Below are 55150 nucleotides of genomic sequence, written 5' to 3' on the forward strand. Positions count from 1 at the left end.
CCGGTGGACCGAGCCGTCGCCCCAGCTCGCGGTCGTGTAGTCGAGCGCCTGTTTGTTGTTCCAGGAGACGTAGTAGTCCTGGTCGATGGAGTTGGGGTGCTGGGAGGCCGGGGTGTAGTCGGAGGTGTTGGTGGTCGGGTTCCAGTTCTGCCACTCGTAGGCGGCCTGGCCCCAGACCGGGAACTCGGGGTCGACACCGCTCGCGCGCACCGGGTTGTCACCGCTGTTGTAGTACGCGGTGTGCGAGGAGTCGGCGTAGAACCAGTTGAAGGTGTAGTTGATGTGCTGCACCGCGCTCTGGAAGGTCTGCGGGCTCTTCACATAGTCGGGATCGTTCAGCATCTGGAAGCCGATGATCGAGTCGGCCTCGTGCATGTAGGAGGAGCGCAGGGTGGTGTAGGCGACCCTCTTCCCGCCGACCGTCGCCCGGTATTGGACGGGTCCGTACTTGGTCTTCCACACTCTCATCGTGTACGAGCCGGCGGCGGTGGAGTCGGCCGTGGTGGGCGTCCAGGAGTTCTTCTGCTCCACCTTGTCCATGGCCGTGCAGGTGCCGTGGTACAGGTAGTGGTAGTCGTCCTGGCAGAGTTCGACCGCGTAGGAGTCGATGATGTCCTGACCGGAGGTCGTGGCGGACCACGCGTAGTCCTGGCCGCGGCCGAGTTCGACGTACATGCTCAGCCCGGCGAAGGAGGCACCGCGGGCGCTGATGCCCGGGCCCTGGATCTCCTGGAGCATGAGCAGCTGCGGGGCGAAGTAGCCGGTCTGCGGTCCGAAGACGGCGATGGGGTGACCGCTCGCGGTGTACTTGCCGCTGACCACGAGGGCGTTGGACATCCCGCGCCTGGCCGAGCTGAGCGCGGTCGCGGTCGCCGCGGCGGAGGCCGCGCTGGCGCTCTGGTCGGCGCCGGTGCCGGTGGCGTCGTAGACCAGCGGCTCGGTGGTCACCGTTCCGGAGTCCGGCAGCGCCTCGCCCTTCGGGTCGGAGGGCTTGGTGCCGTAAGGGAAGCTCTCGCCGTTGTGGACCGTGAGCACGGCCTCGGGGTCGTTGCGCTCACGGAACGACTCCCAGACCTTGGTGCCCTGTTGCACGCCGTACTGCTGCTGGGCGGCGAGCAGGGAGATGGCGTTGTTGACCTCGCCACCGCCGCCGGAGCCGAACAGCGTGCCGATCACGGAGGCCAGCGCCACCAGGTCGGTGATCTTGAAGTGGTCGATCGTGCCGGCGTTGGTGATCGAGTCCTTGTGCCCGGTCAGGACGTACTCACCGGGGAAGTAGCGTCCGCTGTCGGAGGCGTCGATATAGGAGTTGATGCCGGCGAGGTAGGCGTTGGCGTCGTCGAGCGCCTGCTGGCCGCGGGTGCCGTTGTTGGCGACGGCGTTGTCGATCTGCGCCTGGAGGTCGGCCTCGGTGTAGGGGGCGTTTCGGTAGAACTGCTGTTCAAGGCCCTGGTTGGAGGCGGCACCGCCGGCGAAGGTGGTGAGCTGGCCGCGCCCGACGTGCCGGAACACGTCCATGAGCCACAGCCGGTCCTCAGCTGCCGCATAACCGGCCCCGAACTCGGTGCCGTATCTGGTGGTACCAGTGATGTGCGGCACACCGGTCGCCTTGTCGCGGACGATGGTGACGTCGCTGCGGCCGGCCGGACTCTCCGTGGAGGCGACTTGACTCGATGCGACCCCGAACGACGAGTCGTTGAAGAACGTGTTGATCTTCGCGTCGGTGAGGGTGGAGTAGCCGGTGGCCAGGTTGGCATAGGGGCCGAGCTGGTCCTCGGCGTGGCTGGGCTGGGTACCGAAGGCCTGGTTGAGCAGGATCTGGGCGAGAGTGGCGTTGCCGTTCTCGCCGGGCGGCAGGATGTCCGAACACTGCCCGCCGCAGTAGTCGTTGGATGCGGCCGCGGCAGCCGGGGTCGCCTGGGCCAGCGGGGAGAGCAGGCCGACCACGAGAACGCAGACGGATGCGACTTTCAGGAACCCGGGGAACTTGCGGGGAGTTCTCACTCTGTCGAACAACGCGTGATGTCTGGCGCGTCGTTGCATGACATCTCCTCTGGACGAGGGGTGGTGCCGGACGTTACCGCCGGTATCCCCGAGATTGAAGATGAACATGCGTCAAGTTTTGGAGTGGTCGTCGGCACGACCGGCGCCACCGGCCGTCGGTCAAGGCGGGCGGCCTTATGGACGGCATCGGAAATCGGATGGAGCCGATTCGCGTGTCGATACGTCTATACGGCAACGTCGCGCGAAGTCCGTGCGGCGACGCCGAAGTGACCGAAGTACAGGTGCAGGTGTGACGGAGGTGCAGGGCGATGGCCGGTTTCCGGAGTCTGGCGAGACAGGTGCGAGACCCGCGGTGCGATCTGGCGCTGCGGCGTTACTCACTGCGCAAGTGCCTGGAGCGGTTCGCTCCTTACGGGCACCGCGCGACCTGGGACCATCTGTGTGCGCGGGCCGGGTTCGGCCCCGAGGACCGGTCCCCCGATCCGGCGCGTCTCGTGGGCGCACTGGAGGAGCTGGAGGAGGCGCGGGCGGTCTGGCTGGCCTATGAGGTCGAGTTCGCCGAGCGCCGCAAGAAGGAGAAGCACGACGGGCTGCGCCGCCCGGGCAGCGTGGACGACTGGCACCGGCTGACCTGGGGCGGATTCGGAGTGGCCTGGTGCGACGACCCACGGGTCCATCCCGACGAACCACTCGCCGAGGTGCTGCGACGGCTGATCGCCGCCCTGGAGCGCGAGCCGGGCACGGTCTGCCCGGTGTGCGCGGGGGAGCGCCTCATCTGGAAGTACGACCTGGACCACGAGCCCTCCGCCGGTCCGGTCTGCGCGGACTGCGGGATCCTGGTGCCGCGTCCGGTGCTCACCGCCGACGCCCTGGCCTGCGCCAGGCGCGGGCGGCTGCTCATGTCGGCCTGATCACACGGGGGTGCGCCGGGGATGCCGCACCCCCCAACTGCCGGGAGAACCGGCCCTTGTCAGTGGTGCCTGGCACCATCGGGACATGGCGCGGCTGCTGCAGGTGTGTCTCAACGGACGCCGTACGGGCGCCGACGGCGCGGGGGTGCCGTTGTCACCGGCGGCGCTGGCCCGGTCCGCGGCCGAGGCGGTGGCGGCGGGGGCCACGGAGGTCCATGTCCACCCGAGGACGCCGTGCGGGCACGAGAGTCTGTCCCCGCGCGCGGTCGGCCCGGCGCTGGAGGCGATACGGGCGCGGGTGCGGGTGCCGGTCGGCGTGACCACGGGCGCCTGGACCGAACCTGACCCGACGGCCCGGCTGGAGCGCGCCCGGTCCTGGTCGGTACGGCCGGACTTCGCCTCGGTCAACTGGCACGAACCGGGCGCCGAGGAACTGGCGGCGCGGTTGCTGGACCTGGACATCGGCGTGGAGGCGGGCATCTGGTCGGGGACGGACGGGGCGGCGCGGTTCGCGGCCTCCCCCCTGGGCCCGCGTGTGCTCAGGGTGCTGGCCGAGGTGACGGACCCCGACCCGGACACGGCCGAGGAGTCGGCGCGCACCCTGCTCGCCGAGCTGGGCGCGGCCCGCGGCCGACCGGTCCTCCTGCACGGCGAGGAGGGCGGCACCTGGCCGGTGCTGCGGCTCGCGGGGCGGCTCGGACTGGCCACCCGCGTCGGCCTGGAGGACACCCTGCTCCTGCCGGACGGCGGACGGGCGCGGTCCAACGCCGAGTTGGTGGCCGCGGGGCTGGCCCGGTACGGGCCGTGGCCGTAGTCGCCGCCCGGCCACCCCTACGGCCGGCGCTCGGTCCCTTCCGGCAGCAGCCTGGACCCCGCCCGCCGTTCACCGAAGACGTCGTCCGGGTTGGACAGCACACAGGTGTCCAACGACAGACAGCCGCAGCCGATGCAGTCGGTGAGATGGTCGCGCAGGCGGTTGAGGTGGCGGATGCGCTGGTCCAGTTCCGCCCGCCACGCCTCGGAGAGGCGGGCCCAGTCCTCCCGGGTCGGGGTGCGCTCCTCGGGGAGTTCCGAGAGCGCCTCGCGGATCGTGGCCAGCGGGATGCCCACGCGCTGCGCCGCCCGGACGAAGGCGACCCGGCGCAGGGTGTCACGGGTGTAGCGGCGCTGGTTGCCGGAGGTCCGCCGACTGCTGATGAGGCCCTTGGCCTCGTAGAAGTGCAGTGCGGAGACGGCGGCGCCGCTGCGCGCGGACAGCTGGCCGACGCTCAGCTCGTGGATCTTCTCGGGAATCTGCGGCACCCCGCAGAGATTACCCATCGGACGCGGACCGCAGTCCGTTGACAGCGGATCCGCACCCGACCATGCTAAGCAGTTGCTTAGACAATGTGTGTGCGAGTGCGAGAGGGCCGGCGACATGGCAGAACCGAGGATCTTCACCTCCCCCGACGACCTGAAGGCGGCCGTGGGCGAGCAGCTGGGCCACACCGACTGGCTGGAGGTCGACCAGAAGCGGATCGACCTGTTCGCGGAGGCGACGGGCGACCACCAGTGGATCCACGTCGACCCGGAGAAGGCGGCCGCGGGCCCGTTCGGGACGACCATCGCGCACGGCTATCTGACCCTGTCGCTGCTCCCGCTCTTCGGCCCGCAACTGATCAAGGTCGAGGGCGTGAAGATGGGCGTGAACTACGGCACCAACAAGGTCCGTTTCCCCGCCCCCGTCCCGGTCGGCTCCCGGCTGCGCGCCACCGCGACCATCACCGGGGTGGAGGACGTCACGGGCGGCGTCCAGGTGACGGTCGCCTTCAGCGTGGAGCGCGAGGGCGGCGACAAGCCGGTCTGCGTCGCGGAGTCGGTGTCCCGGTACTACCTCTGAGGACGGCGGGCGGCTACTTGGCCCCGACCATCCGCAGCACGAGGTCGGCGTAGAGCGCGCCGACCTCCTCGGGGGTCCGGGGGCCGTTCACGTTGAACCAGCGGGCGACGTCGATGGAGAGCGAGAGCACCGCGAGGGTGGTGCCGCGCACGTCGATGACGTCGAACTCGCCGGACTCGACGCCCTCCTGGATGATCCCGCGCACCTCGGCGTCGACCTGATGGCGCAGGTCGAGGATCTCGGCGCGGGCGTCGGGGCCGAGGGCGTCGAGTTCGTACTGCACGACCCGGGCGGTGGTGCGCCGCCCGGCGTGCCAGCGGACGAAGGAGCTGACGGCGTCGGCGAGCCGCTCGGTGGCGGTGCCCTCACGCCGGGCGGCCGTCTGGAGGATCTCCAGGGCCCGGTCGTGACCGATGCGGCTGATCCGGTGGAGCAGCTCTTCCTTGGTCTTGTAGTGGATGTAGAGCGCGGCGGGGCTCATGCCGGCGCGGCCCGCGATGTCGCGGGTGGTGGTGGCGTGGTAGCCGCGCTCGGCGAAGGCCTCCACGGCGGCGACCAGCAGTCGCCGGGCCGCGTCAGGGGTGACCTCTTCCCACGGCTCGATCTCGCCGCCGGTCGTCTCCTCCGCCGTACTCATTGCTCGCCTCGCCCCTCTCGATACCGGAGCTCCACCATACCGCCGAAGCTGAGCGAGCGCTTAGTGTGCCCGCTCAGAGCTTTCCAGAAGCCCTTCAGAGCTTCTCGAAGGGGTCGTGTTCGGCGAGCAGCTTCTCCAGCCGGGCCTGGTCGACGCGGCTGACGATCTGGCCGGCCTCCTGGCGGTCGCGGATGACCTTCGCGAGCGTGAAGGCGGAGGTGACGAGGTAGAGGACGGCGATGCCGAGGAAGCCGCGCACCCAGGCGTCGGCCTGCAGCCGGAAGATGCCGATGACGGTGGCCGCCATCGCGATGCCGAAGGAGGCGACGGCCTGGCCGTAGAAGGCGGCGGTGTTCTGCTGTCTGACGGGTGTCTCACTCATGGGTCCAGCATCGGCGGACGTGGCCCGCGCCACATCCGCCGGGATACTCAGGGACGTACTCAGAACGCCGAAACGCCGGTCAGCGCCCGCCCGATGAGCAGCTTCTGGATCTGGCTGGTGCCCTCGTAGAGGGTCATCACGCGGGCGTCGCGCAGGAGTTTGCCGACCGGGTACTCGTCGATGTAGCCGTAGCCGCCGAAGACCTGGAGGGCGTTGTTGGCGGCGCGCACGGCGGCCTCGGAGGCGAAGAGCTTGGCCTTGGAGGACTCGGTGGCGAACGGCAGGCCGCGGTCGATGAGATCGGCGACCCGCCAGGTCAGCAGCCGGGCCGCGTCCACGTCGACGGCGATGTCGCTGATCAGCTCCTGGACCAGCTGGTGCCCGGCGATCGGCGTGCCGAACTGCTCGCGCTCCCCGGCGTACTGCACGGCCGCGTCCAGCGCCGCCTGGGCTATGCCGACGCAGCCGGCCGCCACCGACATCCGCCCCTTGGCCAGCGCCGACATGGCGACGGAGAAGCCCTTGCCCTCCGGTCCGAGCATCGCGGAGGCGGGGACCCGGACGTCTTCCAGCACGAGCTCGGCGGTGGCCTGGCCGCGCAGCCCGAGCTTGCCGTGCACGGCGCGGCGGGTGAGGCCGGGCGTGTCGGCCGGCACCAGGAAGGCGGAGACGCCCTTGTGTCCCGGCGCGTCGGCGGAGCGGGCGAAGAGGAGCACCACGTCGGCCCAGGTGCCGTTGGTGATGAACATCTTGGTGCCGTTGACGACGTACTCGTCGCCTTCGCGAACGGCACGGGTGGTGAGGTTGCCCGCGTCGGAGCCGGTGCCGGGTTCGGTGAGGGCGAAGCAGCCGACGTAGGTGCCGGAGGTCAGCCCCGGCAGCCAGCGCCGCTTCTGCTCCTCGGTCCCCCAGCCGGCGATGGTCTTCGTGACGAGCCCGAGGGACACCGACACGATCCCGCGCACGGAGGAGTCCCCGCGGCCCAGTTCCTCCGTGACCAGGCAGTACGACAGGTGGTCGCCACCCGAGCCGCCGTACTCCTCCTCGACGGTCAGACCGAGGAAGCCGACCTCGCCGAGCTTCTTCACGATCCCCCGGTCGACCTCCTCCGCCCGGTCCCAGGCGATCACGTGCGGGGCGATCTCCCGCTCCACGAAGTCCCGGGCGAGCTGCCGTACGGCGGCCTGCTCCTCGCCGAGTCCCAGGTTCACCATGCGACCACCCCTGTCGGATCCCGAAAGCCGTTCAAGGCCGTACATTTAAATTAGCACTGCTAGTTTATCGTTGCAGCCCTACTATGTGCGCCATGGCCCGACCGCGCAAGCCCCTCCTCAGCACCGACCGGATCGTCCTGGCGGCACGGGAACTCGTGGACGCGGAGGGGCTGGCGGCCGTCTCCACACGGCGGCTCGCGGCCGAGCTGGGGGTGAGCGGGCCCTCGCTCTACAACCACTTCCGCACCAAGGACGAGATCCTGGAGGCGGTCGCGGACTCGGTGAGCGCGCAGGTCGACCTGTCGATGTTCGAGGACGGCGACGGCCGGGACTGGCGGACCGCGCTGCACGACTGGGCCGTGTCCTACCGCGCCGCGCTGCGCGACCACCCGAACATCGTCCCGGTCCTCGCCCGGGGCCCCGGCCGCCGCCCGGCCGGACTGCGGCTCGCCGACGCGGTCTACGGCGCGATGGTGGGCGCGGGGTGGCCGCCGGCCCAGGCGACCTCGATCGGGGCGCTGATGCGGTACTTCATCATGGGCTCGGCGCTGGGGTCGTTCGCCGGGGGGTTCGTGGACGACGCGAGCGCGTACGATCCGGCCGACTATCCGCACCTCGGGCAGGCGCATCTGCTGGCGGACCAGCAGGAGAAGATCGACGAGCGGGCGTTCGAGACGGGGTTGCAGGCGTTGCTGGACGGGTTGGGGGAGCAGTTCGCGGGGGTGGAGGAGGGGGTGTGAGGGGTGCGCCGGCCGGTTGTCGGGTGCGGGTGGGTGGGGGCTGGTCGCGCCCACGCGGCGGCGCCGCGTATCGATACTGCCCCGCGCCCCTGACGGGGCGCTCAAGCCACCCGTCCGAAATCCGCCGGCCCCCGTCCTCCCCCACTCCCTACCCTCGGCCTCATGAAGAACCTCGCCGCTCGCGCCCCCCAGCGCTTTCTCCCCGCCGCCGCCGCTGTCGTCACCGTTGTCCTGTGGGCGTCGGCGTTCGTGTCGATCCGTAGTGCGGGGGACTCCTACTCGCCGGGCGCGCTCGCGCTCGGGCGGCTGCTGTCCGGGTCTCTGGTGCTCGGGGTGTTGTGTGTCGTGCGGCGGGAGGGGCTGCCGGACAGGGGCGCGTGGCGCGGTATCGCGGTGTCGGGGCTGCTCTGGTTCGGCTTCTACAGCGTCGTGCTGAACTGGGGCGAGCAGCAGGTGGACGCCGGTACCGCCGCCCTGGTCGTGAACATTGGCCCGATCCTGATCGCGCTGCTCGGCGCCCGGCTGCTCGGGGACCCGATGCCGCCGCGGCTGCTGGCGGGGATGGCGGTGTCGTTCGCGGGTGCGGTGACCGTCGGCCTTTCGATGTCGGGCCGGGGCGGCTCCTCGGTGCTGGGTGTGGTGCTGTGTCTGCTGGCGGCCGTCGCGTACGCGGGCGGTGTGGTCGCGCAGAAGCCCGCGCTGGGCCGGGCGAGCGCGCTCCAGGTGACGACGTTCGGGTGTCTGATCGGTGCCGTCGCCTGTCTGCCGTTCTCCGGGCAGCTGGTCGGCGAGGCGGCCGACGCCCCGCTCTCCGCGACCCTGAACATGCTGTACCTGGGCGTGTTCCCGCTGGCCCTGGCGTTCACGACGTGGGCCTACGCGCTGGCGCGGACGACGGCCGGCAAGATGGGCGCGACGACGTACGCGGTGCCCGCGCTGGTCGTCCTGATGTCGTGGCCGGCGCTCGGCGAGGTGCCCGGGGTGCTGACGCTCGCGGGCGGTGTGCTGTGCCTGGCCGGTGTGGCGGTGTCCCGGTCGCGGGGGCACGCCTCCCGGGTCGTGGCCGCGCAGGAGACACGGCCCGAGGAGGCGCGGGAGTCGGCGTGAGGACGCCCCCCGCTCAGAACACCACCAGCGCCCGGCCGCCCTTGCCCGCCAGCATGTTCTCGAAGGCCGCCGGGATGCCGTCCAGGGCGATGCGTTCCGTCACCAGCGCGCCCAGGTCCAGACGGCCCGCCCGGACGTGTTCGGCGAGCACCGGCAGGTCGCGGGCCGGGTCGGAGTTGCCGTAGACGCAGCCGGAGAGGGTGCGGCCCCAGTGGAAGAGCTCCAGGGCGTTGAAGGTGACCTGTTCCGTCTTGCCGCCGATGCCGACCACCGTCGTACGGCCGCCCCGGCGGGTGGACTCCCAGGCCGCGCGGATGCTGACCGCGCGGCCGACGCATTCGACGGAGACGTCGACGCCTTGTCGGGCGGTGAGGGCGCGGATCGCGCGGGGTGTGGTGTCGGAGGCGACGACGTAGTCGGTGGCGCCGGCCGCCCGTGCCAGCTCCTCCTTCTCCGGGGAGACGTCCACGGCGACGATCCGGGACGCGCCGGCGATCCGGGCCGCCTGGACGGTGGCGAGGCCGACCCCGCCGACGCCGAACACCGCGACCGTCTCGCCCTCGCGGACCCGCGCCGAGTTGTGGATCGCGCCGTAGCCGGTGAGCACCGCGCAGCCGAGGAGGGCCGCGTCGGTGAGCGGGATGCCGTCTGGGAGGGGCAGCACGCAGGACTCGGTGACCACCGTCTCCTCGGCGAAGGCCGCCACGTTCAGGCCGGGGTGGAGCTCGGTGCCGTCCAGCGTGTGGGCGTGGACGTCGGCGGCGCCGGCCAGCGCGTCGGCGCACAGCCAGACCTCGCCGAGCGCGCAGGCATGGCAACGGCCGCAGGCGGGAGCCCAGTTGAGGACGACCGGGTCGCCGGGCGAGAGCCGGGTGACGCCCTCCCCCACCGCCACCACCGTGCCCGCGCCCTCGTGGCCGAGGACCGCGGGGACCGGCACCCGCATGGTGCCGTCGGACAGGGAGAGGTCGGAGTGGCAGACGCCGGCGGCGGCGAGGCGGACCCGGACCTGCCCGGGGCCGGGGTCCGGGAGTTCGATCCCGGTGACGGACAACGGGGCGCCCACGGCGGGCAGTACGGCGGCGCGGACCTGGAATGCCATGCGGGCAACCTCCTCAGAACTGCAGGGACTTGGTCTGGAGGTACTCGGCGAGGCCGTGGGCACCCAGCTCGCGGCCGACGCCCGACTGCTTGTATCCGCCGAACGGGGCGAGGGGGTTGAAGCGGCCCCCGTTGATGTCGACCTGCCCGGTGTCCATGCGCCGGGCGAAGGCCACCGCCTCCGTCTCGTCCCCGGCCCAGACGGCGCCCGCGAGCCCGTAGACCGTGCCGTTGGCGATCCGGAGCGCGTCCTCCTCGTCCTCGTAGCGCAGGATGGAGAGCACCGGGCCGAAGATCTCCTCCTGGGCGATCGTCATCTCGGGGGTGACGTCGGCGAAGACGGTCGGGCTGACGAAGTAGCCCTGTTCGCGCGGGGATTCGGGGCCGCCGGCGACCAGCCGGGCCCCCTCCGCGACGCCCTTGTCGATGTAACCCCGCACCCGTGCCTGCTGCTTGGCGCTGACGAGCGGCCCGATCCGGTCCCCGTACTTGGCGGCCGCGGCCGTGGCCAGCTCCACCGCCTCCTCGTACCGGTCGGCGGGCACCAGCATCCGGGTCCAGGCACTGCAGGTCTGGCCGGAGTTGGACATCACGTTGGCCACGCCGACGTTGACGGCCTTGGCGAGGTCCGCGCTCGGCAGGATGACGTTGGCGGACTTGCCGCCCAGTTCCAGGGCCACCTTCTTGACGGCGGCCCCCGCCACCGCGCCGATCCGCCTGCCGACGGCGGTGGATCCGGTGAAGGAGACCAGGTCGACACCCGGGTGCTCGGCGAGCGCCTGCCCGGCGACCGGGCCAAGGCCGGTGACCAGGTTGAACACCCCGGCGGGCAGGCCCGCTTCGTGCACCGCCTCCGCGAACAGCTGGGCGGTGAGCGGGGTGTCCTCGGCCGGCTTCAGGACGACCGTGCAGCCGGCGGCGAGCGCCGGGGCGACCTTGGCGACGATCTGGTGCAGCGGGTAGTTCCAGGGCGTGATCGCGCCGACCACCCCCACCGGCTCCTGGTAGACGGTCGAGTTGCCGACCTTCTCCTCGAAGGGGTGGGTGGCCGCCAGTTCGGCGTACGAGCCCGCGACCGCGATCGGCAGGCCCGTGTGCACGGCCTGCGCGAAGGCGAGCGGCGCGCCCAGCTCCGCGCTCACGGTCTCGGCGATCTCGTCCTTCCTCGCCACCAGCGCGTCGCGCAGCGCGGCGAGCCGGGCGGCCCGCTCGGCGGGCGGGGTGGCGGCCCAGGCCGGGAGGGCGGCACGGGCGGCGCGTACGGCGGTGTCGACGTCCAGCGCGCCGCCCGCCGGCACCTGGCCGACGACCTGCTCGTCGACCGGGTTCACGACCTCGATCACGTCCCGGCTCTCGGCGGGGCGCCAGGCGCCGTCGATGTACAGGCCGTCGTGTGCCTTCATGCTGCTTCCTCCCGGCGGGGCTCTGTCGTCCGAGTCACAAACTAGCGGCGATAGTTTTAGCGCGCCAGACGTGCCCCGGGACCATCAGAAGTCGACCTGGGCCCGATCGTCCACCCTGCCCACGCTCTCCTGCGCGAAGGCCTTCTCGTAGGCCCGCCGGATCTCCTCCACCTTCCGGTCGCCGACCTTCGCCGCCGACTCGGGATACAGCAGGATCAGCACGTACGACCGCTCCTTCTCGATCGTGCCGTGCGCGTCCCGCCACTGCCCGCGCGCGTTCTGCACGGTGAGCCCGTCGGGGAAGTCCGGGGTGACCTCCTTGTCGACGAAGGCCATGAACTGCCGGTCGGTGACGGCGGGCCCGCCGTCCGGGCGGGCGGTGCCGAAGAGCAGCCGGGTCTCGATGTACGGCTTTCCGCGCGTCGGCGCGGCCGAGGGCCGCTCGTCGGCCAGCGCCGTGTACGCGGTCGGAGCACCGGCGAGCAGGATGCCGGCGACGGCCAGGGCCGACCGGTTACGGAGGGAATGAGTGCGCATGCCCCTTTCATAGGGGGTTGGCAATGCCCGGGTCCCGGTTTCCCGGCGGGTTTCACTCGTCCAGGTCCGGCAGCCGCGCCGGGGACGGGCAGATCCGTTCGCCGTGCTGGTCGAAGACGAACAGATGGGCGAGGTCGACGAGGAGCGGGATCTGCATACCGTGCCGGAGCTGGATGTCGGGCGTGGTCCGCACCAGCAGATCGCCGGGCAGTCGCCCCTCCAAAGGCGCGGGCTCGGGCTCGGCGTCCGCCGGATGCTCCAGTACGACGACGGGTCCCGCCCGCTTCGAACTCGCCCTGTCCCGGAGCCGGTCCAGCACGGTCGTCCCCTCCCGCCGCCGGCGCCGGACCGGCCGGTCGACCGGGCGCGGGGCCTCCAGATCCGGTACGACGGCCGGCCGGGAACCGGTGTCGAAGTGGACGAGGACCTCGTGCCCCTGGAACTCGACATGCTCCACCAGACCGGTCAGCGGCACCTCGCCGGGCCGGGCGGCGGAGTGCCGGGCGATCCGCACCGCCTCCGAACGCAGCCCCACGATCACCTCCCGGCCCTGCTGCACCCGCAGCAACCTGTGGTCCTGGGACAGCGGTTCGGGCAGGGGCAGGGCCTGTTTGCCGAGGTGGACCGTCATCGCGCCGTCGAGCGGGGCACGGATCACCCCGCGCAGCAGGTTGATGCGCGGGGTGCCGATGAAGGCGGCGACGAAGACGTTGCGGGGCAGCGCGTAGACCGCCCGCGGGCTGTCGACCTGCTGCAGGACCCCGCCGCGCAGCACGGCGACCCGGTCGCCCAGCGACATGGCCTCGGCCTGGTCGTGGGTGACGTAGACCGTGGTGACGCCCAACTCCCGGGTCAGCCGGGAGATCTCGGCGCGCAGATGGCTGCGGAGCTTGGCGTCCAGGTTGGAGAGCGGCTCGTCCATCAGGAAGGCCGACGGGTGCCGGGCGATGGCCCGCCCCATCGCCACCCGCTGGCGTTCGCCGCCGGAGAGCTGGCTGGGGAAGCGGTCCAGGAGATCCTCGATGCCCAGCATGCGGGCGGTGGCGTCCACCCGGGGGCGCGGATCCGCGCCGGGCGCCTCGATGCGCAGCGGGAAGCCGATGTTGTCGCGGCTGGTCATGCTCGGGTAGAGGGCGAAGTTCTGGAACACCATCGCGATGTCCCGGTCGGCCGGCAGCAGGTCGTTGGCGTACTCGCCGTCGAGGAGTAACTCACCCTCGTCGGCCTCCTCCAGCCCCGCGATCATTCTCAGCACGGTCGACTTCCCGCAGCCCGACGGCCCGAGCAGCACGAGGAACTCACCCGGCGCGATGTCCAGCGACAACCGGTCCACCACGCGGACACCCCGCGCGTAGGCCTTGCTCACGTTGTGCAGAGAGATGGCGCGTGCCATGGTGCCGCCCCCGGTCGTACGGACCTGTGGGTCACGGAAGTTAACGGAATGTGTGGGGCAGGGGGAAGACTTGTACCCGAATCCTCAGGAAGGGACCAGTTGAGCCGCGCCCCGAAGGGGCGCGGGCTGCATGGGATATGCGGCTACCGCCGCGTGGGCGCGATCAACCACGACGGCGCACCAGCCGCGACCGAACCTCCACCCCCACCCCACCAGGCGCCCCTTCCGTCCTCTCCGGCGACCGCAGAGCCACCCCCGAGGACACCAACAGCAGCGCCCCCAGCATCACGAACGGAGCGGCAACCCCCGCCACACCGGCCACCACCCCCGCCGCGGCCGGCGCAGCCACCTGCCCCAGCCGGTTCCCGGTCAGCCGCAACGCCAGCGCCGTCGACCGCGCCCCCTCCGGCGCCGCCTGCACCACCGTCGTCATGGACAGCGGCTGCCCCACCCCCAGACAGAAGCCGAGCACGGCCAGCATCAGGCCGAGCCCCCACACCGGTACCGGCAGCGCGATCCCCGCGCACAGCACGGCCGCCAGCAGACACGTCACCGTCAGCAGCACCGGCCGGCCGAGCAGCCGCAGCAACGGCGTGAGGACGAGCCGGCAGGCGATCGTCGCCCCCGCCCGCACACTGAGCAGCACACCGATCACGGCCGGGGAGATGTCCCGGTGCTCGCCGACCACCGGGAGGTACGCGGTCAGGATGTCGGTCGCGGACAGCACCGAGAGGCTGATCAGCATGCCGGCGGGGACGCCCCGGGCACGCAGGATACGGCCCACCGGCACCCGGTCCCCGCCCGGCGTCCGGGACGTGAGGGCCGTACGGTCCTCGATGCGCCACAACGACGTGAACGCGACCGCCGCCCCCGCGCCCGCCACCACGAGCGCGAGCGCGCTCGTGCCCGCCATGTCGGGTGCGCCGATCAGCGCACCGGCCGCGACCGGCCCGATCAGCTGACCCAGCGACGCCCCGATGGTGAAGTGGCCGAAGTTGCGGTCCTGTTCGTGCGGGGCCGACTGGCGGGCCACCAGGGACTGCGCGCCGATCACGAAGCAGAGGTGGCCGAGGCCCATCACCCCGCTCCACAGGGCCATCGCCCAGAGCGAGTTCGCGAGGCCGCTGAGCGCGCAGCCGCCGGATATCAGCACCACGCCGACAGGCAGCAGGGGGGCGCAGCGGCCGTGGTCGGTGCGGCGGCCGAGCGGTACGGCGGCGAACAGCGGGAGCAGGGCGTAGACGCCCGCGATGACACCGACGGCCCGCTCGTCGGCGCCCAGCGCGAGCGCCCGGTAGGAGACGGCGGGCCGGGCCATCGACACCGCGCCCTGCGCGAAGCCGAAGGCGATGACGAGACGGAGCAGCCAGCCGCGGTTCCTGCCGGGCGCCATGGTGAAGTCCTCCAACGGATCGGTCAGATGATCCCGAACAGAATTCCTGCCCCGAGGACCACCAGGGATGTCAGCGCCGCCCACTTGACCACGAACCGGGTGTGGTCGCCGAACTCGACCTTGGCCATGCCGACCAGGACGTAGACGGCGGGGACGAGCGGGCTGGACATGTGCAGCGGCTGGCCGATGATCGAGGCGCGGGCGATCTCCACGGCGGGGACCCCGTGCGCCTGGCCGGCCTCGGCGAGCACCGGGAGGACGCCGAAGTAGAAGCCGTCGTTGGACATGAAGTACGTGAGCGGGATGCTCAGCAGGCCGGTGACGAGGGCCATGTGCGGGCCCATGCCGTCGGGGATGTTGCCGACGAGCCACTTGGCCATGTGGTCGACCATGCCGGTGCCCTGGAGGACGCCGGTGAAGACGGCGGCGGCGAAGACCATGCCGGAGACGTTGAGGACGTTCTCGGCGTGGGCGGCGATCCGGGCCCGCTGGGCAGGCATCTGCGGGAAGTTGACGGTCAGGGCGAGCGCCGCGCCGAGCAGGAAGAGCACCGGGATCGGCAGCCACTCCATGATCATGGCGGTGAGCAGGGCGACGGTGAGCGCCGCGTTGAACCAGTAGAGCCTGGGCCGCAGGGTCTCGCGGTGCGGGTCGAGGCCCTGGAAGCCCTCGTCGTCGCCGTCGGGGGACTCGGGAAGAGCGGCGCCCGAACCACCGGTGGGTGTCGGGGCCTTGCCCGCACCCACCAGGACCGTCTCCGACTCCTCCACCAGCACCTCGTCCAGCGTCAGCACGCCGAGCCGCTTGCGCTCGCGGCGGCCGAGGACGTAGGCGAGGGCGAAGACGAACAGGAGACCCATGGCGAGCGCGGGGATCATCGGCACGAAGATGTCACTGGCGTCGAGCTTGAGCGCGGTCGCGGCACGGGCCGTCGGGCCGCCCCAGGGCAGGGTGTTCATCACACCGTTGGCCATCGCGGCGACTCCGGTCATCACGACCAGGCTCATCTTCAGGCGCTTGTACAGCGGGTACATCGCCGAGACGGTGATCATGAAGGTGGTGGAGCCGTCGCCGTCGAGGGAGACGATCGCGGCGAGCACGGCCGTACCGACGACGATCCGCAGCGGGTCGGCCTTGCAGAACCGCAGGATCCCGCGGACGACCGGGTCGAAGAGGCCGACGTCGATCATCACACCGAAGTAGACGATCGCGAACATGAGCATCGCCGCGGTGGGGGCGAGGCTGGTGACGCCGTCGATGACGTAGTCGCCGAGGTGGGCGCCCTTGCCGACGAACACGCAGAACAGCGCGGGGATCAGCACGAGCGCCGCGATCGGCGACATCTTCTTCAGCATGATCAGGACCAGGAAGGTCGCGATCATGGTGAAGCCGAGGATGGTCAGCATGAGTGGATTACCTAACGTTCGCCCTTGAACTCCCACCAGGGTCGGCGGTGCGATGACGTTAGGTCGCGTCAAACGTCGTTAACAAGACGTTGACACGCGAGCAATAAGCGCAAAACTCCAGGTCACGGGGTTGCGGTCACCTCGATGGGGATGCCGTTGAGGACGGCGTTGCCGGACAGCGGATCGAGCAGGGTGCCGTCGAGGAGCTGGTTGACGTTGACGCCGGGGGCGGTGGCGGCGTGGCTGAGGCGGGTGCCGGGGCGGTCGTGGCCCCAGCCGTGCGGGAGGCTGACGACGCCGGGCCGGACGCCGTCGGTGACCTCGGCGGGGGTGACCACCTCTCCCCCGGCGCCCTTGACGCGGACGTCGGCGCCGTCGCGCACGCCGAGCCGTTCGGCGTCCTCGGGGTGGATGTGCAGGGTGCAGCGGTTGGTGCCGCCGGTGAGGGCGGGCACGTTGTGCATCCAGCTGTTGTTGGAGCGCAGGTGGCGGCGGCCGACCAGGACCAGTGCGGCGGGGCTGGTGTCGAGGGCCGCGCGGAGCCGGGGCAGGTCGTCGGCGATCGGCCGGGGCAGCAGTTCGACCTTGCCGCTCCGGGTCTTCAGCGGCTGCGGGAGGCGGGACCGGAGGGGTCCGAGGTCGATGCCGTGCGGGTGGGCGAGCAGCCGCTCCAGGGTGAGCCCGTCGGGCCGCGAGCCGAAGCCGTCGCCGTAGGGGCCGAGGCGCAGCATCAGGTCGAGCCGGCGCTCGGGCCCGGTGTCACCGGTCAGCAGGCCGGCGAGCTCCTTCGGGTCCCGGCCGTGCACCGGCGAGTGGGTCTCCTGGACCGCCTTCCCGAGGGTCTGTCCGATGACCATGTCGTCGACGGCGGACGGTTCGGCGCCGTGCATCCCGCCGGCCGCCAGCACCAGCCGGGCCAGGATCTCGGTCTCCGCCATCCGGCCGGGCTCCAGCGGGACGGCGGGGCGGTTGTAGCGGACCTGGTTGCGCACGGCGAGGGTGTTGAAGGCGAAGTCGTGGTGCGGGCTCTGCGAGGGCGGCGGCGGGGGCAGTACGACGTCGGCGTGGCGGGCGGTCTCGTTGAGGTAGGGGTCGACGCTGACCATGAAGTCGAGGGAGTCCAGGGCCTTGTCGAGGCGGTCGCCGTCCGGCGCGGAGAGCACGGGGTTGGTGGCGATGGCGATGAGGGCCCGGATCGGCTCGCCCTCGGCCGTCGCGGTGTCGATCTCCTCGGCGAGCGCGGAGAGCGGCAGCTCGCCCTTCGCCTCCGGGTGCCGGCCGACCCGGGAGTGCCAGCGCCCGAGCGCGAAGCCGCGGCCGGGGCCGGCCGGGCGCGGGGTCCGGTCGGTGGCGGCCTGCGGGAAGAGGGCACCGCCGGGCCGGTCGAGGTTGCCGGTGAGGACGTTGAGGACGTCGACCAGCCAGCTGGCGAGGGTGCCGTGCGGGACGGTGCAGCTGCCGATCCGGCCGTAGACGGCGGCGGTCGGGGCGGCGGCGAGTTCGCGGGCGAGGGCGCGGATGGTCCCGGCGTCGACGTCCGTGGCGTGGGCCACCGCGTCCGGCGTGAAGTCCCCCAGCTCGGCGCGGAGTTCGGCAAGGCCCTCGACATGCGGGGCGAGGTGGCCGAGGTCCACCAGGCCCTCCTCGAAGAGGACCTGGGCCATCGCGGCGAGCAACAGGGCGTCGGCGCCGGGCCGGATGGCGATGTGCCGGTCGGCGAGCTTGGCGGTGCGGGTGCGGCGCGGGTCGATGACGGTGAGGGTGCCGCCGCGGGCCCTGAGCGCCTTGAGCTTGCCGGGGAAGTCGGGGGCGGTGCACAGACTCCCGTTGGACTCCAGGGGGTTGGCGCCGATGAGGAGCAGGTGGTCGGTGCGGTCCAGGTCCGGCACCGGTATCGCGTTGGCGTCGCCGAAGAGCAGTCCGCTGGAGACGTGCTTGGGCATCTGGTCGACCGTGGACGCGGTGAAGACGCTGCGGGTGCCGAGGGCGCCGAGCAGCACCTGCGGATAGAGGGCGCCGGCCATGGTGTGGACGTTGGGGTTGCCGAGGACGACACCGACGGAGTTCGCGCCGTACCGTTCCACGACCCCCCGCACCCCGGCGGCCACCGCGTCGAAGGCCTCCGCCCAGGTGGCCTCCCGCAGCTCGCCGTCCTTCCGCACGAGGGGGGTGCGCAGCCGGTCCGGGTCACCGTCCACGGCACCGAAGGAGGCGCCCTTCGGGCAGATGAACCCCTTGCTGAAGACGTCCTCGCGGTCACCGCGGGCGCCGGTGACACGGGTGCCCTCGATGGTGAGGGTCAGCCCGCAGGTTGCTTCGCAGAGGGGGCAGATGCGGAGGGCGGTGCGGGACATGAAGGGCCTCCCGGAAGTCGTGGAACTCGCGGCGAGCATACCGATCGGTATGTCGAGGGGGGAGCCCCTTCCGGGGATGAGGTCGGAAATCAGCGTGTTCCCACCGGACGCGCGACGCCGGACGCGCGCCGCCCGGCGCGTCAGTCCAGCACCCGCGCCAGATACGCCCGCAGCAGCTCCCGGGTCTCCGTGATGATCGCCTCGTCGCCCTCCGGGTCCACCCGGAAGGAGAGGTGGACCAGGGTGTCGGCGGTTTCCACGGCGACGAGGAAGGTGCGGCGCAGGTCTTCGTCGGGGGCGCGGCCGATGTAGTGGGAGAGCAGGTCGGTGAGGCGGTCGGCGACTCGGTGGTTGGGTTCGGAGTGGCGGGCGCCGACCGGGATCTGGTTGCCGAAGTCGACGAGCGAGAAGCCGGGGGCGGTGCGCTTCATGGCGAGGTACTCGTCGAGCACCGCGTCCATCGCCGCCCGCCAGTCGCCCTTCGGCGCCTCCTTCAGGCGCTCGGTGACCTGCTCGGTGTAGCGATCCAGATTGCGCTGGGCCAGGGCGTCGGCCATCTGCCGCTTGTTGCCGAAGAAGCGGTAGACCGAGCCGATGGGCACCCCGGCGCGCACCGCGACGGCCCGGGTGCTCAGCTCGTCGTAGCCGACCTCGTCGAGGAGGTCGGCGCAGGCGTCGAGAATCCTGGTCAGTCGTTCGGCGCTGCGGCGCTGTACGGGCGCTTTGCGGAGCGAGGTCGCTGGGGGCACGGGCTTCATGATGCCTTTCCGCAGGGGTCAGGTGAACCTCGCCCCCCAGTACGTGGACGGATGGCCCATGCACTCATCCGGTGGCCGCCCCGGTCGTACCGGTAGCGGTCGGTTTCGCCGTCTCCGCGCCGGAGGCCGTGACGTCCGCCGTGCTCTCGACCGGTTTGCCGTGCACGGCCCACACCGTGCCGTCGTCCGCGTAGAGCCGGGCGGTGATGTGGTGGGTGCCGTGCGGGACCAGCCGGGCGGGGAGGTGGTGGGCGGGGGTGCGCAGCCGGGTCACCAGGTCACCGTCCACGAAGAGGTAGGCGAGGCCGCGCCCGGCGACCGCCTTCGCCGGGGTACCGGGCGGGGAGAACCGGAAGCGGTGCACGTCGAGCCGTATGTCCCAGCCGCCGGTGCGGTCGGGGGTGACCACCGTGTCCACCTCGGGCGCCTGATTCTTGTCGATCTCCCGGTAGTGGCGGCCGCCCTCGTCCGTGTCGTCGAGGATCTTGCCCACCGGTGAGGGCGACCCCGGATCCCGCCGCTCGTGCGCCTCCCCGGTCCCGCACCCCGCCGCCGCGACCAGCAGCAGCACGCAGACCGCGAGCGCACCCGGCAGTCCACGCGTCCACGACATGCCCGGGAGCGTAGAGCAGCACCGGCCTGGACCGAATCCCCCTCAGGTCGGGTTCTCGCCCTACCCCGCAGGGATGATCCCCGTCCTCTTGCAGCCCCCCGCGCCGAATCCTACGGTGTTCCATAGGAATCGGATCCACGGGCTCAGGGAGCGATCATGAGCGATGGGGGCACCTCCCGCGCGGGCGTGTTCGAGCGTGAGGACGCGCGGAAGACCGCGGAGGGACTGACGTACCTCTCCGGGTTCGGCAACGAGCACTCCTCGGAGGCGGTGCCGGGCGCCCTGCCCGAGGGCCGCAACTCCCCGCAGCGCGCTCCCCTCGGCCTGTACGCGGAGCAGCTCAGCGGTACGGCCTTCACCGAGCCGCGGGCCCACAACCGCCGCTCCTGGCTGTACCGGATCCACCCCTCGGCGGCCCACCCGGCGTTCACCCGCGCCGCCGGCAACGGGGCGGTGCGCACCGCCCCGTTCGCGGACATCGCCCCGGACCCGAACCGGCTCCGCTGGAACCCGCTCCCGGAGCCGGCGCCCGGCACGGACTTCCTCGCGGGCCTGTGGACCCTGGGCGGCAACGGCGACGCGACCCAGCGCACCGGCATGGCCGTACACCTCTACCACGCCAACGCCTCCATGGAACGGGTGTTCTCCGACGCGGACGGCGAGCTGCTGATCGTCCCGGAGCGCGGCGGGCTGCTGCTGCGCACGGAGTTCGGGCTGCTGCATGTGGCGCCGGGACACGTGGCGCTGATCCCCCGTGGGGTCCGCTTCCGTGTGGAGCTGCTGGATGCCTCGGCCCGCGGCTATGTGTGCGAGAACTACGGCGCGCCCTTCCACCTCCCCGAGCTGGGCCCGATCGGCGCCAACGGCCTCGCCAACGCCCGGGATTTCCGCGCCCCCGTCGCCGCCTACGAGGACGTCGAGGGCCCGGTGGAGGTGGTCAGCAAGTTCTGCGGCAACCTGTGGACCGCCACATACGACCACTCCCCGCTCGACGTGGTCGCCTGGCACGGCACACATGTGCCCTACGTCTACGACCTCCGCCGTTTCAATGTGATCGGCACCATCTCGTACGACCACCCCGACCCGTCGATCTTCACCGTGCTGACGTCCCCCTCCGACACCCCGGGCCTGGCCGGTGTCGACTTCGTGGTCTTCGCACCGCGCTGGCTGGTGGGCGAGAACACCTTCCGGCCGCCGTACTTCCACCGGAACGTGATGAGCGAGTACATGGGGCTGGTCGAGGGGGCGTACGACGCGAAGGCGGAGGGCTTCGTCCCGGGCGGCGGCTCGCTGCACAACATGATGTCGGCGCACGGTCCCGACCGGGAGACGTTCGACCGGGCGAGCGCGGCCGAGCTGCAGCCCCAGAAGGTGGACGACGGCCTGGCGTTCATGTTCGAGACCCGGTGGCCGGTGACGCTCACCCCGCAGGCGGCGACCGCCGAACACCTCCAGCAGCGCTACGACGACGTCTGGCAGGGCCTGGAACGCCACTTCCGCCCCTTGCACTGAAGATCCCCCGACGGTACGGATGGCCCGTGACCTCCTTCGCCCCGGACTCGATCGTCCTCAACCGCAAGCTGCCGCTCTGGTACCAGGTCTCGCAGTCGCTGCGCGCCTCGATACTCGGCCGCTCGCCCCGGGACCCCCTCCGGCTGCCCACCGAGGAACAGCTCGCGGAGCACTACGGCGTGAGCGTGCTGACCATGCGGCAGGCGCTGAAGGAGCTGGAGGACGAGGGTCTGATCAGCCGGCACCGCCGCCGGGGCACCTTCATCGAGCCGGACGCCCGCCGGGGCACCCCGGTCCGGCTGCTCGGCTCGGTGGACGCCATCGTGGCCCAGCAGTCGGGCATGACCGCGGAACTGCTCGACCACGGCACGGTCCCCGTGACCGGCGAACTCACCGAGTACTTCCCGGATCTCGCGGAGGTGGCGACGTACCACCGCCTGCGCAGCGACGAGCAGACGGGCGAGCCGACCAACCACGCCCGCAACCACGTCCGCCCCGAACTGGCCGACCGCATCGACCCGGAGGACCTGGCCCGCTGGCCGATGACCAAGGTGCTCCGGGACGTCGTCCGCGCGGACATCAGCCGCATCACGGACACGGTGGAGGCCCGGCTGGCCGATCCGGAGACCGCCCGGCTGCTCCAAGTCCCCCTCCTCAGCCCGATCCTGCACTACACGGGCGTCACCTACGACACCGCCGGCCGGGTCCTGGACCTTGCGGTCATCCACTACCGCGGCGACCGTTTCTCCTTCACGGTCACCCTCGACGCCACCTGAAGTCGTCGTACGATGCCGGGCGTGACGCACGACGACGCTCCGCTGCTGGCGGACCTCATGCCGTGGTCCGTCGCACCACTACGGCTCGGCCGGGGGTGGCCGACGGCCCCCGACCCGGCGACCCTCAAGGCCCGCTGGGACGCCCTGCTCAAGGCCGAGGGCCCGGACCGCGAGACCCTGTTCGGGCCGACACGCGCCCGCACCGCGCATTCGGCGGTGGCCCAGCTCCCCGGCCGGGCCGGCGGCACCGAGCCGCTCGCCACCGCGTCGGGCCCCTGCCCGGACCCGGTCCGCGTGCTGGCCGCCCCCTTCGACGAACAGTGGCTGATCCCGGACCACCGCCTCATCGACGCGGCCCGCCCGGAGCTGTGGCGGGTGGCGGACGACCACCAGATCTTCACGGTGGAGTCGCCGGAGGGCATGCCGCTCCTCGCGACCTCCCTGCCGCCCACCCTGCGGGCGGGCCGCATCCGCCCCCTGTACCGCCGCCCGGGCGCCGCCGAGCCGAACCTGGCCCCGGGCCTCCTGCGGCACCTGGCAGACCGCCTGGACCTGCCGCTCACACCCCCGGACCTGCTGGCCTGGACCCTGGCGACGATCCGCGCCGACCGCACCGTCCCGCTCACCGCGGACCCCGCCCTCTGGACCCGGGGCGTGGAACTGGGCCGCCGGTCCCTGTGGCTGCTCCGCCGCGTCGGCGACCGCCCCAAACTCCCCGGCGGCCGCCGCCCCTACGTCCGGGCCCCCCTCCCCTCCCGCCCCCTCACGCTCCTCTACGACCCGGAGGAGGAGACCCTGCACCTCGACGAGGGCCGCATCTCCCCGGTACCCCCGGAGGCCTGGGACTTCAGGACGGGTGAAGTACGGGTTCTGGAGGCGTGGTTCACGGCACGAACCGCGGAGACCGCGGAACCGGGCACCCTGGCGGCGATCACCCCTCCGGCCTGGTCCCAGTCATGGACCTCCGAACTCCTGGAACTGATCACGGTCCTGGCCCTGCTGGCGGAAGTGCGTTCCCAGCAGGCCGACTTGGAGATCAAGTCACAGATCACAGCGAAGGACCTGACAACAGCGGGCGTACTCCCGCCTCCGGACACGTCCCGCAAACCAGCGTCCGTCCTGGAACACACCGAAGAAGGCCCAGCCGGTCAACTGACGCTGATGTGACCCACTCGGGGGCGCGGGGCTGTATCAATGCGCGGCTCCGCCGCGTGGACGCGACCAGCCCCCACCCACCATGAGGCTACGACGGCGCGAACCCACCCAGAACCCTCTCCACCATCCGCCCGAAAACACCCTCCATGTCGATCGGCCCCGAATCCTCCGCGAACGCCGCCGCCATCCGCGGATACGCCCCCGAGGCAACCCGCCCCCCGAGATACGCGATCCGCACCGCCTGCTCCTGCTCCTGCGACCAGGGCAGATTCCGAGCCCGCTCGGCCGTGTCGATCTCGTTGCGCACATAGGTCGTCACCACACCGTTGAGCATGGCGATGAGCTCGAACTTCGTGCCGTACGACGCCTCCAGCGAATCCAGGCAGGCCAGGCAATGCTCCAGATACCGCAGCGCATGAGGACTGAACCCGTACACCGGTGACATGAGCGCCGGCACCCAGGGATGCCGCCGCATCAACGCCCGCGTCTGCTCGGCCACCCGCACCATGTCGGCCCGCCAGTCCCCCGTCGGCTCCCACAGTTCGTGTTCCGCGCTGACCGCGTCAACCATCAACTCGTACAGGTCCTCCTTGCGGGGGACGTAGTTGTACAGGGACATCGTCCCGCACCCCACCCCCGCCGCCACCTGCCGCATCGACACGGCGTCCAGCCCCTCCGCGTCGGCGATCCGCACCGCGACCGCCGCGATGTCGGCGCGGGTGAACGCCGGCTTCGGCCCCCGACCCGCCCGCTCGGGACGGGCCCAGATCACCTCGGGTTCGACCCCTCGGACTGCCATCGATCATCACCTCGCCCACCATGCTAGTTACGTACGCCGTACGTAGTGCGCTATGGTCGCCCCATGACAACTACGTACGCTGTACTTAGTGAAGGTCTGGAGAAGCGCTTCGGCGAGGTGCACGCGCTGCGCGGTCTCGATCTGGCCGTGCGGCAGGGCTCGGTGTGCGGGCTGCTCGGGCCGAACGGGGCGGGGAAGACGACGGCCGTACGCGTGTTGACCACGCTCCTGCGGCCCGACGCGGGCTCCGCCCGCGTCGCGGGGCACGACCTGGTCCGGGACGCGGCGGCCGTCCGCCGCGCCATCGCCATAACCGGCCAGTACGCCTCCGTCGACGGCGACCTCACCGGGCGCGAGAACCTGCGTCTCTTCGCCCGCCTGCACCGGGTGCGCGGGCCGAACGACCGCGCGGCCGAGCTCCTCGACCGTTTCGGCCTCACCGAGGCCGCCGACCGCAGGGCGGCCACCTACTCGGGCGGCATGCACCGCCGGCTCGACCTCGCGGCGAGCCTGGTCCGGCGGCCCGAGGTGCTGTTCCTCGACGAGCCGACCACCGGCCTCGACCCGGTCAGCCGGTCCCGCATCTGGGACGCGGTCCGCGAGCTGGCGGCCGACGGCACGACCGTGCTGCTGACCACGCAGTACCTGGAGGAGGCCGACCGGCTCGCCGACGACATCGTGCTGATCGACCGGGGCCGCGCGGAGCGGACCGGTTCGCCCGCCGAGCTGAAGGCACTCGTCGGATGGCACGCGGAGGCGGTGGTCGCCGACCCGGACGCGCTGCCGAAGGCCGCCGCCGTCCTCGATCGGCTCACGGGGGCCGAGCCGCGGTTCGACCACGAGCGGAACACCGTCGGCGCCGTGACCATGGACCCGACACTCACCCTCCCCCGCCTGGTGCGGGAACTCGACGCGGCGGGGGTGCCGTTGCTCGACGCGAGCCTCAGATCGCCGACCCTGGACGACGTCTTCCTGCGGCTGACGGGAAGTGCCGCATGAGCGCGCTCGCGTACGACGGTGCCGCGATGGCGGGCCGGCAGCTGCGCCGGGTCCGCAACAACCCCGGTCTCGCGGTCCTCACCCAGCTGATGCCGGTCAACATGCTGCTGTTCTTCGGCTATGTCTTCGGCAGCGCGCTGGCGATGCCCGGCCCGCAGTACCGCTCCTTCCTGGTCCCGGGGCTGCTGGTGGCGACCGCGGCCGGCGGGGTGATGACCGGCATGTTCCAGGCCGCCGCCGACACGCACCGGGGCGTGACGGACCGCTTCCGGACCATGCCGGTGAGCCGGGCCGCCGTACCCCTGGGGCAGGCGGCGGCCGATCTCGTGGTCACGGCGATCGGTACCGTGCCGCTGCTCCTGGTGGGCCTGGCCGTGGGCTGGCGCGTCGAGGGCTCGGCCGCCGGGGCCCTCGGTGCCGTAGGCCTGTTGCTGCTCTTCCGGTTCGCGTGCACGACCGTCGGCATCTTCCTCGGCCTGCTCACCCGCAGCGAGGACGCGGCCGGTCAGCTCGGCGCCTCCTCCTTCGTGCTGCCGTTGCTCTCGAACGCCTACATCCCGACCGGCAATCTGCCGGGCTGGCTGCGCGCGCTCGCCGAGTGGAACCCGATCAGCGCGGTGACGACGGCCCTGCGCGAGCTCTTCGGCAACGCTCCGGTCCCCGCGGGCGCGGCCTGGCCGGTGGCCCACCCGGTCGCGGGCTCGCTCGCCTGGAGCGCGCTCCTGATCGCCGTGTTCCTGCCCCTGGCGATCCGCAGGTACGGGCGCTGCTGACAAACCCGCCGCTCACGGGACATGATCCGGCCCATGGACCGTCTCCCGCTGCCCCTGAGGGGCATCACCGTCGTCGCCGTCGAACAGGCCGTGGCCGCCCCCTTCGCCACCCGGCAGCTCGCCGATCTCGGCGCCCGGGTGATCAAGGTCGAGCGGATCGACGGCGGTGATTTCGCGCGCGGTTACGACTCCGCCGCCCGCGGCCTCGCCTCGCACTTCGTGTGGTGCAACCGGGGCAAGGAGTCCATCGCGCTGGATCTGAAGGACCCGCGCGGGCTGGAGATCGTGCGCAGGCTGGTCGCGGAGGCGGACGTCTTCGTGCAGAACCTGGCGCAGGGGGCCGCCGCCCGGCTCGGCCTGGACGCGGCCACGCTGTGTGCCGCGCACCCGCGGCTGGTCGCCGTGGACATCTCCGGATACGGCGCGTCCGGGCCGTACGCCGACAAACGCGCGTACGACATGCTCGTGCAGTGCGAGGCGGGGCTGGTGTCGGTCACCGGGACGCCGGAGCAGCCGGTGAAGGCCGGGATCCCCGCGGCGGACATCGCGGCGGCCATGTACGCCTTCTCGGGCGTGCTGGCGGCACTGGTGCGGCGGGGGGCCACCGGGCGGGGCGGGCCGGTGGAGGTGTCGATGCTGGAGTCGCTCGCCGAGTGGCTGGGGCATCCGCTGCACCACACCCTCCACGGCGGGACCCCGCCCGAGCGCACGGGCCTCGCGCACGCGGTGATCGCGCCGTACGACGCCTACCCGACCGCGGACGGCGGGCGGGTGCTGCTGTCGGTGCAGAACGACCGGGAGTGGCGGCGGCTGGCCGAACGCGTGATCGGGCAGCCGGAGTTGGGTGCGGATCCGGCGTTCGCGACGAACCCGGCGCGGGTGGCGAACCGGGAGCGGACCGACGAGCTGGTCGGACGGGCGCTGAAGGCGCTGGACACCGACGAGGCGCTGGCCCGGCTGGAGGCCGCGGGCATCGCGTGCGCACGGCTCCGGGATCTGCACGAGCTGGCGGAGCATCCACAGTTGGCGGCCCGGGAGCGGTGGCGGGAAGTGGGGTCGCCGGTCGGGCCGCTGCGTGCGCTGCTGCCGCCCATCACGCTGCCGGGCGGGGACGAGGCGCGGATGGGCGATGTGCCCGCGCTCGGACAGCACACCGAGGCGCTGCTGCGTGCCGTGGGGATGACGGACGCCGAGAGAGCAGCGCTGCGCCGGGACGGTGTGACTGTCTGAGCGCGGACCTGACGGTCAGGCCGGTCGGTTCAGTGCTTGCTCCCACCGAACAGCGAACGGCGCAGCCGGCGCAGTGGCGCGAAGAGGGAGACACGGCTGACCCGTGCGCCCCGGTCGCTGCGCTGCGCGGGTTCACGCGCGGTCAGCTCACGCATCAGTGACGTCGCCTCGACCGCCTGCTGCTGCGGTATGGCCGGCCCCGACAGCACCGACAGATGGCGGTCGAGGCGCGAACTGGTCGCGCTGCTCCCGCAGGTGATCGCAGGAACCCTCGCCCTGCTGCGTGTTATCTGATCCATGTCACTCCCCACCCGTACGAGTCCACCCGGCCCAGGCAGGGTAACCCTATCGCCCCGATGGGGCACTCGTGTATCGCGGTCACAGGATTCACCTTCCCCGCAAGGGTGTTGACAACGCTTGTTTGATTACTCTCCGAATCCAACTGATTTCAGGGCGAGTTGGACAACCGGCTGGCTGGTAGGCTGCGCCGACCCCCCGGCGGGCTCGACAGTCACCGCGAGTGACGTCGCGGACTTGCCCAGACCCTTGGCGATCAGTGGCGTGTCGGCCTTGAAAAGCCCGAGGGAGCGCGGTTGCACACGAGGGCGCATGAGCCAGAGCTGGTGTACCCGGCCATCGGACGGGGTGCCGTACCCGCTGAGGGTGACGACGGCCTGGCCCTCGGATGCGGAGGCCACCGCTCCGATACTTCGGCCCTCGGCATCCTTGGCACTGGTCGCGAGCGCGTCGGGCGCGGCCAGAACGTGGGCGATCTCACGCGACTGGGCCCGCTCGGCGTCGAGCTGATCCTTCGTCCGGTCGGCCTGCACCGCGAAGAGCGAGGCGACGACCAGCGCGGCGGCCGCGGTGGCGGTGGCGAACGGCACGAACAGGGGGCGCGGCCGGCGGCGTTGCGGCGGGGGCTGGGCGCCCCAGACGTGCGGCGGGAGGTTGGGGACGCGCTCCTGGCCGGGGGCCGGCTCCTGCGGGGTGGCGCGTACGGCGGCCAGCACGCGGTTGCGCATCGTGAGGGGCGGCAGGGCGGCCGTGGACCAGGCGAGCCGTACCGCGTCCTCGGTCAGCGCCCGGACCTCGGCGGCGCACCTCTCGCAGTCCTTGAGGTGCTTCTCGAAGCGGCGCCGCTCGCCGGGCTCCAGGGCGTCCAGGGCGTAGGGCGCGGCCAGGGAGTGCAGATCCTCGCGGTGCAGCAGACGGCCGACCAGGCTCATGCGACACCTCCCAGGCACTCGCGCAGCCGGGTGAGTCCGTCGCGCATCCGCGTCTTGACCGTACCCAGCGGCAGCTTCAGCCGCTCGGCCACCTCACGGTACGTGTAGCCGTCGTAGTAGGCGAGGGTGACGGACTGGCGCTGCAGGGCGGTGAGCCGGTCCAGGCAGCGGCGCACCCATTCGCGCTCCAGGCCGGCCTCGACCTCCTCGGCGACCTGGTCGAAGGCCGGTTCGCCGGCCCGGATCGCCTCGCGCTGCTCGCGTTCGCCGGCCGCGCGGGCGCTGCGCACCCGGTCGACGGCGCGGCGGTGGGCGAGGGTGAGGATCCAGGAGAGGGCACTGCCCCGGCCGGGGTCGAACTTGGGTGCGGAGCGCCAGAGTTCGAGGAGCACCTCCTGGGCGACCTCCTCGGACTGCGCGGGGTCGCGGACCACGCGCCGGACGAGCCCGAACACCGGCCCGGACACCAGTCCGTAGAGGTCCTCGAAGGCCTTCTGGTCACCGCCCGCGACGAGCACCAGCAGTTCGTCCGCCTGCACCCCGTCCCCCCTTCTGTGGCCGCACCCGGCCCGTCCTCCCGCACCCTGCATTCGCAACTGGACGCACCTCCGGCAGAAGTACGTAAGCGGAAGGCAAAAACGCGGGTCGAGCAGGAAGAAAAGATTTTTTTCTTCCGACCAATCCAAACGGCCCTCCTGCTCCGTATACCCGTCCGTCAAGCAAGTTGGGACCGAGGGACGGACGGCATGACACCTCTAATCTCCAGGAGCGGTGCGGGGCGCAAGGGCCTTGTCACTCTCATCTGTGGGGCACTGGCCACCGGCGGGATCACAGCCGCCAGCGTCGCCGCGCTGGAACCGGGGGTGGCCGCTGCCTCCTCCCACCGGGAAGCCCCCCTTATCTCCGGGACCCCCCAGTACGACAACACGGACCTGTACGCGTTCGTGAGCCCGGACAAGTCCGACACGACGACGATCGTGTCGGACTACATCCCCTTCGAGGAGCCGGCGGGCGGCCCGAACTTCTACCAGTTCGCGGATGACGCCCAGTACGACATCCACATCGACAACAACGGTGACGCGAAGGACGACCTGATCTTCCGTTACACCTTCAAGACCCAGATCAAGAACAAGAAGACGTTCCTCTACAACACGGGCGTGGTCGACAACCTGACCGACCCGGATCTGAACGTCACGCAGTCGTACAACCTCGATCTGATCAAGCTCAAGAACGGCAAGAAGCAGTACACGACGCGGATCGCCAGCGACATCCCGGCGGCCCCGTCGAACGTCGGCAAGGCGTCGATGCCGGACTACGCGAAGCTGCGTTCCCAGGCCATCTACAAGACGTCCAACGGCGGCGCCACCTTCGCCGGCCAGGCCGACGACCCGTTCTTCGCCGACCTGCGCGTCTTCGACCTGCTGTACGGCGGCAACCTCAGCGAGGTCGGCCGGGACACCCTGAAGGGCTACAACGTCAACACCATCGCCCTGCAGGTGCCGAACGACCTGATCCGGCAGTCGAAGAGCCGTCCGACCGTCGGCATCTACGCGACGACCCAGCGCAGGAACGCGCAGGGCTACTACGCGCAGGTCTCGCGCCTCGGCAACCCGCTGGTCAACGAGGTCGTCAACCCGCAGAAGGACAAGGACAAGTTCAACGCGTCCGAGCCCAAGGACGACGCGCAGTTCCTGAAGAACGTCACCAATCCGGAGCTGCCGAAGCTCATCGAGGCGATCTACAACATCAAGGCGCCGTCCGAGCCCCGCAACGACCTCGTCAGCGTGTTCCTCACGGGCGTCAAGGGCCTCAACACGCTGCAGCCGTACGCGACGCCGTCGGAGATGCTCCGGCTGAACACGTCCATCAAGCCGACGGCCAAGCCGAAGCGGCTCGGTGTGCTGGACGGCGACAACGCGGGCTTCCCGAACGGGCGTCGGCTCACCGACGACGTGATCGACGAGGCGCTGCAGGTCGTCGAGGGCGAACTGGTCGGTTCCAAGAACGACCTGGGCGACGCGGTCGACAAGAACGACAAGAGCTTCGAGAAGTACTTCCCGTACGTGGCCGAGCCGACGTCCGGTTCGCGCGGTGCGCTCGCCAAGGGCACCGGCAGCGGAAGCACCACGAAGAGCGCGCTGGGTGACACCCTGTCCGGCTCCGGTGGCAGCAACACGACGCTGATCGCCGGATCGGCGGCCGCGGGCGCGGCCGGTGTGCTGCTGATCGGCACGGCGTTCGGCTGGTGGCGGCGCCGGATGCAGCGTCCGTACTAGGACGTCAGCAGGACGTCGGATTCCCCCCACGCACCACATCCCCCCACGTCACGAACTGGCGCGGCCCGCTCCCACCCAATCCCCCACGGCAGCGGGCCGCGCCGCCCCATGCGGCATCTATCTAGGAGAGGGCATGGCCCCGGGTACGAACGAGAAGCAGCCCACAGAGGCCAAGGACGACGAGCGGGTCACCGCCCTGCGCCGGTTCGCCGCCGCGGGACGCAACTGGCGCCGGGCCCAACTCGCCGGTTCCGCCGCACTGCTGGCCATCGCGTTGACCGGCGGGGCGATCGCCTTCGGGGCGTCCGGGAACAGCGGTACGGCGCCGATGGCCTCGTCCAGTGCCGTGTCGCCCGGGCTGCTCGCGAGCGGCAGCCTCGACGCGAGCATCGCCTCTCTCCAGGCCCATCTCCGTACCCAGCCCAAGGACTCCGACAGCTGGGCGACCCTGGGGCTCGCCTATGTCGAGCAGGCCCGTACCAAGGGCGACCCGTCCCGCTACCCGCAGGCCGAGAAGTCCCTGAAGCGGGCGCTGCAGATCACCCCGGGCAACGACCAGGCGCTGGCCGGCGAGGCCGCGCTCGCCGCCGCCCGGCACGAGTTCGCGCAGGCGCTCACCTACGCGGACCAGGCCCTCAAGCAGAACCCGTACAGCGCGGACGCCCTGTCCTCCCGTATCGACGCCCTGGTCGAGCTCGGCCGCTACGACGACGCGGCGAAGGCGGCCGACCTGGCCGACCAGCGCAAGCCGGGCGTCCCGGTGTTCACGCGGTACGCGTACGTCCGGGAGCTGCGGGGCGACGTGAAGACCGCCCGGCGGGTGCTGCAGCAGGCGCTGTCCACGGCCACCTCGAAGGGCGACATCGCCTACGTGTCCGCGCAGCTCGGTCTGCTCGCCTGGAACCAGGGCGACTACAAGAGCGCGCTGGACTACTACGCCCGCGCCCTCACCGCCGACGAGAACTACCTCCCCGCGCTGGAGGGCCGGGCCCGCGCCCAGGCGGCGAGCGGCGACCGGGCCGACGCCATCAAGGGCATGGAACTGGTCGTCTCCCGCTATCCGCTGCCCCAGCCGCTCGTCGAACTCGGTGAGCTGTACGAGGACCGGGGCGCCAAGGGCGACAAGGCGAAGGCCGAGGACCAGTACGCGCTCGTCGAGGCCTGGATCGCGCTCGCCCGCGCCAACGGCGTCAACGCCGACCTGGACACCGCCCTCGCCGCCGCCGACCACGGCGACAAGGCCGAGGCGCTGAAGGCCGCCCGCGCCGAGTGGGCCCGCCGGCACACCGTGCACACGGCGGACGCGCTGGCCTGGGCCCTGCACGTCAACGGCAAGGACAAGGAGGCGTTGCCGTACGCCCGGCAGGCCTCCGCCACCGGCTACCGCAACGCCTCCTTCAGCTACCACCTCGGCATCATCGAGCTGGCCGACGGGCAGAAGGCGGCCGGCCGCGCCGCCCTCACCAAGGCCCTCAAGCTCAACCCCGGCTTCTCCCCGCTGGGCGCCCGCGCGGCCCGAAAGGCGCTGGAGGCCTCGAAGTGAACCTCCGCCGCCCCGCCGCCGCGGCCGCCGTCCTCACGGCGGCCTGCGCCCTCACCCTCCTCCCGGCCGCGGCCGCGAGCGCACACCCGCTGGGCAACTTCACCGTCAACCGGTACGACGGTCTCGTCGCCGCCCCCGGGCAGCTCCGCGTCGACCACGTCGAGGATCTCGCCGAGATCCCGGCGACCCAGGCCAAGCCCGATCTGAAGCGGCTGGGCACGGCCAAGTGGGCCGAGCAGCGCTGCGCGACCGCGGCCGGGGGCAGCAAGCTCACCGTCGACGGCACGGCGACGCCGCTGACCGTCACCGCCAGCCACGCCGAACTCCGCCCCGGACAGGCCGGGTTGAACACCCTGCGGGTCGAGTGCCGCTTCACCGCGCCGTTCCCCAGGAGCACCACGGCCACCCTCACCTTCCACAGCGAGGGCACCGCCACCGGCCCCGGCTGGCGGGAGATCACGGCACGCGGCGACCGGATGACGCTCACGAAGACGGACGTGCCGAAGACGTCCGTCTCGCACGAACTGACCAGCTACCCCAAGGACCTGCTCTCCTCCCCGGCCGACATCACCACGGCCGCCGTACACGTCCGGCCGGGCGGCCCGGCCCTCGCCGCCGAGCGCCAGGACACCCCGGGCGCCGCGATCCTCCCCCGCGGCATCGACCGCTGGACCCAGGCCCTCACCGACCTGGTCGCCCGCAACCACCTCACCGTCGGCTTCGCCACGCTCGCGCTGTTCATCGCGATCGCCCTCGGCGCGGTGCACGCCCTCGCCCCGGGCCACGGCAAGACCCTGATGGCGGCGACGGCGGCGGCCCGCGGCGGCCGCGCCCGCCTCCGTGACGTCCTCCCGCTGGCCGCGTCGGTGACGGTCACCCACACCCTGGGCGTGGTGGCCCTGGGCATCCTGGTGACGGCGGGCTCGGCGGCGACGCCGTCGGTGATCGCCTGGCTGGGCACCGCGAGCGGGCTCATGGTCCTCGCCGCGGGCGTGAACCTGACCCGCCGGGCCTGGCGGAACCGGATCCCCCAGCAGGCCCACCGCCACGGGCACGACCACGATCACGACCACGCGGAGACCGGGGACCGTCAACTGGCCCTTGTCGGCACGGCGCACCCGCACGACCACGGACACGGCCACGGCCACGGCCACGGCCACGCGCACTCGACCGAGCACAACCACGATCACGGGCACGACCACGGGCACACCCACGACCACGGTGACGGTCACGGTCACACGCACGACCATGACCATGAGCACACGCACGACCACGACCACAACCCCGGACACACCCACTCCCACGGCGGGTTCACGCACACGCACAGCACCGCCCCGACCCTGCGCGGCACGATCCTCCTCGGCTTCGCCGGTGGCCTGGTGCCCAGCCCCTCCGCCGTCGTGGTCCTGGTCGGCGCCGCCGCCCTCGGGCAGGCCTGGTTCGGGCTGCTCCTCGTGGTCGCCTACGGCGTCGGTCTCGCGCTCACCCTGACCGCCGCCGGGTTCGCCGTCGTCAAGCTGGGTACGGGAATGACCCGGGTGATGGACAAACGCCCGCGCTGGACCGCCCACCCCACGGCCGCCCTGGTCCGCAGGACCATCCCGCTCGCCTCGGCGCTCGTGGTCGTGGCCCTGGGTGCCGGACTGGTGCTCAAGGGGGCCGCATCCGCACTCCTTTGAGTTACGTTTGTGATGAATAACGCGAGATGCCGTGGGGGGCACCCGTGACCGAAGAGCCGGGCCGTGAGCGAGTGATCGCGGGCCGCTACCGACTGCTGTCCCCGCTGGGCGAGGGCGGCATGGGCACCGTGTGGCGAGCCCGCGACGAGGTGCTGGGCCGTGAGGTCGCCGTCAAGGAGGTGCGGGCGCCCGCCGGACTTCCCGGCCCCGACGTCGAGCGGATGTACGCCCGTCTGGAGCGCGAGGCCTGGGCCGCGGCCCGGGTCGCCAACCGCAACGTGGTGACCGTGTACGACGTGGCGATGGAGGGCGGACGGCCCTGGATCGTCATGGAGTTGATCCCGGGGGTGTCCCTCGCCGACGTGCTGGACGCGGAGGGGCCGATGTCCCCGCAGCGGGCCGCGGGCATCGGCGCCGAGGTGCTGTCCGCGCTGCGGGCCGCGCACTCCGCCGGGGTGCTGCACCGGGACGTGAAGCCGGGCAACGTACTGCTGTCGAACGACGGCCGGGTGGTGCTCACCGACTTCGGGATCGCCACGGTCGAGGGCAGCTCCGCGCTGACCATGACCGGCGAGGTGATCGGCTCGCCCGAGTTCCTCGCCCCGGAGCGGGCGCTGGGGCGCGCGTTCGGCCCCGAGTCCGATCTGTGGTCGCTCGGCGTGCTGCTGTACGCGGCGGTCGAGGGCGCCTCCCCCTTCCGGCACGACACCCCGCTGAGCACCCTGCGCGCGGTGGTGGACGAGGAGTTGCCGCCGCCGTACCGGGCCGGACCGCTGGGCCCGGTCATCGAAGGGCTGCTCCGCAAGGACCCGGCCGAGCGGACCCCCGCCGACCAGGCCGAGCGGGACCTGCGGCTGGTCGCGGCCGGGGGCACCCCGCACACGGCCGTCACCGTGCCGGTCCCGGCGCCGAACGAGGCGCCGACCCTGGTCGCCGGCCGGCCCCTGCCGTCCTCCCTCACGCCCCCGCTGCCCACCCCGGCCAACTCCCGGCCGCCCGCCGCCGACCGGAACTCCAACCGCAGCGCCGGCACCGTCCTGCTCATCGGCCTGGTGCTGGTCGTCCTCGCGCTCGGCGGGCTGACGTACGCCCTGCTCAACCGTGACAACGGCGGCGGGGACGGCAACGACGCCGGGGCGAGCCAGTCGGCCGGCAACCTCAGCTCCCCGGCGCCCAGTCGGAGCAGCAGCACCAAGGAGGAGTCGCCGTCGGCGTCCGCGTCGGCGAGCAGCGAGCCCGCGCAGAGCGTGAAGGTCAGTGTGGCCGGATCCCGCACCGACTACTCGGGCGGCTGTCCGCCGTCGACCGCGCAGGCGCCCTCGTTCACGGCGACGTTCACGGTCGGGAGCGTGCCGGTGGACGTGCAGTACCGGTGGGTGCTGAAGGACGGAAAGCTCGACGACCAGGGCTGGAAGACGCTGTCGTTCCCGGACGGCGGCGGGAGGTCCCAGCAGACCAGGGTGACCGTGACGACCTGGTCCGACAGCGGGACGCTGAACGACGCGATCGCGGTCGAGGTGCGCAGCCCGGTGAAGACCACGTCCAACTCGGTGCCGTTCTCGGTGACCTGCACCGGGACGACGGAGACCCCGACCGACGGGGCCTCCGCCTCGCCTTCGCCGTCAAGCTCGTACTGAAGTACCTGAAGTACCTGAAGTACCTGAAGTACCTGACGTACCGAAGGTCACGCGTTGCTGGTCAGGACCGGCAGATAGCCGCCGGACTGGCCGGCCGCGGTGGGGTGGTACGACTCGCCGATGTCCAGCCAGTTGACGCTGTGCAGCCAGGAGCTGCCGGAGCAGATCTCGTGGCCGGTGAACGTGGTGCGGACGTCGCCGAAGACGAACCCGTGGTCGGCGGCGCGCTTGGCGATCGCGGTGTCGATGTAGTCGGCGGCGTTGTTGATGGCGGAGCGCTTGGTCGCGGAGAGGCCGAGGCAGGTGATGCCCAGCTTGTAGAAGCGGGGGTAGCCGAGGACGACCACCTTGGCGTTGGGGGCCTTGGCGGTGATCGCGTCGTAGACGTCGTCGAGTTTGCCGGGGAGCGTGGAGTCGACGTATGCCTCGGCGGTGCTGATCCGGGACAGGCAGGTGCTGTCGGAGCTGAGCACACAGGTCGTCATGACGTCGGCGAAGCCCGCGTCGTTGCCGCCGATGGTGATCGAGACCAGGGCGGTCGAGGAGCTGAGCGAGCCGAGCTGGCCGGAGAGCACGTCGTCGGTCGTGGCTCCCGAACAGGCGAGGAACGAGAACGAGGACGGGCTGTGGGCCGCGTTCCACAGGTACGGGTAGGCGTTGGTGCTGCGGTCGCAGCTGCCGCTCGAGCTGATGTAGCTGCCGGCGCCGACGCCCGAGGAGTACGAGTCACCGAGCGCCACATAGCCCCCGGTTGCGGCCTGGGCTTCGGTCGCGGCCCCGGTGAGGGCGAGGCCGGTGGCGAGGAGGAGTGAAGTCACGTATGCCGTAATTCGGGAACGTCTCATGGAACCTCCCTTTAGCAGGATCTCTGCCACAACTTTCGTACCAACTACGCGTGTTGACGGGAAGTGTCCATGCCAAAACTTTTCAGGGCTCAACCAGCCCCTACCGGACCGATCCTGTGCGTTCCCGGTGCGCTTGATTACGTGTCCATGACAGCTCTGTGACAGGTCGTCAACTCCCTTGTCCTTTGCCTCGGGAAAACCGATTCTTTACTCGGCCCGTAGGCGGAACGCGACGCTCCCGGGCCGTGTGCGCGAAGCCGCGCGCACACCCCCACATGCGCGCGCCTGACCCGGACGCGCGCCGCCTTGAGGAGGAAACCCTCGTAATGGCACATCTGCGTACCCAGAAGCTGCGGTTCGCCGCCGTCACGACCGTGGCGGCCGCCGCCCTCGTCGGCGGACTCACCGCACTCCCCGCCCAGGCCGCACCCGCCACCGGCAAGGTGCTGCACGCCGGCTCCCCCACGGCCGTCAAGGGCAGCTACATCGTCACCCTCAAGAACAGCGCGGGCTTCAAGGCCTCCTCGACGGAGGGCAAGGGCCTGATCAAGGAGTACGGCGGCGCGGTCAGGAAGACCTTCGGCAAGGTGCTGAACGGCTACTCGGCCAGGCTCTCGGCGAGCCAGGCCGCGAGACTCGCCGCCGACCCGGCGGTGGCGACGGTCGAGCAGGACCAGACGGTCCGGCTCACCGACACCACGCAGTCCAGCGCCCCCTGGGGCCTGGACCGCATCGACCAGGCGAGCCTGCCGCTGTCCGGCACCTACACCTACCCGGACAGCGCGGGCAGCGGGGTGACCGTCTATGTGATCGACACCGGTGTGCGCATCACCCACACCCAGATCAGCGGCCGTGCGTCCTACGGCTATGACGCGGTCGACGGCGACACCACCGCCTCCGACGGCAACGGTCACGGCACCCATGTGGCGACCACCATCGCCGGTACGACCTACGGTGTGGCGAAGAAGGCCGGCATCGTGGCGGTGCGGGTGCTGGACAACAGCGGTTCGGGCACCACGGCCGGGGTGATCGCGGGCATCGACTGGGTGACCTCGAACCACACCACCCCGGCGGTCGCCAACATGTCGCTCGGCGGCTCGGCCTCCACCTCGCTCGACACCGCGGTCGCCAACTCCATAGCCAGTGGGGTGACCTACGCGATCGCGGCGGGCAACAGCAGCGCCAACGCCTCCTCGTACTCCCCGGCCCGGGTCTCGACCGCGATCACCGTCGGCGCCACCACCAGTTCCGACGCCAAGGCCAGCTACTCCAACTACGGCTCGGTCCTGGACATCTTCGCGCCCGGCTCCTCGATCCTGGCGGGCTACAACACCAGCGACACCGCCACCGCCACCCTGTCGGGCACCTCCATGGCCACCCCCCACGTGGCGGGCGCGGCCGCCGTGTACCTCGCGGGCCACACCTCCTCCACCCCGGCCCAGGTGGCCACGGCACTCGTGAACGGCGCGACGTCCAACGTGCTCACCAGCGTGGGCACCGGCTCGCCGAACAAGCTCCTGAAGATCGTGTCGTAAACGGTCCGCGGTACGGGCTGAAATCGAACGACTTGTTCCCCGGAGGCACCAGGTGTCTCCGGGGAACGGTCATGTCCGGAGACCCGCTTGACGCCTCCGTTCGTCTGCGCGACATTGAAGCCCGGCATCCGACGCCTTGGGGGGCAAAGTCGGCCATGCAGACCATAAGGCTCAAGACATCATCAACAGCGGAGGAACGGGCACGGTCGGGACCGGGGAGGGACCTGGGGCCGCTGCTCGCGGGAGCCGCGACGGCCGTCGCCGGGACCGGCGCGCTGCTCGCGCTGACCGACTCGGCCTCGCCGTTGCGCGGGCTCCTCACGCTGTTCTTCCTGCTCGCCGCGCCGGCCGTGGCGATCGGACTGGCGCTGCGCGGACTCGATCCGTTCGCGCGCGCGCTGACCGCTCTCGCGGGTGCCGTCGCCCTGGACATGCTGGTGGCCCAGGGCATGATCGCCACCCACCGCTGGTCCTGGCGCGGCGGAATCGTCGCGGTGACCGTGATCAGCCTGCTGCTGCTTCTGCTGGTGCGAATGCGACCAGTGGAGCGAATTCTCGAACGGATCAGGAAAATTCGTTCGAGGCAATGAACAAGGTCGGCCAAAGTTGTGTAACGGCCAAACCAACAAAAACGTGAGGCTCAGTTCCAGGACTTGCCATACTGGTCCAATCGTCAATACCGTCGTACATCTCACCCGCATCGGATCGTCACTACGCGGCTCTAGGGGAGGGCTCAAGGACCGCGATGTTCCGGGCGGGGCGCGGTAGGGGGGTGCCGTGCTCGGTGACCGCAATGCGTATGACCACTGTCGTTTCCGAGTCGTGCCGCGCGACCGGCTGCCGTTTTCCGGCAGACCGGCCAGCTTTGCCAGCTCACCTGCGGGTACGGAGATCCGTCTTCCGTGCCACGGGTGAGAACCCCCCTTTCGAACCGGATACCAAGCCGGGCCGCCCAGGGGCGGGCGGTCCACCGGACGAGAGGGACAAGACTCATGAGTTCTGTTCTGCGCCCGCCGACTGCGGGCCAAGATCCCTTAATGGCGGCCGAATACCGGCCGATCTCCTCTCACCTGGCGATCACACCGCCGGTGAGCGTGGTGATCCCCGCCATGAATGAGGCGGAGAATCTCCCCTACGTCTTCAAGACACTTCCGGGCTGGATACACGAAGTGGTTCTTGTGGACGGAAATTCCACCGACAACACCGTGGAAGTGGCGCGGGAGTTGTGGCCGGAAGTGAAAGTCGTCGAACAGAGTGGCAGGGGCAAGGGGGACGCCCTGATCACCGGGTTCGAGGCGTGCACCGGCGACATCATCGTCATGGTGGACGCGGACGGCTCGGCCGACGGCCACGAGATCGTGTCGTACGTCTCCGCCCTGGTCTCGGGCGCCGACTTCGCCAAGGGCTCGCGCTTCGCCAACGGCGGCGGCACGGACGACATGACCTTCATCCGCAAGCTCGGCAACTGGGCGCTGTGCACGGTCGTCAACCGCAAGTTCGGCGCCCGCTACACCGACCTCTGCTACGGGTACAACGCGTTCTGGCGGCACTGCCTCGACAAGATCGACCTCGACTGCACCGGCTTCGAGATCGAGACCCTGATCAACATCCGGGTCGTCAAGGCGGGCCTGAAGGTGCAGGAGATACCCAGCTACGAGTACCTCCGCATCCACGGCACCAGCAACCTGCGCGCCGTACGCGACGGCCTGCGGGTGCTCAAGGTGATCCTCAAGGAGCGCTCCAACCGGCGTGACCTGCGCCGGCAGGTGCGGCACTCCCCGATGCTCGGCACGGGCCAGGGAGAGTCGTCTTGAGCGATCCCGACCTCTCCGTCGTGATCTGCGTCTACACCGAGGACCGCTGGGAGGACATCCTCGCGGCGGTCTCCTCGGTGCGCGCCCAGTCGTACCCGGCGCTGGAGACCCTGCTGGTCGTCGACCACAACCCGGCGCTCCTGGAACGGCTCACGAAGGAGTACAAGCAGAGCGCGGAGGTGCGGGTGCTCGCCAACGCGGGTCCCCGCGGCCTGTCCGCCGGCCGCAACACGGGCATCGCCGCCTCCTACGGCGAGGTGATCGCCTTCCTCGACGACGACGCCGTGGCCGAACGGGACTGGCTGCGCCGCTTCGCCGAGGGGTACGCCGACCCGAAGGTGATGGCGGTCGGCGGCCGGACCGTGCCCGTCTGGGCCTCGGGCCGCCGCCCCGACTGGTTCCCGGAGGAGTTCGACTGGGTCGTCGGCTGCACCTACAAGGGGCTCCCGGCGGGCCGCGTGCGGGTCCGGAACGTCCTCGGGGGAAACGCCTCCTTCCGGCGTACGGCCTTCGACGTGGCGGGCGGCTTCGCCACCGGCATCGGCCGCGACGGCGACAAACGCCCGCTGGGCTGCGAGGAGACGGAGCTGTGCATCCGCCTCACCCGGGCCCGCCCGGACGCGGTCCTCCTCATCGACGACCGCGCGGTGATCCACCACCGGGTGCCGGAAGTCCGGGAGCACTTCGGCTACTTCCGCACCCGCGCCTACGCCGAGGGCCTCTCCAAGGCCCTGGTCGCCCGGAGCGTCGGCGCCGACAAGGGACTGGAGTCCGAACGCCGGTACACCACGCGTGTGCTGCCCGCGGGGGTCGCTCGTGGCCTGCGGGACGCACTGCTGGCCCGGCCGGGCGGCGCGGGCCGGGCGGGCGCGATCGTCGCCGGGGTGCTGACGGCCGCCGGCGGCTATGTGGTGGGGAGCGTCCGGGCGCGGCGGGGCGGGGCGACCTTCTCCGTCGCCGAGATCCAGGGGGGTTCCGATGGCTGAGGCACCGGTGCCGATCCTCATGTACCACTCGGTCGCCACCTCGCCCAACGACGCCACCCGCGCCCTGTCGGTGGCGCCGGAGGCGTTCGCCGAGCAGATGGCGCTCATCGGCGACCTGGGCCTGACCCCGCTCAGCACGGCCGAACTGGCCGCGGGCTGGCGCTTTGGCCGCCCGCTGCCCGACCGGCCCGTCCTGATCACCTTCGACGACGGCTACGAGGGCGTGCACCGGCATGCCCTGCCCGTCCTCGCCAAGCACGGTTTCGCGTCCACCCTGTTCGTCTCCACGGGCTGGATCAGGGGCGCGTACGACACCGGAGGCGGCCTGGACGCCATGCTCGACTGGGACCAGGTGCGCGCCCTCGCGGACGCCGGCTGCGAGATCGGCGGGCACAGCCACACCCACCCGCAGCTCGACCAGCTGACCGACGACGGGCTGCGCGAGGAACTGGCGCGCAGCACGGAGATAGTCGCCGGGGAACTGGGCGCCGAACCGGCCTCGTTCGCCTACCCGTACGGCTACTCCAGCCGCCGGGTCCGGCAGGCCGTCCGGTCGGCCGGGTACGCCCAGGCGCTCGCCGTCGGCAACGGTCTCGCCCGCCGCCGTCAGGGACCGTACGCGCTGCGACGCGTCACCGTGCGCCGCGGTACGGACGCCGAGGAGTTCACGCGGCTGCTCGAAGGCCGCGCGATCGCCCGCACCTTCGCCAGGGACCGTGCCCTCACCCAGGGGTACGCCGTTGTCCGCAGAGCCCGCCAGGTCCGCCGGAAGGCCAGCCGTTCCCGTGTCTGACACGACCACCACAACCGAGGCCGCGCACACCGAGACGTCGGCGCCCGAGCAGTCGGGGCGCCGTCTTCGCCTGCCCGGACGGAACGGCTCGTCCGGCGGCAGTCCCCTTTTCCGCAACGCCTACGCGCTGATGCTCAACACGGGCATCTCCGCCGTGCTGGGCCTGGGCTTCTGGCTGGCCGCGGCCCGCTACTACTCGGAGTCGGCGGTCGGCCAGGGTTCCGCCGCCATCGCCGCGATGAAGCTCCTGGCGGGCCTGACCGCGGTCACCCTGACCGGCGCGCTGGCCCGCTTCATCCCGGTGGCGGGCCGGAACACCGGGCGGCTCATCTTCCGTACCTACGCGGGCAGTTCGCTGATCGTGGCAGTGGCGGCCGGGGTCTTCCTGATGACGCTGGGCGTGTGGGGGCCGTCGTACCGCTTCCTGCACGGGCCGCTGCCCGGGCTGGGGTTCGTCGTCGCGGTCATCGCCTGGAACCTGCTCACGCTGCAGGACGGGGTGCTGACCGGGCTGCGCAGCGCGCCCTGGGTGCCGGTCGGCAACACCGTTTTCTCCGCTGTGAAGCTGGCGCTCCTCGTCGCCTTCGCGGCGGCGGTCCCGGTGGCCGGTGTCTTCGTCTCCTGGGTCGCGGCGATCGCCACCTCGGTGGTGCCGCTGGGCTGGCTGGTGTTCCGGCGGCTGGTGCCCCGGCACATCAGGGCGACCGAGGACCACGCGAAACCGCCCACGCTGAAGGAGATCGGCAGGTTCCTGGCCGGCGACTACACCGGCTCGCTGTTCTCCCTGGCCGTGGTCTACCTGGTCCCGGTGATCATCGCCTCGCAGGTCAGCTCCGAGGACAACGCGTACTTCTACATCACCACGACCATAGGCGGCACCACCAACCTGCTCGCCATCAACATGGGCGCCTCGCTGACCGTCGAGGGCTCGCACGACCCGGCCCGGCTGGCCGCCAACACCCGGGCGGCGCTGAAGCGGATGGCCCGGATCATGATCCCCATCTGCGCGCTGCTGTTCTTCGGGGCGCCCTGGATCCTCGGCGTCTTCGGCCCCGGCTACGCGGACGCGGCGACCCCGCTGCTGCGCTGGTTCGCGGTCGGCGCCCTGCTGCGGGTCGTGATGGAGACCTACTTCGCGGTGCTGCGCGCGCAGAGCCGCACCGCCGGACTGGCCTGGCTGCAAGGGCTGTTGTGCCTGCTGGTCCTCGGCCTGACCCTGCTGCTCCTGCCCCGGATGGGGCTGACCGGCGCGGGCGTGGCCGAGATCTCCAGCCTCGCGGTGATCGTGACGATCGCGGCACCCCGGCTGTGGAAGACGCTCCGGGCGGCCCCGTCCGAGATCCCTGAGGACGCGGCACCGGACGGGGACCTGGCCGACCTGGGAACGCTCCCCCACTCTCGGCTTCGCTCGAGCGGGGGGACCCCCATGGTCCCGCCCGCCGCGGCCTCCCGCAGGCGGGGCCCGGCCTGGGCGCTGGACTCCGACACCCTCGCCCTCGGCATCCATGTCGACTTCGACCATGTGGAGCGCCGCCCGGACGTACGGCCGGGACCGGGAACTCCGCCCACGGGTACGCCCGTTGTACGACCCGACGACCGTCCGACGTGGGCGCTGCGCCCGCCGCGGAACCTGGGGTTGCCGGTGGAGGAGAGGGAACCGGGGGCGGAGGCCTCGCTCGGTCCTGCCGAGGCCTCGCTGCTGAAGGAGGCGGAGGTCGACGCCCCGTTCGGGGAGGCGGTCGTAGCGGAGGAGCCGGAAGCGCCAAAAGCGCCCGCCGAGGCTCCGGAGGAGTCCGCGCCCGCGCGCTCGCTGCGGGAGCGGCTGACCCCCACCCGCCCGGGCGTCGTACTCGGCTGTCTCCTGGTCGCCGCCCTGTTGCTGTACTGGGTGCCGGCGGCCCGGCTGGACGACTCCGACCTGGACCGGATGGGCGGGCTCGGGCTGATCTCGGTGCTGCCGCTGCCCACGCTGGTCGGTGCGGCCCTGCTGATCACGGTGTTCGCCGCGCTGCTGTGGCTGCGCCGGGAGCACAAGGCGCTGCTGCTGGTCACGTTGCTGGCGACGGTCGTGTCGCTGCATGCCCTGCCCGCCGTGATCGAGACGGAACCGCGCTTCCCGACCGCCTGGCAGCACCTCGGGTTCATCGACTACATCGACCGCACCGGCTCGGCCGTACCTGACCTGGACGCCCGCTGGAGCTGGCCGGGCTTCTTCGCGGCGGCCGCCTTCATCGGCCGGGCCTGCGGGGTCACGGACTACACCGAGGTCATCCGCTGGTGGCCGACCTTCATCCAACTGGCCTATCTGGCACCGATGTTCCTGCTCGTTCGGTCGTTGCGGGCGAGCTGGCGGGCGAAGTGGACCGGTATCTGGATCTTCGTGCTGTGCGGCTGGGTCGGCCAGGACTACTTCTCCCCGCAGGGCTTCACCTATCTGCTCTATCTGATGTTCGTGGCGATCCTGCTGGTCTGGTTCCGCGCCCCGCACGTCATCTGGACGAGGTTCCGCCCCGGCGAGGCGGAGGTCGAACCGACGAACCGCCGCCAGCAGGCCGTGCTGCTCATGGTGCTGATCGGCCTGTACGCGGCGACCGTCCCGGCGCACCAGCTCACCCCGTTCGTGATGCTGGGCGTGCTGGCGGCCCTGGTCCTGATCGGCCGGTCCGAACTGCGCGGCCTGCCGCTCCTGTTCGGGGTGGTCGCGGCCGTGTGGCTGGGCTTCATGGCCGAGCCGTACTGGTCCGGTCACTTCAACGAGCTGTTCGGCGGGGTCGGCGGCGTCGGCAGCAACGTCTCCACCTCCGTCTCCGGCCGTATCCAGGGCGGCAGTTCGACCCACAAGCTGGTCCTGTACGTCCGGGTCCTGCTGGCCGGCGGGATGATGACGTTCGCGGTCTGGGGCTGGTGGCGCCGCCGCTTCCACAGGTACCGCGAGCGGTCCCTGCTGGTCCTGGCCTTCGTCCCGTTCCTGGGCTTCGGCATGCAGTCGTACGGCGGCGAGATGGCGCTGCGCGTCTTCATGTTCGCCCTGCCGGGCGCGGCCCTGCTCGCCGCTCTCGCCCTGTTCCCGCGCACCGGGGCCACGGCGAAGGAACGCGAGAAGGACCGGGTCAGTCTGGCCCCGGTGGCCGCCCTGCTGGCGGGGCTGCTGCTCATGGGCGGCTTCCTGGTGGCCCGTTGGGGCAACGAGTCCTTCGAGCGGGTGCGGCCCGGCGAGGTCGCCGCCATGGACTACGTCTACGCCCACGACAAGCCGACGGTACGGCTGCTGTGGCTGAGCAACGACACGGTCAACGACGTGACCCCGGCGATCCCGTGGGGCGCGAAGGACATGGAGCGGGTCGACTATGTGCCGACGCTCGCGCCGACCGACCCGGTCCTGGTGTCGAGCCTGGTCAAGGCGCTCAAGGACGCCGGCCCGAACTCGTATCTGATGATCAACCGGAGTCAGGTCGTCTATCTCCAGATGGACGCCGGCTACTCGGCGACCTGGGAGAGCCGGCTGATCCAGAACCTGGACAACCGGCAGGACCTGACGAAGGTCCTGGTCAACGACGACGTGACCATGTACGCGCTGCGTACGCGACCGCCGGGTGCGGTGGCCGAGCCGGATCCGGGTCCGATCGGGCCGCGGGTCACCTGGACGCCGTGGTCGGTGGTCGGCGGTCTCGCCGCGGTGGCGCTGGTCCTGCTGCTGACGGCACGCGAGGTGGTCCGGGTCGCGGTCCGGCCCGGGGTGCGCCGGCTGCGGTGGCTGCAGGGCAGTTTCTGGTTCTCGCTGCCGCTGCTCGCGGTGCTGCTGGCGTCGTTGGCGCAGCGGTTCCTGACCCTGAAGTAGCGCTGCGAGGTCAAGTGGCTCACCTGGTGAGCCACTTGACCTCGTAGGCCTTCATGTCGAACCGCTTCCCGTCCACCTGGGCGCTGATCGGCCGGTCGAGGGTGTTGACGACCAGGACGGTCTTGTCGCCGGCGAGGACCCGGACGTTGGGCTGATCGTCCTTGGCGACGGACACCGTCTCGTACGTCGTCCCCGGCGGGAACGCCTTCCCGAACCTGGACACCAGGTCGTACATGGGCAGTGGCTGCCCGCCGTCCGCACTGTCGGTCGTCGACCACAGGCAGCCGGGGCAGTCGCCGCCCTTCTCGTCCTCCGGGTTCCAGTAGAAGCCGGAGTCGGCGCCGCCCTCGACCAGGGCGATCATGCCGGTGGCCTGGACGGCGACCCGGTGCGCCTCGGTCCAGCCGTCGCGTTCGTCGCTGCCGTCGGCGGGCTCCACGTAGTACTCGGCCCACCACAGCGGCAGGTCGTGGGTCTGCTTGCGCACCCACTCGCTGACGTACGTCAGCTTGTCCGTGGCGGCGAACTCGTTCGGCAGCAGGTCGTCGTCGTTGGTGTAGCTGGACCCGTCGACGACCACGAAGTCGGCGCCCGCCTTGTGGGTGTTCCAGTAGTCGAAGGCGTCGACGACCCGCTGGTCCAGGACACCCCAGTCGCCCTTGAGGGTGGTGGAGGCGTTCTCGGTCTGGCGCGGGTCGAAGCTGTCCATGACGAGATACGGCCCGCCCACCTGGATGCCCTTGTTCACCGCCTTCAACGCCTTGTAGACGAGGTTGTAGAGCTCGGTGTAGCCCTCGTAGTCCCAGCGCCCTTTCGCGTTGTTCCAGAAGCCCTTGAACTCGTTCCAGACGATGAAGTGCCGTACGTCCGGGTAGCGCTTGGCGACGGTCGCGGCGAGGTTCGCGTAGTCCTGGTAGTGGTCGGGGGTGGGCGCGGTCTCCAGGGCGGCCTGGCTCCAGTCGGTGTTGTTCACACCGGCCCTGCCGCCCTTCATCCAGTCGGGCGAGCAGCACAGGGTGATCACCGGGGTGCCGCCGGACGTGCGCATGAAGTCGACGCGGCGGTCGAGTGCGCCGAAGTCGTAACGCCCCTTCACCGGCTCGGGGTTGTCGGCGCCCCAGCCCATGATGGCCTGGTTCTGCGGCAGCCCGGCGTCCTCGGCCAGCAGGTCCCCGACCCGCTTGGTGGCCGTGGCGCTGCCCTCGTCGGCGCTGTACTGGGTGTGGGTGAAGCCCCAGCCCACATACGGCTCGGTGGTGTCCGGCGGGGTGGCGGGGGTGCCGTGCACCTTGTCGCCGTCGCGGGTCGTGCCCGCGGTACCGCCACCGCCCCCGGGCAGTGTGTTGACCAGTGTCACGATCAGGGCGAGAGCGGCCACGCCCACACCGAGCAGGGCGGTGAGCCGCCACCGCCGAGCCCCCGAATTCCACTCATGACGTCCCATCAAGGACAACATTAATGGCGGAAATCGCCCCGGGGCAGGTATCGGGGATCGACAGCTCTGTAACAGGGACGGGGGGGCACTCCGGATACTCCGGACGCTCGGCGCACTCCCGACACTCCCCGCCCACTTCGGAAAACGGGTGCGCTGCGGGCGCCGGTGGCGGATCATGGCGGCATGTCTGCCAAGCCGCACGAGACGCTGCCGATCCGGCTCAACGTCGACGACTCCGACTCCCCGTCCGACGTCGTCGACGCGCTGTTCCTCGGCCGCTTCGCGACGGGCGAGCAGCCGTACTCGCACGCGGCCAACATCGACCGGGTGCGCTCCGGGGCGACCCTGCTGCCGAAGGAGGCGCGGGTGCTGCGGGTGGCCCGCGACGACGACCGCAGCGCCACCCTGGCGGAGGGCGACGGGTGGACGCTCCTGGTCTCCCGCTGGAACCGGGGCGCGGACGTGACCGTCACCGCGACCAGCGCCGAGCTGGCCTCGAAGGTGCTGAACGAGGCGACGGACGGCGCGGCGGACGAACCGGAACCCCAGCCGGAGAACGTGACCATGGGGTTCTGGTACGTCTCCCCGCGCCGCGGTCCGCACCGCACCACCCGGCAGATCTCCGCCGGCACCTGGGACGAGGTGCGCGCCAACTACACGGCACCGGTGGCGGACGCGATGGACCGGGTGATGAAGACGACCCCGGAGGACATCGCCGGCCGCCTTCTGCTGCTGCACGGCCCGCCGGGCACCGGCAAGACCTCCGCCCTGCGCACGCTGGCCCGGTCCTGGCGGGACTGGTGCCAGGTGGACTGCGTCCTCGACCCGGAACGGCTCTTCTCCGACGTCGGCTATCTGATGGACATCGCGATCGGCGAGGAGGACGGCGCCGGCAAGGGCCGCTGGCGGCTCCTGCTGCTGGAGGACTGCGACGAGCTGATCCGCGGCGAGGCCAAGCACACCGCCGGCCAGGCGCTGTCGAGGCTGCTCAACCTCACCGACGGCCTGCTCGGCCAGGGCCGCAACGTCCTGGTCGGCGTCACCACCAACGAGGACCTGGAGCGGCTGCACCCCGCCGTCGTCCGCCCCGGCCGCTGCCTGGCCCGGATCGAGGTGGGCCCGCTGACCCGCCGCGAGGCGGTGAACTGGCTCGGCGGGGAGGCCGCCGGCCGGGAGGATGCCGTGGGCCGCGAGGGGGCGACCCTCGCGGAGCTGTACGCCCTGCGCCGGGGCTCGTCACCGACGGCGGTGCCGGGGGCCCGGGAGGGCGTGGACGCGGGGCTGTATCTGTAGCGCTTCGGTAGTGCTTTTATAGGGGTATGCCCCTGTTCATCGGAACCTCGGGCTGGCAGTACAAGGACTGGCGGGGCGTCCTGTATCCGGCCGAGGTGCCCGTGCGCCTGTGGCTGGAGGAGTACGCGGCGCGGTTCACGACGGTGGAGCTGAACAACGCGTTCTACCGGCTGCCGAGTCGCGAGAACTTCGCGTCCTGGCGGGACCGGGTCCCCGCCGACTTCGTGATCGCGGTCAAGGCGAGCCGCTACCTCACCCACATCAAGCGCCTCAAGGACCCCGAGGAGCCGGTCGACCGCCTGATGACCCACGCGGCAGGCCTGGGCGACCGGCTGGGCCCGGTCCTCCTCCAACTCCCGCCGACGCTCAAGGCGGACCCGGCCCTGCTGGACACCTGTCTGTCCTGCTTCCCGCACGGCACACGGGTGGCGGTGGAACCCCGTCACGACTCCTGGTGGACGCGGCAGACCCGGGAGGTCCTGGAGTCCCGGGGAGCGGCCCTGTGCTGGGCCGACGTCCAGGCGCACCCCGTGACCCCGCTCTGGCGCACCGCCGACTGGGCCTACGTCCGCTTCCACGAGGGCCGGGCCACCCCCTGGCCCCGCTACGGCCGCCGCTCCCTGGAGACCTGGGTCGACCGCGTCGCCACGGCGTACCCCGGGAAGGCCGACATCTACACCTACTTCAACAACGACCCGGGCGGAGCGGCGGTCCGGGACGCGGTGGCGTTCGGGAGAACGGCGGAACGGGCGGGGCTGGCGGTGAGCCGTACGCCGGCACTGAGCACGAGCGGCGGCTGACTCAGCCCTCCCCGTAAGCCGCCCGCAGGGCATCCCGTACGGCCGCCAGTGCCGCGTCCTCCGCGAGGCCCAGGCGTCGTGCGCGTTCCGCGTACGCCTGTGCGGCGGACGATGCCTCGCGTTCCGCGGCCGACCCCGCCGCCGCGACGAACGTCCCGTTGCGCCCCCGGGTCTCGATCACGCCGTCCGTCTCCAGTGCCCGGTACGCCTTGGCCACGGTGTTCACCGCCAGCCCCAGCGACTCGGCCAGCCCACGCACCGTCGGCAGCCGGTATCCCACCGGCAGCACCCCGCCTCGCGCCTGTTCGGAGATCTGCGCCCGTACCTGCTCGTACGGCGGCGCGCTGTCATCGATGTGGATCTTCAAGGTCACGGCCCGATTCTCCCGCACCCGCCCGAAAATGAGAGGCACCCCGTACACGTCCCGCATAGCGTGCGCTCCATGACGGTGATCGTGCGCGACCTGCGCCCCGACGTCCGGTCCGACGCCGAGGGCTTCGTCCGGGTCCGGCAGCTGGCGCTGCCCTACATGCTGTTCACGCCGGAGTCCCTGGTCCACGACCGGACCCACGCCCACCCCGCCATGCGCTTCCGCCAGTTGGTCGCGGAGGAGGACGGTGAGATCATCGGCACGGCCCAGGTCGGCCTCGCCCACGAGAGCCCGGAGCCGGGCCAGGGCTTCGCCAACGTGTACGTGCATCCGGAGCGCACCGGCCGGGGCGCCGGCGCCCTCCTCGCCCGTACGGCGGAGGCGTATCTGTCGGCCGTGGGCGCGACCATGTCGTACGCCTGGGTCCTGGACGCCCCGTCCAACCGTGCCTTCGCCGAGCGCCGCGGTTACACCGAGCGCCGCTCCGCCCACTTCCTCCGTCTCGACCTCGCGCACGGCACGCTCCCCGCGCTCCGGACTCCCCCGCCCGGCGTCGAACTGCGCACGGCCGCCGACTTCGGCGACGACCCGCGCCCGCTCTTCGCCCTCGACTCGGAAACCACACGGGACGAACCGAGCGACATCGACATCGAGTTCGCCGACTACGAGGCCTGGCTGAACGAGACCTGGCGGCACCCGCTGTTCAGCCAGGAGCTGACCTCGGTCGTCCTGGTGGACGGCCACCCCGCCGCGTTCAGCGCGGCCCGCACCGACGGCGCCACCCGCTACGGCACCGTCATGACCGGCACGGCCCGCGCCTTCCGCGGCCGGGGCCTGGCCAAGCTCGCCAAGAACGACTCCCTGCACCGCGCCCGCGCCGCCGGCTTCACCCACGCCTTCACGGGCAACGACAGCGGCAACGGCCCGATGCTGGCGATCAACAAGTGGTTCGGATACGAAGTCTGCGCAACGGAGGTCAGGTATGTCCGCGAACTCGGCTGAGCCCACGGCGACGGTGGACGTCGTCCTGGTCAAGGCGGGCCGCACGAAGATCCGTTACCCCGCCGAGCCGCTGCACGACGACGGCACCCGGATCACCGTACGCGCCCCGTGGGCCGGTGACGTGACCCGCGACTTCGGCTTCGTCCGCTTCGAACAGGGCGATGTCTTCACCGAGTTCTACTGGCGCGACCGCTGGTACGCCGTGAAGGAGGTCCGCGCCGCCGACGGCACGCTGAAGGGCTGGTACTGCGACATCACCCGCCCGGCGACGCTCACCGGCACCGAACTGGTCGTCGAGGATCTCGACCTGGACCTGTGGCGTTCCGCCGACGGCACGGACGTACGGCGCCTGGACGAGGACGAGTTCGCCGAGAGCGGGCTGGCGGAGCGGGACCCGGAGGCCGCCGCGGCCGCCGTGGCAGCGCTCGACACACTGGAGACCCTGGCCCGTGAGGGCGGTTTCGAGGCCCTGCTCACCTGAAGCGCCCCCTCTACACCGTCGCCACGACCGCGTACCGCTCGTCGCTCACCTCCTTCCCCCACAGCACGGCGTCCGCCGACAGCCGCTCCACCCGTCGGTCCGCGGTGAGCGGGGCCAGCAGGCCGGTGAGCCGGTCGGCGGGTATGCCGACCGGGGTGACGGTCCCCCACACCCCCTCCACCAGCACGAACCGCCCGCCGGGCCGCAGCAGCCCGCGCCAGTGCCGCAGCACGCGCGCGGGGTCGGGCAGCGCCCACAGCACATGCCGTACGAGGACGACGTCGAAGAGCCGCTCGCCCACGGGGGGTGCCGCCGCGTCGCCGAGGAGGAACACCGCGTCGCGCCCGGCGAGCTTCGCGCGGGCCCGCGCCACCATCGCCGGGGAGCCGTCGACCCCGGTGACCCGGTGGCCCTGCTCGGCGGCGAGGAGGGCCAGGCTGCCCGTACCGCAGCCGAGGTCGAGGACGTCGGCGGGGCGCTCGGGCAGCCAGGAGCGGAGCCGTCCCGCCCAGGCCAGGCGCACCTCCGGATCACGCAGCCCGTGATCGGGCTCCTCGTCGAAACCGACGGCCTCCGCATCCCAGTCGACACTCACCGCAACCGTCCGATCACTCTCGTTCGTCATGCCTCAAGAGTGACACCCGCCACTGACACTCGGTCCATGTGACTGCGACCACTGACAGACCGGCACCGATGAGGAACTCTCGCCGAAAGCGTCTACCTCCGTGACACCACGGAGCTCGGTAGGCACTGAAGGAGGCAGCCATGCGCCGCACAACCGTGCAGAAGCCCCTGAAGAAGACCGACAGCCGCCGGATCCGCGAGGAGGCGGACCAGCGCCCCGCCGGACGCCCCGAGGTGCGCAAGGACATCGCACGCACCTGGTGGCCGGACGGCTGAGCGCGGTCAGTCCAGCCGCTTGCGGTAGTGGACGCGGTCGTACGGCCCGTCCACGCGCCGCTCGACGACCTGGTAGCCGTACTTCGGGTAGATCTTCTGGTTCTCCCACATCAGCGCGTTCGTGTAGAGCCTGACCTCGGGCAGGCCGAGCGCACGCGCGCGTGCCTCCACGAACTCCAGCAGCCGCCGTCCCACCCCCTGGCCGTGTGCGTCGGGGTGGACGGCGACGCTGTCCAGGAACAGGTGGTCGTCGTGCGCCTCGATGACGACGAGCCCGATCACCGGTTCCCCCACGACGAACACCCTGCCCGCGGCCACGTTCGCCATGTGGTCCGCCGCCATGGGCTGCGGCACCACTCCGATCCGCGCGATGTAGTGGCCGTACGCCATGTCCGTCACGGCCTTCACGGCCGGTACGTCGGCGGCCCGGGCGGGCCGGATCTCGTCATCGGTCATGCCCCGAACGCTAGCTGCCTCAGCGCAGCCTCAGCTCTCCCTTAAGCCGACCATAAGGATCTCCCTCAGCCGCTCCCAGCAGCGGATTTCGCGGTTTCTTGGGGCTAGCTTCTGATCGCCCCCACGGGATCCAGCCCATCCCCGAGGACCGTTCCGAGGAGTCTCCGCATGGTCGCAACCCGCCGTAAGGCCGTCGCCGTCGTCGCTGCCGGCGTGGGAGCCGTCGTGTTCGGTGCCGGGTCGGCGGGCGCGCACGGGACGATGGGCGATCCGGTCAGCCGGGTCGCCCAGTGCTATGCGGAGAACCCGGAGAGCCCCACGTCCGACGCGTGCAGGGCGGCGGTCGCGGCCGGTGGTACCCAGGCCCTCTACGACTGGAACGGCATCCGGATCGGGGACGCGAACGGGCGGCACCAGGCGCTGATCCCGGACGGGAAGCTGTGCAGCGCGAACAACGACGAGTTCAAGGGTCTCGACCTGGCCCGCGCCGACTGGCCGGCGACGAAGGTCGGCGGCGGGTCGTACACCTTCAAGTACCGGGTGACGGCGCCGCACAAGGGCACCTTCAAGGTGTATCTCACCAAGGCCGGATACGACCCGGCCAAGCCGCCGGCCTGGGCGGACCTGGACCTCGACCACCCGGTCGCGACCGCCACCGACCCGGTCGCCGCCGGCGGTTTCTACACGTTCTCCGGCACGCTCCCCGAGCGCACCGGCCGCCAGCTGCTGTACGCGGTCTGGCAGCGCTCGGACAGCCCGGAGGCCTTCTACTCCTGCTCGGACGTGGACTTCGGGGCCGGTGGCACGAACGCCGCCGCCTCGCCGGCGCCGACCGCCTCCTCCCCCGGCGACGAGCAGATCGCGGCCGGTACCGACAAGTCGACGGTCGAGCACGGCGGTCACGGTGACGACGACGCGAGCACGTCGGCCGAGCCGGTCGTGGAGGCGAACGCGCCCGAGTCGGCAGCGGACCCGGGGACGGCGATGGGAACGGGGACGACGCTGGCCGCGACCGGCGGGGACGGCAGCACCCCGTATCTCGCGATCGGCGGGGCCGCCGCCCTGGCGCTGGGCTCCGGCGCGCTCTTCCTGACGGTACGGCGGCGGGAGCGCCGGCACTGATCCCTCATGACTCCGGGGCCTGACCGGCGGCTCAGGCCGGACAGGCCCCGGCGGCGTTCAGTTGGGCAGCGGCTCAGCTGAACGCCGACGCACAGGTGGTGGCGGTGGCGTGCGCGGGGTCGAGCGCGTTGGCCACCTCGTGGAAGGCGATCCGGTCGAAGAGCCCGATCGCCACGTGCTCGGAGAGGTCGAGCGGGCAGAGGTCCTGGAGCAGGACGTTGTCGACGTCCGAGCCGCTCAGGTACTGGCTCTGCCAGGGGGTCGCCACCTCGTCGTACTTGGTGGCGATGACCGTGTAGTGCACTCCGGGGACGGTGTCGCCGCCCGCGTTGAGCTTGGTGAGGAAGTCGGAGCCGGGGATCTGGTCGGCGAGGCCGGGGGTGGTGGCCTTGACCAGGTCCGAGGCGCCGGGGAAGTACGGCAGCAGGTTGGTGAGGCCGCTGAGGGTGGCGCCGTGGTTGTCGGGGGCGAGACCGACGAGGGCGTTCACCTTGGCGGCGCCGCCGAGGAACCTCAGGTAGTAGCGGGGCATCATGCCGCCCTGGGAGTGGCCGACGAGGTCGGCCTTGGCGGCGCCGGTCGCGCCGAGCACTTTGTCGACGAAGGCGGAGAGTTGCTCTGCCGACTTGTCGATGGGGCCGAGGCCGTAGAAGACGGGGACGCCGGACAGCTGGCCGTAGTCGAGGGAGAAGACGCAGTAGCCGCGGTCCTCCAGGTACGGGGCGAGGGAGAGCCAGTTGTCGACGGAGTTGCCGAGGGTGCCGTGGACCAGGATCACGGGGCGGGGGTGGGCGGCGGAGGGGCGGCAGGAGTAGTCGTTCCAGCCGGTGCTGGGGGCGCCGGACGCGTGGGCGGTGGCGGCGGGAACGGTGGCGACGGCGGCGGCGAGGAGCAGCGCGGTCACGGGTCTGAGCACTCGTTTCCAGGGCAGCATCGTGTGATCTCCTTGCGGCTCAAGGGAGGTGCGACGGCCTTACGCCCTGTGATCCGGATCACGAAGGATGCTGTTCACTCATCAAGTTACGGGCGAGTAGTGAAAGCGTGAAGTTACGTGTCAGTAAAACTTCCGGGTAACCGGTCGCGCGCCGGATGCCTGATGGGGCGTCACCAGCTGGGCCTCAAGGGACCATAGGGCGCGATACGGGCCAAAGAGTGCCGCAACACGCGCACTTCACCCTCCCCCAGCACCTCACCCCACCCCCGCACGACCTCCGCGGCCGCCTCCTCCGCGGCCCGCGTGCACGCCCACCCCCGCACGGTGAGCACGATCAGCCGGGCCCGCGCGTCCCCGGGATGCGGCCGGCGCTCGGCGTACCCCTTGCGCACGATCTCGTCGACGAGCTGACTCGCCGCCTGCTTGGTCACCCCGAGATGTGCGGCGAGTTCGGTGACCGTGGCTCCGCCCGGGGCGAGCCGCGCGAAGGCGAAGCCGTGAGCGGGCCTGATGCCCTCGAAGCCGCGCGCAACAACCCCCTCGTTGATGCGTCGGGTCAGCTCGCCGGCTGCGGCGAGCAGGGCTGCGGACAGGGCCATGGCCTCGGAGTTCTGCACGGAGGCATTGAAACACCCTTGACGGGACGGTCAAGCGGCTTGACCATGGAGCCAACTAGTCAAGTAGCTTGACCATATTGCCCACGGAGGCACCCATGCCCGTCGTCCGTTCCGCCGAGGCCACCACGCATGAGACCCACGGCGCCCGCTTCGTCTCGTACGCCACCCCGCTCACCGGCAGCAAGGAGCTGTGCGCCTGGCGCGGCGAGATCCCGGCCGGGACCAAGGCCCCCGCGCACACCGTCACCCGGGAGGAGATCTTCCATCTGCTCGTCGGCGAGCTCCTGATCACCCTCGACGGCCGCACCGACCGCGTCCGCGCCGGCGACACCGTCATCATCAATCCCGGTGCGACCCTCGCCGTCGAGAACCCGACCGACCACACCGCGCTCTCCTGGGTCACCACCTCCATCGGCCTGGAGGCGGAACTGGCCGACGGCACCCGGATCGTGCCGCCGTGGGCCAACTGACGTATACGAAAGGGAGCTG

Annotated in this window: 53 protein-coding genes (1 of these 53 cut by a window edge); 28 read left to right on the top strand and 25 right to left on the bottom strand. The window is 71.4% G+C overall.

Going from position 1 to position 55150, the window contains the following annotated elements; genetic code table 11:
- Window positions 1-2043, bottom strand: partial view of a penicillin acylase family protein gene (locus ACFZDK_RS17390; RefSeq protein WP_390973305.1) — the 5' portion only. The gene continues 744 nt to the left of window position 1, outside the view; only the first 2043 of its 2787 coding nucleotides appear in the window; the start codon lies at window positions 2041-2043; the stop codon falls past the left edge of the window.
- Window positions 2044-2312: 269 nt separating this feature from the next.
- On the opposite strand from ACFZDK_RS17390, the gene ACFZDK_RS17395 reads away from it, so the two are divergent.
- Window positions 2313-2915: a hypothetical protein gene (locus ACFZDK_RS17395; RefSeq protein ID WP_390973306.1), complete on the top strand. Its 603-nt coding sequence runs from the start codon at window positions 2313-2315 to the stop codon at window positions 2913-2915.
- Window positions 2916-3009: 94 nt separating this feature from the next.
- Window positions 3010-3729 carry a 3-keto-5-aminohexanoate cleavage protein gene (locus ACFZDK_RS17400; RefSeq protein ID WP_390973432.1) on the top strand — a complete coding sequence of 240 codons (720 nt, stop codon included), beginning with the start codon at window positions 3010-3012 and terminating at the stop codon, window positions 3727-3729.
- Between the two features lie 17 nt (window positions 3730-3746).
- Here ACFZDK_RS17400 and soxR read toward each other — a convergent pair whose 3' ends face one another.
- Window positions 3747-4217, bottom strand: a complete 471-nt coding sequence (soxR, locus tag ACFZDK_RS17405; RefSeq protein ID WP_359209042.1) for a redox-sensitive transcriptional activator SoxR — start codon at window positions 4215-4217, stop codon at window positions 3747-3749.
- A 115-nt stretch (window positions 4218-4332) separates the two neighbouring features.
- On the opposite strand from soxR, the gene ACFZDK_RS17410 reads away from it, so the two are divergent.
- Window positions 4333-4794 (top strand): MaoC/PaaZ C-terminal domain-containing protein, encoded by a 462-nt coding sequence (locus ACFZDK_RS17410; protein WP_390973308.1) that lies wholly within the window; start codon window positions 4333-4335, stop codon window positions 4792-4794.
- A 13-nt stretch (window positions 4795-4807) separates the two neighbouring features.
- Here the strand turns inward: ACFZDK_RS17410 and ACFZDK_RS17415 are convergent, their stop codons facing one another.
- From ACFZDK_RS17415 to ACFZDK_RS17425, 3 genes are all read right to left on the bottom strand, one after another.
- Entirely contained in the window at window positions 4808-5431 is a 624-nt protein-coding gene (locus tag ACFZDK_RS17415; RefSeq protein WP_355717780.1) for a TetR/AcrR family transcriptional regulator, read from the bottom strand.
- A gap of 94 nt (window positions 5432-5525) precedes the next feature.
- Entirely contained in the window at window positions 5526-5813 is a 288-nt protein-coding gene (locus ACFZDK_RS17420; protein ID WP_355717777.1) for a YiaA/YiaB family inner membrane protein, read from the bottom strand.
- 59 nt (window positions 5814-5872) lie between these two features.
- Window positions 5873-7024 (bottom strand): acyl-CoA dehydrogenase family protein, encoded by a 1152-nt coding sequence (locus ACFZDK_RS17425; RefSeq protein ID WP_390973434.1) that lies wholly within the window; start codon window positions 7022-7024, stop codon window positions 5873-5875.
- 95 nt (window positions 7025-7119) lie between these two features.
- Between ACFZDK_RS17425 and ACFZDK_RS17430 the strand changes: the two genes are divergently transcribed.
- Together ACFZDK_RS17430 and ACFZDK_RS17435 are read left to right on the top strand one after the other, a co-directional pair.
- Window positions 7120-7767 carry a TetR/AcrR family transcriptional regulator C-terminal domain-containing protein gene (locus ACFZDK_RS17430; RefSeq protein WP_390973310.1) on the top strand — a complete coding sequence of 216 codons (648 nt, stop codon included), beginning with the start codon at window positions 7120-7122 and terminating at the stop codon, window positions 7765-7767.
- Between the two features lie 162 nt (window positions 7768-7929).
- Complete coding sequence (locus ACFZDK_RS17435; RefSeq protein ID WP_390973312.1) at window positions 7930-8874, top strand: EamA family transporter; 945 nt, start codon at window positions 7930-7932, stop codon at window positions 8872-8874.
- Between the two features lie 13 nt (window positions 8875-8887).
- Here the strand turns inward: ACFZDK_RS17435 and ACFZDK_RS17440 are convergent, their stop codons facing one another.
- From ACFZDK_RS17440 to ACFZDK_RS17480, 9 genes are all read right to left on the bottom strand, one after another.
- Entirely contained in the window at window positions 8888-9976 is a 1089-nt protein-coding gene (locus tag ACFZDK_RS17440) for a zinc-binding dehydrogenase (protein ID WP_390973313.1), read from the bottom strand.
- A 13-nt stretch (window positions 9977-9989) separates the two neighbouring features.
- Window positions 9990-11378 (bottom strand): aldehyde dehydrogenase family protein, encoded by a 1389-nt coding sequence (locus ACFZDK_RS17445; RefSeq protein ID WP_390973315.1) that lies wholly within the window; start codon window positions 11376-11378, stop codon window positions 9990-9992.
- 84 nt (window positions 11379-11462) lie between these two features.
- Entirely contained in the window at window positions 11463-11915 is a 453-nt protein-coding gene (locus ACFZDK_RS17450; protein ID WP_390973317.1) for a DUF3574 domain-containing protein, read from the bottom strand.
- A 52-nt stretch (window positions 11916-11967) separates the two neighbouring features.
- Entirely contained in the window at window positions 11968-13308 is a 1341-nt protein-coding gene (locus ACFZDK_RS17455) for an ATP-binding cassette domain-containing protein (RefSeq protein ID WP_390973319.1), read from the bottom strand.
- 163 nt (window positions 13309-13471) lie between these two features.
- Window positions 13472-14701, bottom strand: a complete 1230-nt coding sequence (locus ACFZDK_RS17460) for an MFS transporter (protein WP_390973321.1) — start codon at window positions 14699-14701, stop codon at window positions 13472-13474.
- 23 nt (window positions 14702-14724) lie between these two features.
- Complete coding sequence (locus ACFZDK_RS17465; RefSeq protein ID WP_390973322.1) at window positions 14725-16107, bottom strand: citrate:proton symporter; 1383 nt, start codon at window positions 16105-16107, stop codon at window positions 14725-14727.
- 122 nt (window positions 16108-16229) lie between these two features.
- Window positions 16230-18461, bottom strand: a complete 2232-nt coding sequence (locus ACFZDK_RS17470) for a molybdopterin-dependent oxidoreductase (RefSeq protein ID WP_390973324.1) — start codon at window positions 18459-18461, stop codon at window positions 16230-16232.
- 140 nt (window positions 18462-18601) lie between these two features.
- Window positions 18602-19219, bottom strand: a complete 618-nt coding sequence (locus ACFZDK_RS17475) for a TetR family transcriptional regulator (RefSeq protein ID WP_390973326.1) — start codon at window positions 19217-19219, stop codon at window positions 18602-18604.
- Window positions 19220-19283: 64 nt separating this feature from the next.
- Window positions 19284-19832: a hypothetical protein gene (locus tag ACFZDK_RS17480; protein ID WP_390973328.1), complete on the bottom strand. Its 549-nt coding sequence runs from the start codon at window positions 19830-19832 to the stop codon at window positions 19284-19286.
- A gap of 156 nt (window positions 19833-19988) precedes the next feature.
- On the opposite strand from ACFZDK_RS17480, the gene hmgA reads away from it, so the two are divergent.
- Genes hmgA through ACFZDK_RS17495 form a run of 3 tightly spaced genes read left to right on the top strand, consistent with a single transcriptional unit; the run spans window position 19989 to window position 23287 of the window.
- Entirely contained in the window at window positions 19989-21344 is a 1356-nt protein-coding gene (hmgA, locus tag ACFZDK_RS17485; protein WP_390973330.1) for a homogentisate 1,2-dioxygenase, read from the top strand.
- Between the two features lie 26 nt (window positions 21345-21370).
- Complete coding sequence (locus ACFZDK_RS17490) at window positions 21371-22120, top strand: UTRA domain-containing protein (protein WP_390973331.1); 750 nt, start codon at window positions 21371-21373, stop codon at window positions 22118-22120.
- A 12-nt stretch (window positions 22121-22132) separates the two neighbouring features.
- Complete coding sequence (locus ACFZDK_RS17495) at window positions 22133-23287, top strand: type ISP restriction/modification enzyme (protein WP_390973333.1); 1155 nt, start codon at window positions 22133-22135, stop codon at window positions 23285-23287.
- A 76-nt stretch (window positions 23288-23363) separates the two neighbouring features.
- Here the strand turns inward: ACFZDK_RS17495 and ACFZDK_RS17500 are convergent, their stop codons facing one another.
- The gene (locus ACFZDK_RS17500) at window positions 23364-24074 is read right to left on the bottom strand and encodes a TetR/AcrR family transcriptional regulator C-terminal domain-containing protein (RefSeq protein WP_390973334.1); all 711 of its coding nucleotides are present in this window, start codon (window positions 24072-24074) and stop codon (window positions 23364-23366) included.
- A 63-nt stretch (window positions 24075-24137) separates the two neighbouring features.
- Here ACFZDK_RS17500 and ACFZDK_RS17505 point away from each other — a divergent pair, with 63 nt between their 5' ends.
- The 3 genes from ACFZDK_RS17505 to ACFZDK_RS17515 are packed head-to-tail and all read left to right on the top strand — an operon-like array spanning window position 24138 to window position 27076.
- Entirely contained in the window at window positions 24138-25073 is a 936-nt protein-coding gene (locus ACFZDK_RS17505; RefSeq protein ID WP_390973336.1) for an ATP-binding cassette domain-containing protein, read from the top strand.
- Window positions 25070-25846, top strand: a complete 777-nt coding sequence (locus ACFZDK_RS17510; RefSeq protein WP_390973338.1) for an ABC transporter permease — start codon at window positions 25070-25072, stop codon at window positions 25844-25846. Before ACFZDK_RS17505 ends, ACFZDK_RS17510 begins: the two co-directional genes overlap by 4 nt.
- 33 nt (window positions 25847-25879) lie before the next feature.
- Window positions 25880-27076, top strand: a complete 1197-nt coding sequence (locus tag ACFZDK_RS17515; protein ID WP_390973340.1) for a CoA transferase — start codon at window positions 25880-25882, stop codon at window positions 27074-27076.
- Window positions 27077-27105: 29 nt separating this feature from the next.
- Here ACFZDK_RS17515 and ACFZDK_RS17520 read toward each other — a convergent pair whose 3' ends face one another.
- The 3 genes from ACFZDK_RS17520 to ACFZDK_RS17530 all read right to left on the bottom strand — a co-directional run bounded on the left by ACFZDK_RS17520 (window position 27106) and on the right by ACFZDK_RS17530 (window position 28844).
- The gene (locus ACFZDK_RS17520; RefSeq protein WP_359208981.1) at window positions 27106-27375 is read right to left on the bottom strand and encodes a hypothetical protein; all 270 of its coding nucleotides are present in this window, start codon (window positions 27373-27375) and stop codon (window positions 27106-27108) included.
- Window positions 27376-27501: 126 nt separating this feature from the next.
- Window positions 27502-28305 (bottom strand): anti-sigma factor domain-containing protein, encoded by an 804-nt coding sequence (locus tag ACFZDK_RS17525; protein ID WP_390973341.1) that lies wholly within the window; start codon window positions 28303-28305, stop codon window positions 27502-27504.
- Window positions 28302-28844, bottom strand: coding sequence for an ECF RNA polymerase sigma factor SigK (locus tag ACFZDK_RS17530; protein ID WP_390973343.1), 543 nt, complete (start codon window positions 28842-28844; stop codon window positions 28302-28304). The genes ACFZDK_RS17525 and ACFZDK_RS17530 overlap by 4 nt, the downstream gene beginning before the upstream one ends.
- 207 nt (window positions 28845-29051) lie before the next feature.
- On the opposite strand from ACFZDK_RS17530, the gene ACFZDK_RS17535 reads away from it, so the two are divergent.
- The 4 genes from ACFZDK_RS17535 to ACFZDK_RS17550 all read left to right on the top strand — a co-directional run bounded on the left by ACFZDK_RS17535 (window position 29052) and on the right by ACFZDK_RS17550 (window position 35440).
- A complete protein-coding gene (locus tag ACFZDK_RS17535) occupies window positions 29052-30581 on the top strand; it encodes a DUF4331 family protein (RefSeq protein WP_390973345.1) in 1530 nt (509 codons plus the stop codon).
- Window positions 30582-30714: 133 nt separating this feature from the next.
- Complete coding sequence (locus ACFZDK_RS17540) at window positions 30715-32124, top strand: tetratricopeptide repeat protein (RefSeq protein ID WP_390973347.1); 1410 nt, start codon at window positions 30715-30717, stop codon at window positions 32122-32124.
- Complete coding sequence (locus ACFZDK_RS17545) at window positions 32121-33803, top strand: sulfite exporter TauE/SafE family protein (protein ID WP_390973349.1); 1683 nt, start codon at window positions 32121-32123, stop codon at window positions 33801-33803. The genes ACFZDK_RS17540 and ACFZDK_RS17545 overlap by 4 nt, the downstream gene beginning before the upstream one ends.
- A 26-nt stretch (window positions 33804-33829) precedes the next feature.
- On the top strand, window positions 33830-35440 hold the full coding sequence (locus ACFZDK_RS17550; RefSeq protein WP_390973350.1) for a protein kinase: 1611 nt from the start codon (window positions 33830-33832) through the stop codon (window positions 35438-35440).
- A 47-nt stretch (window positions 35441-35487) separates the two neighbouring features.
- On the opposite strand, the gene ACFZDK_RS17555 is transcribed toward ACFZDK_RS17550, so the two are convergent.
- On the bottom strand, window positions 35488-36285 hold the full coding sequence (locus ACFZDK_RS17555) for a GDSL-type esterase/lipase family protein (RefSeq protein ID WP_390973352.1): 798 nt from the start codon (window positions 36283-36285) through the stop codon (window positions 35488-35490).
- 326 nt (window positions 36286-36611) lie between these two features.
- Here ACFZDK_RS17555 and ACFZDK_RS17560 point away from each other — a divergent pair, with 326 nt between their 5' ends.
- The 6 genes from ACFZDK_RS17560 to ACFZDK_RS17585 all read left to right on the top strand — a co-directional run bounded on the left by ACFZDK_RS17560 (window position 36612) and on the right by ACFZDK_RS17585 (window position 45251).
- Window positions 36612-37820: a S8 family serine peptidase gene (locus tag ACFZDK_RS17560; protein ID WP_390973353.1), complete on the top strand. Its 1209-nt coding sequence runs from the start codon at window positions 36612-36614 to the stop codon at window positions 37818-37820.
- Window positions 37821-37891: 71 nt separating this feature from the next.
- Entirely contained in the window at window positions 37892-38410 is a 519-nt protein-coding gene (locus ACFZDK_RS17565) for a hypothetical protein (RefSeq protein ID WP_390973354.1), read from the top strand.
- Window positions 38411-38812: 402 nt separating this feature from the next.
- Window positions 38813-39634 carry a glycosyltransferase gene (locus ACFZDK_RS17570; protein WP_390973356.1) on the top strand — a complete coding sequence of 274 codons (822 nt, stop codon included), beginning with the start codon at window positions 38813-38815 and terminating at the stop codon, window positions 39632-39634.
- Window positions 39631-40620: a glycosyltransferase gene (locus ACFZDK_RS17575; protein WP_390973358.1), complete on the top strand. Its 990-nt coding sequence runs from the start codon at window positions 39631-39633 to the stop codon at window positions 40618-40620. The genes ACFZDK_RS17570 and ACFZDK_RS17575 overlap by 4 nt, the downstream gene beginning before the upstream one ends.
- Window positions 40613-41413, top strand: coding sequence for a polysaccharide deacetylase family protein (locus tag ACFZDK_RS17580; RefSeq protein ID WP_390973359.1), 801 nt, complete (start codon window positions 40613-40615; stop codon window positions 41411-41413). The genes ACFZDK_RS17575 and ACFZDK_RS17580 overlap by 8 nt, the downstream gene beginning before the upstream one ends.
- Window positions 41406-45251 carry a lipopolysaccharide biosynthesis protein gene (locus ACFZDK_RS17585; RefSeq protein ID WP_390973360.1) on the top strand — a complete coding sequence of 1282 codons (3846 nt, stop codon included), beginning with the start codon at window positions 41406-41408 and terminating at the stop codon, window positions 45249-45251. Before ACFZDK_RS17580 ends, ACFZDK_RS17585 begins: the two co-directional genes overlap by 8 nt.
- A gap of 19 nt (window positions 45252-45270) precedes the next feature.
- On the opposite strand, the gene ACFZDK_RS17590 is transcribed toward ACFZDK_RS17585, so the two are convergent.
- Window positions 45271-46695: a xylan 1,4-beta-xylosidase gene (locus ACFZDK_RS17590; RefSeq protein ID WP_390973361.1), complete on the bottom strand. Its 1425-nt coding sequence runs from the start codon at window positions 46693-46695 to the stop codon at window positions 45271-45273.
- Between the two features lie 174 nt (window positions 46696-46869).
- On the opposite strand from ACFZDK_RS17590, the gene ACFZDK_RS17595 reads away from it, so the two are divergent.
- A complete protein-coding gene (locus tag ACFZDK_RS17595; protein ID WP_390973362.1) occupies window positions 46870-47979 on the top strand; it encodes a DUF5925 domain-containing protein in 1110 nt (369 codons plus the stop codon).
- A gap of 26 nt (window positions 47980-48005) precedes the next feature.
- A complete protein-coding gene (locus ACFZDK_RS17600; RefSeq protein WP_390973363.1) occupies window positions 48006-48779 on the top strand; it encodes a DUF72 domain-containing protein in 774 nt (257 codons plus the stop codon).
- A 1-nt stretch (window position 48780) separates the two neighbouring features.
- On the opposite strand, the gene ACFZDK_RS17605 is transcribed toward ACFZDK_RS17600, so the two are convergent.
- Window positions 48781-49152, bottom strand: coding sequence for a GntR family transcriptional regulator (locus ACFZDK_RS17605; RefSeq protein ID WP_390973364.1), 372 nt, complete (start codon window positions 49150-49152; stop codon window positions 48781-48783).
- Window positions 49153-49221: 69 nt separating this feature from the next.
- On the opposite strand from ACFZDK_RS17605, the gene ACFZDK_RS17610 reads away from it, so the two are divergent.
- Both ACFZDK_RS17610 and ACFZDK_RS17615 read left to right on the top strand, forming a co-directional pair.
- Window positions 49222-50151: a GNAT family N-acetyltransferase gene (locus tag ACFZDK_RS17610; RefSeq protein WP_390973365.1), complete on the top strand. Its 930-nt coding sequence runs from the start codon at window positions 49222-49224 to the stop codon at window positions 50149-50151.
- Window positions 50132-50632, top strand: a complete 501-nt coding sequence (locus ACFZDK_RS17615; RefSeq protein WP_390973367.1) for a DUF402 domain-containing protein — start codon at window positions 50132-50134, stop codon at window positions 50630-50632. The genes ACFZDK_RS17610 and ACFZDK_RS17615 overlap by 20 nt, the downstream gene beginning before the upstream one ends.
- A 10-nt stretch (window positions 50633-50642) precedes the next feature.
- Here ACFZDK_RS17615 and ACFZDK_RS17620 read toward each other — a convergent pair whose 3' ends face one another.
- Window positions 50643-51257, bottom strand: a complete 615-nt coding sequence (locus ACFZDK_RS17620; RefSeq protein WP_390973369.1) for a methyltransferase domain-containing protein — start codon at window positions 51255-51257, stop codon at window positions 50643-50645.
- 140 nt (window positions 51258-51397) lie between these two features.
- Between ACFZDK_RS17620 and ACFZDK_RS17625 the strand changes: the two genes are divergently transcribed.
- Window positions 51398-51532 carry a hypothetical protein gene (locus ACFZDK_RS17625; RefSeq protein WP_355717674.1) on the top strand — a complete coding sequence of 45 codons (135 nt, stop codon included), beginning with the start codon at window positions 51398-51400 and terminating at the stop codon, window positions 51530-51532.
- A gap of 6 nt (window positions 51533-51538) precedes the next feature.
- Here the strand turns inward: ACFZDK_RS17625 and ACFZDK_RS17630 are convergent, their stop codons facing one another.
- Window positions 51539-51988: a GNAT family N-acetyltransferase gene (locus ACFZDK_RS17630; RefSeq protein ID WP_390973371.1), complete on the bottom strand. Its 450-nt coding sequence runs from the start codon at window positions 51986-51988 to the stop codon at window positions 51539-51541.
- 168 nt (window positions 51989-52156) lie between these two features.
- Between ACFZDK_RS17630 and ACFZDK_RS17635 the strand changes: the two genes are divergently transcribed.
- On the top strand, window positions 52157-53110 hold the full coding sequence (locus ACFZDK_RS17635; protein WP_390973372.1) for a lytic polysaccharide monooxygenase: 954 nt from the start codon (window positions 52157-52159) through the stop codon (window positions 53108-53110).
- Between the two features lie 73 nt (window positions 53111-53183).
- Here ACFZDK_RS17635 and ACFZDK_RS17640 read toward each other — a convergent pair whose 3' ends face one another.
- The gene (locus ACFZDK_RS17640) at window positions 53184-54044 is read right to left on the bottom strand and encodes an alpha/beta fold hydrolase (RefSeq protein ID WP_390973373.1); all 861 of its coding nucleotides are present in this window, start codon (window positions 54042-54044) and stop codon (window positions 53184-53186) included.
- Window positions 54045-54214: 170 nt separating this feature from the next.
- Entirely contained in the window at window positions 54215-54661 is a 447-nt protein-coding gene (locus tag ACFZDK_RS17645; protein ID WP_390973375.1) for a MarR family transcriptional regulator, read from the bottom strand.
- Window positions 54662-54756: 95 nt separating this feature from the next.
- On the opposite strand from ACFZDK_RS17645, the gene ACFZDK_RS17650 reads away from it, so the two are divergent.
- Window positions 54757-55131, top strand: a complete 375-nt coding sequence (locus tag ACFZDK_RS17650; RefSeq protein WP_390973376.1) for a cupin domain-containing protein — start codon at window positions 54757-54759, stop codon at window positions 55129-55131.
- Window positions 55132-55150 lie beyond the last annotated feature (19 nt).

The organism is Streptomyces sp. NPDC007901 (assembly GCF_042959465.1).
In the GTDB taxonomy this organism is placed as follows: Bacteria; Actinomycetota; Actinomycetes; order Streptomycetales; family Streptomycetaceae; genus Streptomyces.

Coding starts and splice junctions, on each gene's coding strand:
- ACFZDK_RS17395 (WP_390973306.1), top strand. CDS start 2,313: ATGGCCGGTTTCCGGAGTCTGGCGAGACAGGTGCGAGACCCGCGGTGC.
- ACFZDK_RS17410 (WP_390973308.1), top strand. CDS start 4,333: ATGGCAGAACCGAGGATCTTCACCTCCCCCGACGACCTGAAGGCGGCC.
- ACFZDK_RS17415 (WP_355717780.1), bottom strand. CDS start 5,431: ATGAGTACGGCGGAGGAGACGACCGGCGGCGAGATCGAGCCGTGGGAA.
- ACFZDK_RS17420 (WP_355717777.1), bottom strand. CDS start 5,813: ATGAGTGAGACACCCGTCAGACAGCAGAACACCGCCGCCTTCTACGGC.
- ACFZDK_RS17430 (WP_390973310.1), top strand. CDS start 7,120: ATGGCCCGACCGCGCAAGCCCCTCCTCAGCACCGACCGGATCGTCCTG.
- ACFZDK_RS17435 (WP_390973312.1), top strand. CDS start 7,930: ATGAAGAACCTCGCCGCTCGCGCCCCCCAGCGCTTTCTCCCCGCCGCC.
- ACFZDK_RS17440 (WP_390973313.1), bottom strand. CDS start 9,976: ATGGCATTCCAGGTCCGCGCCGCCGTACTGCCCGCCGTGGGCGCCCCG.
- ACFZDK_RS17445 (WP_390973315.1), bottom strand. CDS start 11,378: ATGAAGGCACACGACGGCCTGTACATCGACGGCGCCTGGCGCCCCGCC.
- ACFZDK_RS17450 (WP_390973317.1), bottom strand. CDS start 11,915: ATGCGCACTCATTCCCTCCGTAACCGGTCGGCCCTGGCCGTCGCCGGC.
- ACFZDK_RS17455 (WP_390973319.1), bottom strand. CDS start 13,308: ATGGCACGCGCCATCTCTCTGCACAACGTGAGCAAGGCCTACGCGCGG.
- ACFZDK_RS17460 (WP_390973321.1), bottom strand. CDS start 14,701: ATGGCGCCCGGCAGGAACCGCGGCTGGCTGCTCCGTCTCGTCATCGCC.
- ACFZDK_RS17465 (WP_390973322.1), bottom strand. CDS start 16,107: ATGCTGACCATCCTCGGCTTCACCATGATCGCGACCTTCCTGGTCCTG.
- ACFZDK_RS17470 (WP_390973324.1), bottom strand. CDS start 18,461: ATGTCCCGCACCGCCCTCCGCATCTGCCCCCTCTGCGAAGCAACCTGC.
- ACFZDK_RS17475 (WP_390973326.1), bottom strand. CDS start 19,219: ATGAAGCCCGTGCCCCCAGCGACCTCGCTCCGCAAAGCGCCCGTACAG.
- ACFZDK_RS17480 (WP_390973328.1), bottom strand. CDS start 19,832: ATGTCGTGGACGCGTGGACTGCCGGGTGCGCTCGCGGTCTGCGTGCTG.
- hmgA (WP_390973330.1), top strand. CDS start 19,989: ATGAGCGATGGGGGCACCTCCCGCGCGGGCGTGTTCGAGCGTGAGGAC.
- ACFZDK_RS17495 (WP_390973333.1), top strand. CDS start 22,133: ATGCCGGGCGTGACGCACGACGACGCTCCGCTGCTGGCGGACCTCATG.
- ACFZDK_RS17500 (WP_390973334.1), bottom strand. CDS start 24,074: ATGGCAGTCCGAGGGGTCGAACCCGAGGTGATCTGGGCCCGTCCCGAG.
- ACFZDK_RS17505 (WP_390973336.1), top strand. CDS start 24,138: ATGACAACTACGTACGCTGTACTTAGTGAAGGTCTGGAGAAGCGCTTC.
- ACFZDK_RS17510 (WP_390973338.1), top strand. CDS start 25,070: ATGAGCGCGCTCGCGTACGACGGTGCCGCGATGGCGGGCCGGCAGCTG.
- ACFZDK_RS17515 (WP_390973340.1), top strand. CDS start 25,880: ATGGACCGTCTCCCGCTGCCCCTGAGGGGCATCACCGTCGTCGCCGTC.
- ACFZDK_RS17520 (WP_359208981.1), bottom strand. CDS start 27,375: ATGGATCAGATAACACGCAGCAGGGCGAGGGTTCCTGCGATCACCTGC.
- ACFZDK_RS17525 (WP_390973341.1), bottom strand. CDS start 28,305: ATGAGCCTGGTCGGCCGTCTGCTGCACCGCGAGGATCTGCACTCCCTG.
- ACFZDK_RS17535 (WP_390973345.1), top strand. CDS start 29,052: ATGACACCTCTAATCTCCAGGAGCGGTGCGGGGCGCAAGGGCCTTGTC.
- ACFZDK_RS17540 (WP_390973347.1), top strand. CDS start 30,715: ATGGCCCCGGGTACGAACGAGAAGCAGCCCACAGAGGCCAAGGACGAC.
- ACFZDK_RS17550 (WP_390973350.1), top strand. CDS start 33,830: ATGCCGTGGGGGGCACCCGTGACCGAAGAGCCGGGCCGTGAGCGAGTG.
- ACFZDK_RS17555 (WP_390973352.1), bottom strand. CDS start 36,285: ATGAGACGTTCCCGAATTACGGCATACGTGACTTCACTCCTCCTCGCC.
- ACFZDK_RS17560 (WP_390973353.1), top strand. CDS start 36,612: ATGGCACATCTGCGTACCCAGAAGCTGCGGTTCGCCGCCGTCACGACC.
- ACFZDK_RS17565 (WP_390973354.1), top strand. CDS start 37,892: ATGTCCGGAGACCCGCTTGACGCCTCCGTTCGTCTGCGCGACATTGAA.
- ACFZDK_RS17570 (WP_390973356.1), top strand. CDS start 38,813: ATGAGTTCTGTTCTGCGCCCGCCGACTGCGGGCCAAGATCCCTTAATG.
- ACFZDK_RS17580 (WP_390973359.1), top strand. CDS start 40,613: ATGGCTGAGGCACCGGTGCCGATCCTCATGTACCACTCGGTCGCCACC.
- ACFZDK_RS17590 (WP_390973361.1), bottom strand. CDS start 46,695: ATGGGACGTCATGAGTGGAATTCGGGGGCTCGGCGGTGGCGGCTCACC.
- ACFZDK_RS17595 (WP_390973362.1), top strand. CDS start 46,870: ATGTCTGCCAAGCCGCACGAGACGCTGCCGATCCGGCTCAACGTCGAC.
- ACFZDK_RS17600 (WP_390973363.1), top strand. CDS start 48,006: ATGCCCCTGTTCATCGGAACCTCGGGCTGGCAGTACAAGGACTGGCGG.
- ACFZDK_RS17610 (WP_390973365.1), top strand. CDS start 49,222: ATGACGGTGATCGTGCGCGACCTGCGCCCCGACGTCCGGTCCGACGCC.
- ACFZDK_RS17615 (WP_390973367.1), top strand. CDS start 50,132: ATGTCCGCGAACTCGGCTGAGCCCACGGCGACGGTGGACGTCGTCCTG.
- ACFZDK_RS17620 (WP_390973369.1), bottom strand. CDS start 51,257: ATGACGAACGAGAGTGATCGGACGGTTGCGGTGAGTGTCGACTGGGAT.
- ACFZDK_RS17625 (WP_355717674.1), top strand. CDS start 51,398: ATGCGCCGCACAACCGTGCAGAAGCCCCTGAAGAAGACCGACAGCCGC.
- ACFZDK_RS17630 (WP_390973371.1), bottom strand. CDS start 51,988: ATGACCGATGACGAGATCCGGCCCGCCCGGGCCGCCGACGTACCGGCC.
- ACFZDK_RS17635 (WP_390973372.1), top strand. CDS start 52,157: ATGGTCGCAACCCGCCGTAAGGCCGTCGCCGTCGTCGCTGCCGGCGTG.
- ACFZDK_RS17640 (WP_390973373.1), bottom strand. CDS start 54,044: ATGCTGCCCTGGAAACGAGTGCTCAGACCCGTGACCGCGCTGCTCCTC.
- ACFZDK_RS17650 (WP_390973376.1), top strand. CDS start 54,757: ATGCCCGTCGTCCGTTCCGCCGAGGCCACCACGCATGAGACCCACGGC.